46 protein-coding genes are annotated in these 44,658 nt (G+C 70.1%); 18 read left to right on the top strand and 28 right to left on the bottom strand.

All coding sequences use genetic code 11. The annotated features are described in order from the left end of the window. Positions 1-79 precede the first annotated feature (79 nt). The 5 genes from hisN to FCN22_RS17180 all read right to left on the bottom strand — a co-directional run bounded on the left by hisN (position 80) and on the right by FCN22_RS17180 (position 4,706). Positions 80-874, bottom strand: coding sequence for a histidinol-phosphatase (hisN, locus tag FCN22_RS17200; protein ID WP_137122791.1), 795 nt, complete (start codon positions 872-874; stop codon positions 80-82). A gap of 142 nt (positions 875-1,016) precedes the next feature. Next, complete coding sequence (locus FCN22_RS17195; RefSeq protein ID WP_137122790.1) at positions 1,017-1,811, bottom strand: phosphatase PAP2 family protein; 795 nt, start codon at positions 1,809-1,811, stop codon at positions 1,017-1,019. A 9-nt stretch (positions 1,812-1,820) separates the two neighbouring features. Beyond that, complete coding sequence (rsgA, locus tag FCN22_RS17190) at positions 1,821-2,840, bottom strand: ribosome small subunit-dependent GTPase A (protein WP_137122789.1); 1,020 nt, start codon at positions 2,838-2,840, stop codon at positions 1,821-1,823. Further along, complete coding sequence (gene aroA, locus FCN22_RS17185) at positions 2,837-4,168, bottom strand: 3-phosphoshikimate 1-carboxyvinyltransferase (protein WP_137122788.1); 1,332 nt, start codon at positions 4,166-4,168, stop codon at positions 2,837-2,839. The genes rsgA and aroA overlap by 4 nt, the downstream gene beginning before the upstream one ends. A 16-nt stretch (positions 4,169-4,184) precedes the next feature. Then, complete coding sequence (locus FCN22_RS17180) at positions 4,185-4,706, bottom strand: DoxX family protein (RefSeq protein ID WP_137122787.1); 522 nt, start codon at positions 4,704-4,706, stop codon at positions 4,185-4,187. Between the two features lie 183 nt (positions 4,707-4,889). Between FCN22_RS17180 and FCN22_RS17175 the strand changes: the two genes are divergently transcribed. The 4 genes from FCN22_RS17175 (at position 4,890) to rsrA (ending at position 7,513) form a co-directional block, all read left to right on the top strand. Next, positions 4,890-5,738, top strand: coding sequence for an SOS response-associated peptidase (locus FCN22_RS17175; RefSeq protein WP_137122786.1), 849 nt, complete (start codon positions 4,890-4,892; stop codon positions 5,736-5,738). Next, positions 5,735-6,370, top strand: a complete 636-nt coding sequence (locus tag FCN22_RS17170) for an alpha/beta hydrolase family protein (RefSeq protein ID WP_137122785.1) — start codon at positions 5,735-5,737, stop codon at positions 6,368-6,370. Before FCN22_RS17175 ends, FCN22_RS17170 begins: the two co-directional genes overlap by 4 nt. Before the next feature lie 208 nt (positions 6,371-6,578). Next, a complete protein-coding gene (locus FCN22_RS17165; RefSeq protein WP_137122784.1) occupies positions 6,579-7,232 on the top strand; it encodes a sigma-70 family RNA polymerase sigma factor in 654 nt (217 codons plus the stop codon). Next, on the top strand, positions 7,229-7,513 hold the full coding sequence (rsrA, locus tag FCN22_RS17160; RefSeq protein ID WP_137122783.1) for a mycothiol system anti-sigma-R factor: 285 nt from the start codon (positions 7,229-7,231) through the stop codon (positions 7,511-7,513). The genes FCN22_RS17165 and rsrA overlap by 4 nt, the downstream gene beginning before the upstream one ends. Before the next feature lie 169 nt (positions 7,514-7,682). Here the strand turns inward: rsrA and FCN22_RS22860 are convergent, their stop codons facing one another. Beyond that, positions 7,683-7,757 (bottom strand): 50S ribosomal protein bL37, encoded by a 75-nt coding sequence (locus FCN22_RS22860; RefSeq protein WP_370670760.1) that lies wholly within the window; start codon positions 7,755-7,757, stop codon positions 7,683-7,685. Positions 7,758-8,434: 677 nt separating this feature from the next. Here FCN22_RS22860 and FCN22_RS17150 point away from each other — a divergent pair. Next, the gene (locus FCN22_RS17150; RefSeq protein WP_162308248.1) at positions 8,435-9,634 is read left to right on the top strand and encodes an HD-GYP domain-containing protein; all 1,200 of its coding nucleotides are present in this window, start codon (positions 8,435-8,437) and stop codon (positions 9,632-9,634) included. Continuing rightward, on the top strand, positions 9,631-10,929 hold the full coding sequence (locus tag FCN22_RS17145; protein ID WP_137122780.1) for an HD-GYP domain-containing protein: 1,299 nt from the start codon (positions 9,631-9,633) through the stop codon (positions 10,927-10,929). The genes FCN22_RS17150 and FCN22_RS17145 overlap by 4 nt, the downstream gene beginning before the upstream one ends. A 108-nt stretch (positions 10,930-11,037) precedes the next feature. Here the strand turns inward: FCN22_RS17145 and FCN22_RS21680 are convergent, their stop codons facing one another. The 6 genes from FCN22_RS21680 to FCN22_RS17120 all read right to left on the bottom strand — a co-directional run bounded on the left by FCN22_RS21680 (position 11,038) and on the right by FCN22_RS17120 (position 15,860). Then, entirely contained in the window at positions 11,038-11,178 is a 141-nt protein-coding gene (locus tag FCN22_RS21680; RefSeq protein ID WP_162308247.1) for a hypothetical protein, read from the bottom strand. A 397-nt stretch (positions 11,179-11,575) separates the two neighbouring features. Next, entirely contained in the window at positions 11,576-12,601 is a 1,026-nt protein-coding gene (locus tag FCN22_RS17140) for a CapA family protein (RefSeq protein WP_202911651.1), read from the bottom strand. Positions 12,602-12,859: 258 nt separating this feature from the next. Continuing rightward, positions 12,860-14,536: a monocarboxylate uptake permease MctP gene (gene mctP / locus FCN22_RS17135; protein WP_137122778.1), complete on the bottom strand. Its 1,677-nt coding sequence runs from the start codon at positions 14,534-14,536 to the stop codon at positions 12,860-12,862. After that, a complete protein-coding gene (locus FCN22_RS17130; protein ID WP_202911650.1) occupies positions 14,533-14,856 on the bottom strand; it encodes a DUF3311 domain-containing protein in 324 nt (107 codons plus the stop codon). The genes mctP and FCN22_RS17130 overlap by 4 nt, the downstream gene beginning before the upstream one ends. A gap of 162 nt (positions 14,857-15,018) precedes the next feature. Next, entirely contained in the window at positions 15,019-15,423 is a 405-nt protein-coding gene (gene sodN, locus FCN22_RS17125; protein WP_137122777.1) for a superoxide dismutase, Ni, read from the bottom strand. A 98-nt stretch (positions 15,424-15,521) separates the two neighbouring features. Further along, positions 15,522-15,860 carry a S26 family signal peptidase gene (locus FCN22_RS17120; RefSeq protein WP_202911649.1) on the bottom strand — a complete coding sequence of 113 codons (339 nt, stop codon included), beginning with the start codon at positions 15,858-15,860 and terminating at the stop codon, positions 15,522-15,524. Between the two features lie 244 nt (positions 15,861-16,104). Between FCN22_RS17120 and FCN22_RS17115 the strand changes: the two genes are divergently transcribed. Both FCN22_RS17115 and FCN22_RS17110 read left to right on the top strand, forming a co-directional pair. After that, entirely contained in the window at positions 16,105-17,262 is a 1,158-nt protein-coding gene (locus FCN22_RS17115) for an NAD(P)-dependent malic enzyme (protein WP_137122776.1), read from the top strand. A gap of 85 nt (positions 17,263-17,347) precedes the next feature. Beyond that, positions 17,348-18,319: a zinc-binding dehydrogenase gene (locus FCN22_RS17110; RefSeq protein ID WP_137122775.1), complete on the top strand. Its 972-nt coding sequence runs from the start codon at positions 17,348-17,350 to the stop codon at positions 18,317-18,319. A 20-nt stretch (positions 18,320-18,339) separates the two neighbouring features. On the opposite strand, the gene FCN22_RS17105 is transcribed toward FCN22_RS17110, so the two are convergent. The 14 genes from FCN22_RS17105 to FCN22_RS17040 form a co-directional block, all read right to left on the bottom strand. Further along, positions 18,340-18,801 carry a DUF4878 domain-containing protein gene (locus tag FCN22_RS17105; protein ID WP_137122774.1) on the bottom strand — a complete coding sequence of 154 codons (462 nt, stop codon included), beginning with the start codon at positions 18,799-18,801 and terminating at the stop codon, positions 18,340-18,342. An 86-nt stretch (positions 18,802-18,887) separates the two neighbouring features. Next, complete coding sequence (locus tag FCN22_RS17100; protein ID WP_137122773.1) at positions 18,888-19,514, bottom strand: PadR family transcriptional regulator; 627 nt, start codon at positions 19,512-19,514, stop codon at positions 18,888-18,890. Between the two features lie 3 nt (positions 19,515-19,517). Continuing rightward, positions 19,518-20,576: a DUF4097 family beta strand repeat-containing protein gene (locus tag FCN22_RS17095; RefSeq protein ID WP_137122772.1), complete on the bottom strand. Its 1,059-nt coding sequence runs from the start codon at positions 20,574-20,576 to the stop codon at positions 19,518-19,520. Positions 20,577-20,684: 108 nt separating this feature from the next. Beyond that, entirely contained in the window at positions 20,685-21,344 is a 660-nt protein-coding gene (locus FCN22_RS17090; protein ID WP_137122771.1) for a GDSL-type esterase/lipase family protein, read from the bottom strand. A gap of 3 nt (positions 21,345-21,347) precedes the next feature. Next, positions 21,348-21,530: a DUF6104 family protein gene (locus FCN22_RS17085; RefSeq protein WP_137122770.1), complete on the bottom strand. Its 183-nt coding sequence runs from the start codon at positions 21,528-21,530 to the stop codon at positions 21,348-21,350. 42 nt (positions 21,531-21,572) lie between these two features. Continuing rightward, on the bottom strand, positions 21,573-22,694 hold the full coding sequence (locus FCN22_RS17080) for a GNAT family N-acetyltransferase (RefSeq protein ID WP_238384804.1): 1,122 nt from the start codon (positions 22,692-22,694) through the stop codon (positions 21,573-21,575). A 154-nt stretch (positions 22,695-22,848) separates the two neighbouring features. Continuing rightward, the gene (locus FCN22_RS17075) at positions 22,849-26,733 is read right to left on the bottom strand and encodes a multifunctional oxoglutarate decarboxylase/oxoglutarate dehydrogenase thiamine pyrophosphate-binding subunit/dihydrolipoyllysine-residue succinyltransferase subunit (protein ID WP_137122794.1); all 3,885 of its coding nucleotides are present in this window, start codon (positions 26,731-26,733) and stop codon (positions 22,849-22,851) included. Positions 26,734-26,920: 187 nt separating this feature from the next. Beyond that, complete coding sequence (locus tag FCN22_RS17070) at positions 26,921-27,721, bottom strand: ABC transporter permease (protein WP_137122769.1); 801 nt, start codon at positions 27,719-27,721, stop codon at positions 26,921-26,923. Further along, positions 27,721-28,725, bottom strand: a complete 1,005-nt coding sequence (locus FCN22_RS17065) for an ABC transporter ATP-binding protein (protein WP_137122768.1) — start codon at positions 28,723-28,725, stop codon at positions 27,721-27,723. Before FCN22_RS17065 ends, FCN22_RS17070 begins: the two co-directional genes overlap by 1 nt. 88 nt (positions 28,726-28,813) lie before the next feature. Then, the gene (locus FCN22_RS17060) at positions 28,814-29,680 is read right to left on the bottom strand and encodes an FAS1-like dehydratase domain-containing protein (RefSeq protein ID WP_137122767.1); all 867 of its coding nucleotides are present in this window, start codon (positions 29,678-29,680) and stop codon (positions 28,814-28,816) included. A 1-nt stretch (position 29,681) separates the two neighbouring features. Further along, positions 29,682-30,839: an acyl-CoA dehydrogenase family protein gene (locus tag FCN22_RS17055; RefSeq protein WP_202911648.1), complete on the bottom strand. Its 1,158-nt coding sequence runs from the start codon at positions 30,837-30,839 to the stop codon at positions 29,682-29,684. Positions 30,840-30,894: 55 nt separating this feature from the next. Continuing rightward, positions 30,895-32,142 (bottom strand): MmgE/PrpD family protein, encoded by a 1,248-nt coding sequence (locus tag FCN22_RS17050; RefSeq protein ID WP_137122766.1) that lies wholly within the window; start codon positions 32,140-32,142, stop codon positions 30,895-30,897. After that, positions 32,139-33,341 carry a CaiB/BaiF CoA transferase family protein gene (locus tag FCN22_RS17045; RefSeq protein ID WP_137122765.1) on the bottom strand — a complete coding sequence of 401 codons (1,203 nt, stop codon included), beginning with the start codon at positions 33,339-33,341 and terminating at the stop codon, positions 32,139-32,141. Before FCN22_RS17045 ends, FCN22_RS17050 begins: the two co-directional genes overlap by 4 nt. Next, positions 33,334-34,092, bottom strand: a complete 759-nt coding sequence (locus tag FCN22_RS17040) for a GntR family transcriptional regulator (protein WP_202911647.1) — start codon at positions 34,090-34,092, stop codon at positions 33,334-33,336. Before FCN22_RS17040 ends, FCN22_RS17045 begins: the two co-directional genes overlap by 8 nt. Before the next feature lie 91 nt (positions 34,093-34,183). Between FCN22_RS17040 and FCN22_RS17035 the strand changes: the two genes are divergently transcribed. From FCN22_RS17035 to FCN22_RS17020, 5 genes are all read left to right on the top strand, one after another. Continuing rightward, positions 34,184-35,578: a hemolysin family protein gene (locus tag FCN22_RS17035; protein ID WP_137122764.1), complete on the top strand. Its 1,395-nt coding sequence runs from the start codon at positions 34,184-34,186 to the stop codon at positions 35,576-35,578. After that, positions 35,575-36,612, top strand: a complete 1,038-nt coding sequence (locus tag FCN22_RS17030; RefSeq protein WP_137122763.1) for a hemolysin family protein — start codon at positions 35,575-35,577, stop codon at positions 36,610-36,612. Before FCN22_RS17035 ends, FCN22_RS17030 begins: the two co-directional genes overlap by 4 nt. Before the next feature lie 386 nt (positions 36,613-36,998). Beyond that, positions 36,999-37,151, top strand: coding sequence for a hypothetical protein (locus FCN22_RS21675; RefSeq protein ID WP_162308246.1), 153 nt, complete (start codon positions 36,999-37,001; stop codon positions 37,149-37,151). Between the two features lie 462 nt (positions 37,152-37,613). Beyond that, positions 37,614-38,162 (top strand): sigma-70 family RNA polymerase sigma factor, encoded by a 549-nt coding sequence (locus tag FCN22_RS17025; RefSeq protein ID WP_137122762.1) that lies wholly within the window; start codon positions 37,614-37,616, stop codon positions 38,160-38,162. Next, a complete protein-coding gene (locus FCN22_RS17020) occupies positions 38,159-38,971 on the top strand; it encodes a DUF6281 family protein (protein WP_137122761.1) in 813 nt (270 codons plus the stop codon). The genes FCN22_RS17025 and FCN22_RS17020 overlap by 4 nt, the downstream gene beginning before the upstream one ends. A 792-nt stretch (positions 38,972-39,763) precedes the next feature. Here FCN22_RS17020 and FCN22_RS17015 read toward each other — a convergent pair. Both FCN22_RS17015 and FCN22_RS17010 read right to left on the bottom strand, forming a co-directional pair. Then, the gene (locus FCN22_RS17015) at positions 39,764-40,093 is read right to left on the bottom strand and encodes a type II toxin-antitoxin system PemK/MazF family toxin (protein WP_137122760.1); all 330 of its coding nucleotides are present in this window, start codon (positions 40,091-40,093) and stop codon (positions 39,764-39,766) included. Then, entirely contained in the window at positions 40,090-40,314 is a 225-nt protein-coding gene (locus FCN22_RS17010) for an antitoxin MazE-like protein (protein ID WP_137122759.1), read from the bottom strand. Before FCN22_RS17010 ends, FCN22_RS17015 begins: the two co-directional genes overlap by 4 nt. Positions 40,315-40,667: 353 nt before the next feature. Here FCN22_RS17010 and FCN22_RS17005 point away from each other — a divergent pair, with 353 nt between their 5' ends. From FCN22_RS17005 to mobF, 5 genes are all read left to right on the top strand, one after another. Then, the gene (locus FCN22_RS17005; protein WP_137122758.1) at positions 40,668-40,880 is read left to right on the top strand and encodes a hypothetical protein; all 213 of its coding nucleotides are present in this window, start codon (positions 40,668-40,670) and stop codon (positions 40,878-40,880) included. A 316-nt stretch (positions 40,881-41,196) separates the two neighbouring features. After that, positions 41,197-41,748, top strand: a complete 552-nt coding sequence (locus FCN22_RS17000) for an AAA family ATPase (RefSeq protein ID WP_137122757.1) — start codon at positions 41,197-41,199, stop codon at positions 41,746-41,748. Positions 41,749-41,825: 77 nt separating this feature from the next. Then, positions 41,826-42,116 carry a type II toxin-antitoxin system TacA family antitoxin gene (locus FCN22_RS16995; RefSeq protein WP_137122756.1) on the top strand — a complete coding sequence of 97 codons (291 nt, stop codon included), beginning with the start codon at positions 41,826-41,828 and terminating at the stop codon, positions 42,114-42,116. A gap of 110 nt (positions 42,117-42,226) precedes the next feature. Next, entirely contained in the window at positions 42,227-42,619 is a 393-nt protein-coding gene (locus FCN22_RS16990) for a GNAT family N-acetyltransferase (protein WP_137122755.1), read from the top strand. A 554-nt stretch (positions 42,620-43,173) separates the two neighbouring features. Continuing rightward, positions 43,174-44,658 (top strand): MobF family relaxase (gene mobF, locus FCN22_RS16985; RefSeq protein WP_162308245.1); only part of this gene is annotated, 1,485 nt, incomplete at its 3' end.

The raw sequence follows: 44,658 nt of genomic DNA, 5'->3' as shown, positions 1-44,658 counted from the left end.
CACCACCACGATCACGACACACCTACACCCAGCGGCTCCTTGACCCCACGACACACCCGCTAACTGCGCGGCATTGGCGCTAGCCGCCGGCTTCCGCAGCCAGCCGGCTGAGCACCTCGTCGTGCAGCACGCCGTTGCTGGCCACTCCGTTGCCGCCCCACGGGCCGGGTTCGCCGGTCAGCGAGGTGAACCGCCCGCCGGCCTCGGTGACGATCGGCACCAGGGCGGCCATGTCGTGCACGGCAAGCTCCGGCTCGGCGGCGATGTCGACCGCACCCTCGGCGACGAGCATGTAGGACCAGAAGTCGCCGTAGGCCCTGGTGCGCCAGCAGTCGTCGCCGAGCTGCAGGAACTGCTCGCGCAGTCCCAGCTTGGCCCAGCCGGTCAGGCTGGAGTAGGACAGCGACGCGTCGGAGAGCTCGGAGACGTGGGAGACGTGCAGCCGCTTGGCCGAGGAGAGGCTGCGGCCGCTCCAGGCGCCGGAGCCGTTCGCGGCCCACCACCGACGGGTGAGCGCGGGCGCTGCGACGAGGCCGAGCACCGGCTGCCCGTCGTCGACGAGAGCGATCAGGGTGGCCCACACGGGGACCCCGCGGACGAAGTTCTTGGTGCCGTCGATGGGGTCGACGATCCACCGGCGAGGACCGTGACCTGTGGTCTCCATCTCCTCGCCCTGGACGGCGTCCCGGGGACGGGTGCGCTTCAGCTGGTGGCGGATGATCTCCTCCGCCGACCGGTCGGCGTCGCTGACCGGGGTGAGGTCCGGTTTGGTCTCCACGACCAGGTCCTCGGCACGGAACCGCGCGGTGGTCACCCGTTCCACGGCGTCCGCGAGCACGTGCGCGAGGCGCAGGTCATCATCGTAGGCAGGCACCCTCGGCACGCTAGCCGACGAACGCCGAGCGCGTATGACGCCACGCAGCTTCCCCTTGCCGCAGCTCCTCCGCGGCAGGTCGCTGCGCTCCATCTTCGCCGCTGTCGTCGCCGCGGGCATGTTCTCTCTCCGCTGTCGTCGGTCACGGTGGGGTGCCGCTGGTCGCCCGCGCGCGGTGGACGGTGAGGTAGAGCCGGTGCGCGGTGACCACGACTGCCACCCAGGCGAGACCGAGGGCCCACGCCGCCATGACGTCGGTCAGCCAGTGGTGGCCGAGGTAGACCCGGGACAGCCCCATCGCCACCGCCCACGCCAGCGCACCCAGCACCACGCACGCGCGGGACCACACGTGCCGGACGCGCCGCAGGATGATGTAGGCCAAGACCGCCGCGATCACGGTGCTGTTGAGCGTGTGGCCACTCGGGAAGGACGCCGACGACTCGAAGGGCGGGACGGCGTCGATCCGCGGTGGCCGCGCCCGTCCGACCAGCTGCTTGCCGGCGACGGTCATCAGCAGCGACCCGGCGGCGGCCACCAGCACCAGCGCCGCGGGCGACCAGCTGCGCCACCACAGGCACAGGGCGAGGACGGTCAGGCCGGTGAGGATCGGCATACCGACGTCTCCGCCGAGGTGGGTGAACCAGGTGACAGCCGTGTCGAGCCCTGGACTGCGCAGCCCGAGCATCGCGTTGAGCACCGGTCGGTCCAGCGTCGCGACCTCGTCCTGCTCCATGACGGCGTCGTAGACCTCGGCGCCCGCGGCCGTCAGCAGGACCGTCGTCATCGCGCCGACGATCAGCGTGAGCAGGATGACCCAGTTGGCCGCGACCCAGGGACTGCGCTGTCCGACAGCGGATTGGGCCAGCCACCTGCCGAACCGGCTGTGCCACGTGGCAAGGTCCCGGTCGCCGATGTGGTCTTCGGGAGAAGCGGCCACAGCCGACTCTCAGTCCCCGTGCCCGGGTGTCCGGGCACGGAGCAGCCGGCGGAGCGACTCGAGTCTGGAGGGTCCGGCCGGTCCGGCGTGACCGCCCTCCACCCACGCGTCCAGGGCGCACTCCGGCTCGTCGTGGGTGCAGCCGCGGGGACACTCCGCCGTGCCGGGCTCGAGGTCGGGGAAGTGGTTGATGATGCGGGCCGGGTCGACGTGCGCCAGCCCGAAGGACCGCACGCCGGGGGTGTCGATCACCCAGCCGTCGTCGTCCGGGAGGCGCAGCGCCACTGCGGAGGTGCTGGTATGGCGGCCACGGCCGGTCACGTCGTTGACGTCGCCGGTCGCGCGCAGCGCCCCGGGCACCAGGGCGTTGACGAGGGTGGACTTGCCGACGCCGGAGTGGCCCACGAGAACGCTGACCCGATCGGCCAGCGCGGCGTGCAGCTCCTCGAGGCCGCGGGGGAGTCCACCGTCTCCGGTGAGGGACGTCACGACATACCTCACCTTGAGCGGCGCGTAGGTGGCGAGGAACGCGTCGGCGTCGGCGAGGTCGGCCTTGGTGAGCAGCAGGAGGGGCTCCATGCCGGCGTCGTAGGCGGCGACCAGGCAGCGGTCGATCATCCGCGGCCTCGGCTCGGGATCGGCGAGGGCGGTGACGATGACGAGCTGGTCGGCGTTGGCGACGATGATGCGCTCGACGGGGTCGGTGTCATCGGCGGTGCGGCGCAGGACGGCGGTGCGTGGGTCCTGTCGGACGATGCGGGCGAGCGCGTCGCAGTCGCCGGACGTGTCACCGACGAGACGGACGTGCTCGCCGACCACGATCGACTTGCGACCGAGGGCTCGGGCCTTCATCGCCGTGACGAGGCGGTCCTCCACGAGCACCGTGTAGCGACCACGGTCCACTCCGACGACAAAACCCGGCACGGCGTCCTCGTGCGCCGGGCGCTCTTTCGTGCGGGGCCGGGATCCTTTGCGGTTGGGTCGGATCCGCACATCGCTCTCGTCGTACTCGCGCCGCCGGGGGCTCATGGCTGCGGGACGTGGTGCGCCGCGTGCGCGAGCTCGTCCCACCGCTGGGTGAACCGCGGCAGGGTCTTGCCGGTGGTGCCGACGTTCTCCACCACGACCCCCGGCACGGCCAGCCCCAGGACCGCCGCGGCCATCGCCATCCGGTGGTCGTCATAGGTCCGGAAGAGACGGCCGTGAAGCTGCCGTGGAGCGACCCGCAGGCCGTCGTCGGTCTCGGTGACCTCGCCTCCCATGGCGTTCAGCTCGGTGGCGAGCGCGGCCAGCCGGTCGGTCTCGTGACCGCGCAGGTGCGCGATCCCGCGCAGGTGCGAGGGGGAGTCGGCCAGAGCGGCGAGTGCGGTCACGACGGGCGTGAGCTCGCCGACGTCGTGCAGGTCGACGTCGAGGCCGTTGATGCCGCCGCCTCCGCTGACGGTGAGGCCGTCACGGTCGAGGCGCACCTCCGCGCCCATCGCGTCGAGGATGTCCCGCAGGGCGTCGCCGGCCTGGGCGGTGTGGTGCGGCCAGTCGGCGACGTGGACGCTGCCTCCGGTGACCACCGCGGCGGCCAGGAAGGGCGCGGCGTTGGACAGGTCGGGTTCGACCAGCACGTCGAGGGGATGGATCTCGGAGGGCTCGACGTGCCACAGGTCGGGCTCGGAGTCGTCGACGATCGCCCCGGCGTCGCGCAGCACCTCGACCGTCATCCGGATGTGCGGTTCGCTCGGCACCGGCTTGCCGTCGTGGCGCACCGTCACGCCCTCCTCGAATCGCGGCCCCGCCAGGAGCAGGGCCGAGATGAACTGGGAGCTCTCCGAGGCGTCCAGCGTGACCGAACCACCGCGCAGCCCGCCCGAGCCGTGCACGCTGAAGGGCAGGGTGCCGCGGCCACCGTCCTCGACCACGGCGCCCAGGGCGCGCAGGGCGCCCAGGACCGCTCCCATCGGGCGGTTGCGGGCGTGCGGGTCGCCGTCGAAGGCGACCGTTCCGTCCGCCAGGGCGGCGACCGGGGGCACGAAGCGCATCACCGTCCCGGCGAGACCGCAGTCGATCCGGGCCGAGCGGTCCAGCGTCGCGGGGGTGATGATCAGGTCCGGCACCTCGTCGGACGAGGCCGGTGAGAGCTCGTCGCCGGAGAAGTCCTCGATGCGGGCGCCGAGGGCGCGCAGCGCGTCGGCCATCAGCACCGTGTCACGGGAGCGCAGCGGCGCTCGCAGCCGGGACTGGTCGGCCGCCAGGGCGGCGAGGACGAGGTAGCGGTTGGTGAGCGACTTGCTCCCGGGGAGCGTCACCGAGGTGTGGATGGGGCGCTCAGCTGTGGGAGCGGGCCAATCGAGGGGATCAGACAAGGTGGTGCGCCGCTCCTCAGCTCAGGGTGTTCTCGGCCTGGGCCGCGGCCAGCTTGGCCTCTCTGCGGGCGGTCTTGGCCGCACGGCGGGCGCCGCGGCGGGTGTCACCGACCGCGCGCTTTGCTCGCCAGGACAGGCCGGGCTTGCCTTCAGTGTCGACGGCGGCGAGCAGGACGCCACCGAGCAGACCGAGGTTCTTGAGGAAGTGGGTCCGCTGCTGCTTGCGCTTGACCGGGTCCTTCTCCTCCCAGAACGGGTGCCCGGCATACGTGGTGGGGACCAGGGCCGCGGACAGCGCGGTGGCGGCGAGTCGGGGAAAGCGCCCGATCGACAGCAGCAGCCCGCCGGTCAGCATCGTCGCGCCGTTGGCGCGCACGAGCAGTTCCGGGTCGTCCGGCAGGCCGAGGGGATCGCCCACCTTCTCCAGGAATGGAGCGACCTGGTCGACCTTGGTGGCCGGGTGGCGGAGGGCGTCGAGCCCACCCACGACGAACATGGCCCCCAGCATGGGGCGTGCGATCCGGCGCACCAGCGTCATGGTCTGTCTCCATTCGATGTCGTTGCGGTCAACGCGTGCTGTCCGCCCTACCGTAGTTGCTGCGCACGCCGCGTGCCTCCTGCGTACGTCCGCGCACCACAGGCCCATCACTCGCCCATCACCGGCCCATCACAAGCGCGGCGTCCGGCCGCGCGCCCTCCGGTGGTTTCGTAGGCTGCAGGCATGTGCGGGCGATATGCGGCCAGCTCGAGGCCCGATGACCTGGTCGAGGAGTTCGAGATCGAGGCGGACCGGACCGGCGAGCCGGCCAGGTCCGTGCTCGCCTCGCCCCAGTCGCCGCCGCCCGGTACGCCGGACTACAACGTGGCGCCGACCAAGCAGGCGCCGGTCGTGCTCACTCGGGCCCCGCGCAGCGGTGAGGACGAGGACGGCGGTGGGCCGGTGCGACAGCTGCGACTGCTGACCTGGGGCTTGGTACCCAGCTGGGCCAAGGACATCAAGGTCGGCCTGCGGATGATCAACGCGAGGGCCGAGACCCTGCTCGACAAGCCGGCCTTCGCCAAGGCGGCCGCGGCCCGCCGCTGCCTGGTGCCTGCCGACGGGTGGTACGAGTGGCAGGCGAGCCCCACCGTCACCGACCGCAAGGGCAAGCCGCGCAAGCAGCCGTTCTTCGTGCGTCGCGCCGACGGCAAGCCGATGGCACTGGCCGGGGTCTACGAGTTCTGGCGCGACCCCGCGCTGCCCCCGGATGACCCGGATGCGTGGCTGACGACCTACGCCATCGTCACACAGGCGGCCGAGCCCGGCCTGGACCGCATCCACGACCGCCAGCCGCTCGTCCTCGACCCGGAGCAGTGGGCCGGCTGGCTCGACCCTGCCCAGACCGACCTCGACATGGTCCGCGAGCAGCTCCAGCCGGGTGCGCCGGGGCGGTTCGAGGCGTGGCCCATCGGTGCGGCGGTGGGTTCGATCCGCAACAACGGGCCACAGCTGCTCGAACCGGTGGGGCGCGACCAGCTCGAGGGTGTCGTCGACCCCACCACCGGAGAGATCATCGGAGGGTCACCATGACGGTGCGTGCGTCGGTCCGCGAGCTCGAGACCCCAGCCGGTATGGCGCGTGCCCACCTGCTGCGGCCGACTCGCCTGCGTGGTTCGGTCGTCCTGGGCCACGGGGCGGGCGGCGGGATCGAGGCCCCGGACCTGGTCGAGCTGACCGGCCTGACGGAGGACGGCTGGCTGGTGGTCCGTGTCGAGCAGCCCTGGCGGGTGGCCGGCAAGAAGGTGGCCACCCCACCCAAGACGCTCGACACGGGGTGGCTGGCGGTCCTCCCGGCGCTGACGCAGGGCCGGTGGGCGCTGCCGCGGCCGCTGGTGTGCGGAGGCCGCAGCGCCGGCGCGCGGGTGGCCTGCCGCACCGCCGCGGCAGTGGTCGCCGACGCGGTGCTGGCGCTCTCCTTCCCGCTGCACCCGCCCGGCAAGCCGGAGAAGTCCCGGGCCGACGAGGCGCGGCTGGTGACCGACGCGGGGCGCCCGCTGGCCGTCATACAGGGGGAGAAGGACCCGTTCGGCAGTCCTGACGAGGTGGAGAAGGCGCTCGACCCGGCCGCCCACGTGTTCGCCGCCAGGGGCACGCACAGCTTCACCAAGGACCCCTTCGAGGTCCTCGACGAGGCGCGGGCCTGGCTCGACCAGCTCCCCTGACCCCGGGGTCAGGGGAGCTGCCGGCAGGAGGTGGCCTCGCGCTGGTCGCCCCGGGAATGTCTGGAGTCGTTCCCGACGTTCGCAAGGGTGAGACCCACCGAAGGAGACGCTTGTGCTCGTTGCCCCCCATGCGCCGTCACCCGGAGCCCTGACCACCGCACACGGCTCGGGAAGTGAGCGTCAGCATCCGGCACTAGGCTGGACGGTGATGACTGAAGACCAGAGCACCGTCCAGGCGATCGAGGCGCAGCGCGAGCTCGATGCCACCGTCGATGTGAGCACCGAGAGCCCCGCCGAGCGGGCCGCGCGCTTTGAGCGTGAGGCCATGCCCTACCTCGACCAGCTCTACAGCGCCGCACTGCGCACCACGCGCAACCCCGCGGACGCCGAGGACCTCGTGCAGGAGACGTTCGCCAAGGCGTTCGCGGCCTTCCACCAGTACAAGCCGGGCACCAACCTCAAGGCCTGGCTCTACCGCATCCTGACCAACACCTACATCAACTCCTACCGCAAGAAGCAGCGGCAGCCGTTGCAGTCGGACGCGTCCGACGTCGAGGACTACCAGCTCGCCCGGGCGGAGTCGCACGACTCCCGAGGGCTGCGCTCCGCCGAGTCCGAGGCGCTGGACCACCTGCCCGACTCCGACGTGAAGGCGGCGCTCCAGCAGATCCCCGAGGACTTCCGGCTGGCTGTCTACCTCGCCGATGTGGAGGGCTTCGCCTACAAGGAGATCGCCGAGATCATGGACACGCCCATCGGCACCGTGATGTCCCGTCTGCACCGCGGCCGGCGACAGCTGCGCGAGTTGCTCACCGACTACGCCATCGAGCGTGGTTTCGTGCCCGAGGAGGCCAAGTCATGAGCTGCGGCGGCCACGACAACTCTGAGACCGACTGCGACGACGTCCTGCTCAAGATCTACGAGTACCTCGACGGCGAGATGGGCGAGGTCGACTGCGAGAAGATCCGGCAGCACCTCGAGGAGTGCCAGCCGTGCCTCAAGGAGTACGACGTCGACCAGGCGCTCAAGGCCTTGGTGCGCCGCTCGTGCCGGTGCGAGACGGCACCGGAGGCGCTCCGCACGCAGATCATGGCGCGAATCACCACGGTGACCGTCACAACTCGGGTCGAGCGGACCGAATAGTCAGCCCCAGCAAGCGGGTCCGCAGCAAAGGATCGGCACGACTCAGGCCCCCACTCGTCCACTCGGGACGATGGGGGCCTGCTCCGTGTTCGCGGCCGGTATGACGGGTACTCACGTCGCTCGGCCGCGTGCCGTGTGCTTCTGGGGGTTGGTGATGGGGGTCGCGTGCTCAGGCGTTGGGCTTGCGACCGTGGTTGGCCGCCTTGCCCTTGCGCGAGCGACGCTTGCGGGCGCGCTTGCTCATGGGAACTCCAATGGTCGGAAGGGTGACGCCCGGCGGGGCGTGGACCGCTAGTGTCTCACAGGACGCACGAGCTGCCCGACGCCGCGGGCGGGACGCATGAAGGGCGCGCAACACCGGGCCCGAGCGGCGGGCTCGAGCCAGCGCAAGGCTAGTCATATCGGCACGTTCGGAGTGGCCCCGAAGGGCTGGTTAGTATGGGCTACATCACACTAGGCCGAAAGGCTCGGCGTACGATATGGTTCGGCCACCACGGGACCACAGGGTTCCCGCACGAAAGGAACTCAAATGTCGACGCTTTCAGCTCTGTTCCAGAGCCTCATGTCGGGGGACTTCGCTGCGCTTGCCGCATCCGCATCAAGCATCTGGGGCTGGGGCGGCTGAGCCGCTAGCCACCCTTCAGGCCGTCTGGGGAAATGCCTGACGTCGCACGGCCGGTTGCCGAGGGGGACCAGAAGCCGAATGCGCGCGGTCGGATGACCGCGCGCTTTCGTGTGTGGACCTATATCGCGGTTCTCACGCTGGTTGCGGCCGGTCTTGCAATAGTCGCATTCTTCTCGCTGGACGCGACTCGCCACCCGAACGTCGTTGGGCCCTTGGTAGTTCTGTCCTGCTTGGGGATCCTTGGTTACTCGATCCGACAGGAACACGCGGGCTCTCGCGTCACGATCTCGTTCACCATGATCATCTTGGCCGCGGGCATCGTGCTGGTGGGACCATTTGGCGCCACGGTGGTCGGCACGGCCAGCGCGTTGTTCGCCTTCGCTCCGGAGCGCCTTCAGGTCCGACTCTTCAACAGTGTGCTGGGTGGCGTGGTGGGAGCGGTGGGGGGATGGACCTACCTCGCGGCCGGGGGAATGTTTCCGCTCGAACGCGCCGAGCACGCGTTCGACCTCGTCGTGCATGTCGGTCTGCCGCTCATGGGCGCGAACGTACTCATGAGCATTGCCAACGCGCTGCTGCTCGGCGGCGTCATCCGGCTCAACGGGGGCCAGGATGCTGTCCTGCGATTCGCCCTTCGGATGCTTGCCACCTCGGGGCCGTCCTATGTCGGCTACGGGCTGATCGCATTCCTCTTCGTCGTGCTCTGGAAACCTGGTGGCGTCGGGGCGTTCAGTGCGGTCCTGGTCCTGGCACCCCTGTTCGTCGCGCGATGGGCGCTGGGCCAGTACGGGGACGAACAGCGGGTGCACGAGCGCACCATCGCGGCGCTCGTGGCAGCGGTCGAGGCCAACGACCCCTACACGGTCGGGCACAGTGAGCGCATGGCCACGCTGTGCGGACTTGTGGCCGAGCGGCTGTCACTCGGGTTCCAGAGAGCGGACGAGCTGCGGTTTGCCGCTTTGCTGCATGACGTGGGTACCATCGCGCTGCCGTGGCAGACCCTGCGACACAGCGGTCCTCTGACCCAACACGACCTCGACGAGATCCAGCAGCACCCCGCCGTCGGGGTCGCCATGGTCCAGGAGATCGAGTTCCTGCAAGAATCGTGCCCCGGGATCCTGCACCACCACGAGCGTTTCGACGGACGCGGCTATCCGGCCGGTCTGGCCGGCGAGGACATCCCCGAGTACGCCCGCATCATCGCGGTGGCCGATGCCTTCGACTCGATGACCACCAGCCGTTCCTACCGCCCCGCCATGTCGGTGGAGCAAGCACTCGCCGAGCTGCGGGCGCGGGCGGGATCACAGTTCGACCCCAGGATCGTGTCGGCGCTCGAGGAAGCACTACGGGGACGTGAGTGGGAGCCCACCGTGCTCTCGCCCGCGGTCCTGGCCACGGCTGGTGACGCGCACGACCACGATGACCCGGTCGTCTCGGACCTCGTCGCTTCTTCGCCGATGACCGGTCATCCGCTCGAGCACCAAGATCCCGCATGATGGGCGGCGCGACGCGGGCCGACCGGGCCCTCGGGGCAGTGGCCGCAGCGGTCCTGGTCACCGCGGCGATCTTCAGCGTCCCCGCCTGGGGCCGGCTGACGGGGACATCCGTCTTCGTCATCGTGGCCTTCCTTGTAGCGATCGCCGTAGGCGAGTCGCTCCGCGTCAGCCTGCTCGACGTGCGGGAGACGCCACCGATCGCCATGGCGGCCTCGCTTGCCTTCGCCATGACCACCGAGGCGCCGAAGGATCATAGAGCCGTATTCGGGGCAGCCGTGGTGACTCTGGTCACGGCCGCCGGCATGGCGGTCGGCGCCGCCGCCCTCGCGGTGGCCCGGCGGCGCCCGGTCTCCCTCACGTCGCTGGCGATCGGACTTATCGGAACCAGCCTCGTGGCCGTGCTGTTCAGGGAGGTGCCGATCTTCGAGGGAATGACCGCGCTCGACAAGCAGTTCGAGTGGGCTCGTACGCGCTGGATCACCGCACTGTGCATGCTGGCCGCGTCGGCACTCGGCCTTGTCCTGCAACTGGCTTTGCTCGCGGCCGTCAGGGCGAGCCATGAGCATGCTCCGCTCGGTCGCGCGCTGGTCGACGAGGCATCGGCGCTGGCGCCGCTCTACTCCGCGTTGAGTGCCACCGCGGCGCTGGTCGCCCTGGCGGAGTTGCCGCTCGGCATCGTCGCGATCCCGTTGTTCTTGTTGCCCTTGCTGCTGCTGCAGTTCGCGCTGCGTCGCCACTCGGTCATCCGGGCGACATTCCGGCAGACGGTGCGGTCCCTGGCGCGGTTGACGGAGCTGGGCGGGTACACCGCTGCTGGGCACTCCCGCAGGGTGGCTGCCCTGTGCGTGGCCATCGGCCGGGACGTGGGCCTGTCCGAGCGCGAGGTGCTCGAGCTCGAGTACGCCGCTCTGCTGCACGACATCGGGCAGGTGTCCCTGACCGAGCCGATTCCTCGGGGCGCCACCGTCCTGGTGGCTCCCGGCGACCAGCGGCGGATCGCCCTCGACGGTGCTCGGATCGTGCGGCAGACCGGCGAGCTCGACAACGTCGCGAGGATCATGGAGACCCAGGCCATCCGTTACCGCCAGGTGCGCGAGCTCGGCCAGGACCTCCCGATGGCCAGCAGGATCATCAAGGTCGCCAACGCCTTCGACGACCTGGCCGAGGGCGCGTCCGAGGGGCCTCGTGCCGCCGCCGCGATCGAGCGGATCCAGCTGGGGCTCGGCTACGAATACGACCCGGCCGTGGTGGACGCCTTGGCTCGAGCCCTGGAGCGCGGCGTGGCCAACGCCTGATGGGCTTGGACGCAGCGGAACCCACTCGCCTCGGTAGCTCGTCGGGCGAGGCATCGAAGATCCCAGCGCCAAGGTTCGGAGCACAGCCCTGCCGACGTGCTGGGCGCGTCAGGCGCTGGCTTGGAGGTGGTTGGTCGGGTGGGTGGTGTAGTTCTGGCCGGCTGGTGAGGTCCAGGTGCAGGTGCCGTCGGGGGTCACGGTCAGGTGCCAGCCGGCTTGGTGTTTGGCGCGGTGGTGGTGTTTGCACAAGCAGTGCAGGTTGGCAACGGTGGAGCCGTCGGCGGGGATGACCCCGATGCCGGGGATGAGGCAGCCGGCGGGGTCGGCCCGCAGCCAGGCGGGGTGTCCGCGGTGAGGGGTGCGGCTGGGGTGGTGGTCTCGTCGGCGGGGTGCAGCATCCCTCCGCCCGCGGGGCCCAGCCGGGTGTACCCGGACCCGTCCGGCCCGCCGGCACAGCCACGGTCCACCCCCGCCACCACACCGCCCGCACCGTTATCGGTATCGGTATCGGTGTCGGGAGGGGTCTCGGTGGGCCGGTCGGCCCAGGTGTCGTCGACGGCGAACAGCGGCCCCTCCAGTGCCTTCGCCGCCCCGCAGGAACGAGGCTAATCGTGACTACCGACAGAGCTGGCCAGGGTGCGCGTCCTCAGGGTGAGTGGGGCACCGTGATCGGTCGCAGCCCGTCCTTCTTGGCGCCGAGCGCGTTGACGTAACCGACGGTCCGTTTCCAGGACGCCCGGTAGTCCCTGCGGAGCCAGGCCGGCGTGGACGGATCGTTCAGCGCCTCGGCGACGTCGATGATGTGCAGCGGGGACTGGCCGACGTAGCTCGGTGCATACTCCGCCCGGCTCACGTGCCATCCACCGCCCTTCTTCGGCGAGAACGTGAACCGCGCCAGCACGCCGTCGCGCACGTCGAGCCGGGAGAGGAAGGCCTGTGCCGAGATGTAGTTGCCGAGTCCGTAGGCGATCCACTCGTCGCCGACCTTCTGCCACGGCTGGACCACGTGGACGTGGTGGCCGTAGATGAGGTCGATGTCGGGCGACTTGATCAGCGCCGGGCCGAGCTCGGCCTGCTGCTCGTTGAGCTCGTGCTGGTCCTCCGTGCCCCAGTGCATCGCGAGGATCACCACGTCGGCGCCCTGGGTCTTCGCCTGGTGAGCCTGGGCGAGGATCTTCCTCTTGTCGATGATGTTCTCGGCCCACGGCTTGCCCTCCGGCATCGGGATGCCGTTGGTGCCGTAGGCGTATTCCAGCAGCGCCACCTTGACGCCCTTGACGTCCATGATCAGCGGGGTGGCGGCCTCCTTGGCGCTCCGGGCCGTGCCGGTGTGCTTGATGCCGGCCGCATCCATGTCATCCAGGGTGCGGGTGATGCCCTCGAGACCTTGGTCCAGTGAGTGGTTGGACCCCGTGGTGCACGCGTCGTAGCCGGCGTCCTTGACGCCCCGCAGCACTTGCGGAGGCGAGTTGAAGACCGGATATCCCGAGAACGGGCCGTTCTTGCGACCGAACACCGTCTCCTGGTGGCAGATCGCGAGATCCGCCCCGCTGATGAGTTTTCGCTGCCCGGCGAAGATCGGGTCGTAGTCATAACCCGTCCTGCCCTCCGCTCGGGCGTCCGCCTCGGCCTGGCCCCAGATCTGGTGGTGCTGCAGGATGTCGCCGGTCATCACCACGGTGAAGCTCGGCCGAGCGGCCGTGGTGGGGCTGCCGGTGGACGTGGGCGCTCCCTCGCCGCCAAGGCTCTCCGTGCCGGTCGCACCAGGCGGCTGGCTGCGGGGCGCCGACTGGCCAGCAGCCGGAGAAGCGGAACCGCCCGCGGACGGCGCGCTGGGCGCTCCGTCCGCGGGCGGTTTGTCGGCCGCTGCACTGCACCCCGCAAGGAGCAGTGCAGCGGCCAGGACGCTTGGTGCAAGAAGGCGCATGCCTCAGTGTGCCGGTGTCTCCAACCCGAGCTCCCTCTCGACGCGCGGGTCGTCCGCATCGACGAAGTAGTCGCTCATGACCGTCTGGTCCTGACCGGCCGGCACCTTGGCCAGCCGCAGCACGACCGTGACCACGGCCGCGACGACCACGTTGATCACGAAGGCGGTCAGCGCGATGTAGCCCATCTGACCGATCCCGTTGATTGTTGCCAGCGAGCTGGAGAAGTGGTTGCCGGTGAGAGGGTTGATGTTGTGGTATGCCGTGACGGTGCCGTAGACCATCGCCACCGCCCATCCCGCCAACAGGCCCCAACGGTGGAACCACCGCGTGTAGAGGCCGAAGACGACCGCCGGGAACGTCTGGAGGATCCAGATGCCGCCCAGGAGCTGGAAGTTGATCGCGTTCTGCTTGTCCAGCGTGAGCACGAAGACCAGCGCGAACGCCTTGACCACCAGCGACGCCGCCTTCGACACCTTGGCCTCCTCGGCGTGCGTGGCGTTCGGGCGGAACCACTCGCGATACACGTTGCGGGTGAAGGTGTTCGCCGCGGCGATCGACATGATCGCCGCCGGCACCAGCGCACCGATGGCGATGGCCGCGAAGGCGACGCCGGCGAACCACGATGGGAACATGTCCTCGAACAGCTGCGGCACGACGAGCTGCGCATTGCCCTTGCCGTCGAGCCCGATCGGCTTGGTGCCGGCCGCGATCGCGACCCAACCCAGCAGTGCGAGCAGACCGAGCACGAAGCTGTAGGCCGGCAGGATCGAGGCGTTGCGCCGGATCGTGTTGCGCGACTTGGCCGACAACGTTGCCGTGATCGAGTGCGGATACATGAACAACGCCATCGCCGAACCGAGTGCGAGCGTCCCGTAGGCCCAGTACTGGCTGCTGTTGGGGATGAAGGCGCCGGTGGGCTTCTTGGTGTCGGGGTTGACCGTGTTCATCTTGTCCTGGGCCGCCTGGAAGATGTGGTCCCAGCCGCCCACCTTCGACGGCAGGTAGACCACGGCGACGATGATCACCAGGTAGATCAGCGCGTCCTTGACGAAGGCGATGATCGCCGGTGCCCGCAGGCCGCTCGAGTAGGTGTAGGCCGCGAGCAGCGCGAACGCGATGAACAGGGGCAGGTCCTTGGCGATCAGGCTGCCGGAACCACCGAGGCCCGCGACCTCCAGGACCGCCTGGATTCCCACCAGCTGCAGCGCGATGTAGGGCATCGTCGCGAGCAGCCCGGTGATCGCGATGGCGAGCGAGAGTCCCCGCGAGCCGTGGCGCCCTCGGACGAAGTCGGCCGGTGTCACGTAACCGTGCCGGTGGCTCACCGACCACAGGCGTGACATGAAGATGAAGATGATCGGGTAGAGCACGATCGTGTAGGGGACCGCGAAGAACCCGCTCACCGAGCCCAGCGCGAACATCGCCGCCGGCACCGCCACGAACGTGTATGCCGTGTAGAGGTCGCCACCGAGCAGGAACCAGGTGATCCAGGTGCCGAAGCTGCGGCCGCCGAGCCCCCACTCGTCGAGGGACTCGAGGCTGTCGGCCTTGCGCCAGCGCGCCGCCATGAAGCCCATGACGGTGACGAGCAGGAACAGGATGATCAGGACGGCGAGCGCGACGCCGTTGACGCCGACGTGGTCGTCGGCGGCCGCGAGGGCCGGCGCGACGGCGCTCATCGGACGTTCTCCGGGGTGGGCGCGCCGCCGTCGTCAGGCCGCTCGCCGCGGATCATCGGCCGGTGCGGCCGCGCCTTCTTGACCAGGCGGTAGGCCGTGTAGGTCATGGTCGAGCAGAGCACGACCCAGAGGAACTGGTACCAGATGAAGAACGGGAAGGACCCGAGCTTCGGATCGACTTTGGAATAGCTCCCGACCCACATCAGCGCGGCGATGGGGATCATCAGCAGGAGGCCCGCTAGCGCGAGCAGCCCCTTGTTGGCTGGGGGAGCGGAGTCGGGCGACTGGTGGTAGGACACGGCGAACCTCCGCACAGACACGTGCCGTCCTGGGGTGCCAGGACGGCGCCCTACGAAAGGGCGTCCACGAAAATAGTCCCCAGCGGGCCGCAGCGGTGGGACATTCGACTTCCGAGATCGGTCACGAATGCGCAACGCCCGCCGCCCCAGAGGGGACGGCGGGCGCAGGTGGTGTGTGGTCGGTCAGCTGGCCTTCTTGGTCTCCGCGAAGATCTCGGCGATCTTGTCGATCTTCGCGAGCAGCTCATCCGCCTTCGCGACATCGCTGGTGCCCTTGGTGCCAGCGGCGCCGGCGAGCTTGGTGGCCTCGTTGAAGAGGGTGTGCAGCTCCGGGTACTTCTCGAAGTGGGGAGCCTTGAAGTAGTCGGTCCAAAGCACCCACAGGTGGTGCTTGACCAGTTCGGAGCGCTGCTCCTTGATGATGATCGAGCGGATCTTGAATTCCTGGTCATCGGAGGCGGCGGCCTTCTCGATGATGGCCTTGACCGACTCGGCCTCGATCCGTGCCTGCGCGGGGTCGTAGACACCGCAGGGCAGGTCGCAGTGGGCGCTGACCTCGACCGTGGGGGCGAACAAGCGAGACAACATCTGTGATCCCTTCTGAGGCGACTGCGGTACGCGGTCCAACCTACTCCGGGGGGAATGTGCCCGCGACAGGGGAGGGCCGTCATGCGCGGGCCCGGTGGTCAGGATGCTCGGCGGGTGAGCCACCGGGGCCGAGCGGGGACCCGGCACAGCACCCGGGCCAGCACCTGGTGGGTCGCGATGGTGCCGAAGACGCGGGAGTCCACCCCTTCCCGTGCGTTGTCGCTCACGACCCACCACGCGTCTGCACCGTTGAGGTCGGGCCAGCCGATCCGCTTCACCGCGAGCGGTCTCGGGCCGGCGGGCCCGTCGGGAAGGCGGACGAGGGCCATCCGACCGCGGCGGGGGCGGCCGCCATACAGCACGAGCATCCGATCTCCTTCGTGCAGTGTGGGTTCCATCGAACGGCCGCGCACGACCGCTATTCCGATTCGCCTCACCCGAGCCTCCTTGCAACGAAGCGTGCTCTGGCGAGGGGGGTCGGGGAGTCGCGGCGGGTCATGGCCGGATCCTTGCAGAGAGGCGATCGGCGCCACACTTGCGCGCCGGTCATGTTCATCCGAGCCGTGCTGTGGCACGATCAACGGGCAGCGGCAAACCCCGCGACGTATCGATGTGGCCACACCCCCGGCGCTCCGGTGCAGCAGCTCGTGTGTCCGCCCCCGCGAAGAGGTGTCCTGACCGATGTCCGCACTCCCGCACCCGCCGACGGTCGATCCGACCGACCCGGTTTTCGTCGCCCACCAGGGCGGCAAGATCACCGTCACCCCCACCCAGCAGCTCCGGGACCGGGACGACCTGTCCCTGCTCTACACGCCCGGTGTGGCCAAGGTGTCGAGTGCCATCGCCAAGGACCCTTCGCTCGCGACGCGCTACACCAGCAAGGCCAACACGGTCGCGGTGGTCACCGACGGCACCGCCGTCCTCGGCCTGGGCAACATCGGCCCGCTCGCCGCGCTCCCCGTGATGGAGGGCAAGGCGGTCCTGTTCAAGCACTTCGCCGGCGTCGATGCGGTGCCGATCTGCCTGGAGACCGGCAGCGTCGACGAGCTGGTCGACGCCATCGCGCGGATGGCGGCGCCCTACGGAGGCATCAACCTCGAGGACATCTCGGCACCCCGCTGCTTCGAGATCGAGCGGCGCCTCCAGGACCGGCTGGACATCCCGGTCTTCCACGACGACCAGCACGGCACCGCGATCGTCGCGCTCGCTGCCCTCATCAACGCCGCGCGCGTCGTCGACCGACCCCTGACCGACCTGCGGGTCGTCGTGTCGGGGGCGGGGGCCGCCGGGGTCGCGGTGACCCAGATCCTGCAGGACGCAGGCGTCTCACAGATCGTCGTGTGCGACTCACGCGGCATCATCGAGCCCGGTCGCAGCGACCTGGTGGAGCACAAGCACCGGATCGCCGCCAGCACGAACCCGGGCGGCTTGCGCGGGTCGCTGCGCGACGCGCTCGAGGGCGCCGATGTCTTCGTCGGTGTCTCCGGCGGTCACGTGCCCGAGGAGGACGTCGAGCGGATGGCCCCCGGCGCGATCATCTTCGCGCTCGCCAACCCCACGCCGGAAGTCGATCACGAGGTGGCGCTGCGCCACGCCGCCGTCGTCGCAACGGGTCGCTCCGACCATCCCAACCAGATCAACAACGTGCTGGCCTTCCCGGGCATCTTCCGCGGTGCCCTCGACTCCGGCGCCGAACAGATCACCGAGACGATGAAGGTCGCCGCGGCCCAAGCGATCGCCGGGCTGGTGCACGAGCCGACGCCCACCGAGGTCATCCCGAGCGTCTTCGATGAGCGGGTCGCCCCCGCCGTCGCGCAGGCCATCCGCGACCTCGCCTGAGGTCGCGTCCGTCCCGAACCGTTGCGGCGACTTCGCGCAGACCGCCACGGTGTCCTGAGTCGACGCCGTGGCTAGAGTCGTGACCATGCTTGCCGCCACCGCCGTCAGCCAGTCCGCCACCGATCCGCTGTCCGGCCTGCGGGTCGGGGACCACCCCGACCCCGAGCCGAAGCCGGGCTGGTCGGTGGTGCGGCTGCGAGCCGCCGGGCTCAACCACCACGACGTCTTCTCCTTGCAAGGCGTGGGACTTTCCGCCGACAGGCTGCCCATGGTCCTGGGCTGCGACGGCGCCGGCATCGACGAGGACGGCAACGAGGTGATCGTCCACGCGGTCATCCCCACCCAGGGATGGACCGGCGACGAGACCCTCGACCCGCGGCGCACCCTGCTGTCGGAGCTGCATGACGGGACGATCGCCGAGCAGGTCGCCGTCCCCACGCGCAACCTGGTGCCCAAGCCCGAGGGCCTGGGCTGGGAGCAGGCGGCCTGCCTCTCGACGGCCTGGCTCACGGCATACAAGATGCTCTTCGTGAACTCGGGTGTCACACCCGGCGGCACGGTCCTCGTCCAGGGCGCGGGTGGCGGCGTCGCGACCGCCCTGATCCAGCTCGGCGCGGCGACGGGCTACCGGGTGTGGGCCACGAGCCGCGACGAGGACAAACGGCAGCGTGCGCTCGAGATCGGCGCCGACCGGGTCTTCGCACCGGGCGAGCGGCTCCCTGAGCGCGTCGACGCGGTGCTCGAGTCCGTCGGTGCGGCAACCTGGTCGCACTCGGTCAACTCGCTGGTGCCGGGAGGCACGATCGTGATCTGCGGCGCGACCTCCGGCGACGCCCCGGCCAAGGCCGAGCTGACCAAGATCTTCTTCAAGCAGCTGCGCGTCGTCGGATCGACGATGGGCACCCGCTCGGAGCTGGAGCGGCTGGCCAACCTCGTCGTGGCTCGCGGGATCTCACCGGTGATCGACTCGGCCCTGCCCCTGACCTCGGCACGCGACGGGTTCGCCAAGATGGTGGAGGGTGAGGTCTTCGGCAAGGTCGTCTTCACCGTGGGCTGACGGGGCCGCCCGGGCCGGGCTCAGCCGCCGACGGACGACTTGCTGCTGTCGATGTACCAGGCGTCGTCGATCTTCACCAGGGAGACCGGCTTGTCGTCGCCGCCCTTGGCGTCCTCCGGCAACCCCTCGACCTGATCGGGGCTCACGGTGGCCTTGTCGCCGTCGACCGTGGCCTCCTTGACCGCGATGCCCTTGAAGGTGTCCAGGTCCTCCTTCTTGGCCTGGTCCATCAGCATCGTCATGCCCTTGACGCACTCCTGGAACTTCGTGTCGTCCGACTTCAGCGGCTTGGAGCCGTCCTCGGTGGTCTGCAGCTTGCAGGCGGCCTCGGAGTCCTTGTCGCCCACCGCGTGGAAGTAGCTCTCGATGACGCCGGCCGCCTCGCTGCCGTCATCGCCGCCGCCGCACGCCGACAGCGTGGGGACCGCGACCAACAGGGCGGCCAGGGCGGTGACGGCTCGGGTGCGCGTGCGTGTGCTCATGCTGATGGGTTCCTCCCCCGTGGGTTGCTCCCAGCGGCGGTCGTTCGCAGCGGGCGCCCCAACCCTACCCGTGGTGCCGGGGGTGCTCAGGGTTGCTGCCTGGCCAGCACCTCGCGGATGCGGCGCCCGGCGTCGGTGAGGATGTCGAGCACCTCCTGCCGGGTCCGGTCGTCGACGGTGACGCGGCGCATGGCGTCGCGCACGTCGTACCGGAAGGCGTTGATGGCCGACTCGAGGTCACGTGCCGCGGGGCCGCGCATGCCGGCGTCCGCCGACGGAGGCCGCGGCCTCGTGGGAGGTGCCCCACCTGCCGGAGTCGCGGTGCGCCGGGCCTGCTTGGCCGCCTCCTTGAGCTCGGCGCGCAGGTCGGACGAGCTGACGTGCACCCGTTGGCGCACCTGCTGGGCGAGCTCGCGCACGGTGTGGTCAAGGTCCTGTTGCAGGTCGGCGAGGTCGAACTGGCGCGCCTCGACCTCGGCCCGGCCCGCGTCGGTGATGCGGTAGGTCAGCTTGCGACCCTCACCCTCGGCGCGCTCGACGAGACCTTCCTCCTCCAGCTTGGCCAGCCGAGGGTAGACGGTTCCCGCGCTGGGGGAGTAGAGGCCGTTGAACCGCTCCTCCAGGGCCCGGATCACCTCATAGCCGTGGCGCGGTCCCTCGGACAGCAGCGCCAGCAGGTAGAGGCGCAGCTGTCCGTGGGCGAAGACGGCCATTGCTCAGCCCCCCGACCGGTCGGACGTGGCCGGCGCCGAGCCGTGGGCGGCGGGGTCCGCATCGGCGCGCAGCACGATGACGTCGCCGGAGACGGAGACCGCCCTGATCTGCAGGGCACCGTCACCGTCGCGCAGCCGGCCTCCGCTCCTGGGCGGTGTCGGCGGGTGCGGCGGCCTCGGCGGCTCGGGCGGAGGCGGGGCGGCCCAGCCACCCTTCGCCGCCTGCTTGGCTGCCTTCTTGTGGCCCTTCAGGGCGGTCTTGAGCTCGTCCTTCATGGCGGCCATCTCCTGCTTGAACGCCGCCATCTCCCGCTTGAAGTCCTCCTTCGGGGAGTATGACGTGCCATCGACGATGACCTGCCCGCTCACCGACTGGGCGCGCACGTCGTAGCCCCGGCCCTGCGGCACCCGGACGGTCACGTCGCCCGAGACCGAGTTGGAGCTGATCTTGGCCTCGCCGTCGGCCAGGTCGAGGGCGATGTCACCGCTCACCGTGTTGAGATTGATGTCCTGCAGGTCGCTGGCCAGGACGGTGAGGCAGCCGGAGACCGAGTTGCCGGTGAAGTCGCCCTTCAGCGCGTGGCACTCGATCTCGCCGCTCACCGTGTTGGCGTCGACGTCGCCGATGATGTCGTCGAGCGTCACCACGCCCGAGACGGTGTTGACCTTGGCCTCGTTGCGCACGCCCGTGATGAGGGCGTCGGCACTGACCGTGCTCGCCCTGACCAGCGCGGTGCTGGGGATGGACAGGCTGATGCGGGCCCGCAGGTTGCTGGCGTCCTTGCCGATCTGCAGCAACCCCTCCCACAGGCTGCCGTCGGCCTCCTTGACGTGCGCCACCTTGAGGGTCGAGCCGTCCCAGGTGACCTGCAGCGGCCGTCCGACCACCTCATGCACCTCGAGCCGTGCCGCAGGGGAGTCGTCATGGGTCACCACGTCGAGCCGGCCGCCCACGATGCCGACTCGCAACTGGCGGACGACCTCGTCCTCGCTGCCCACGTCGAGCACCTTGGGCCCGTCGATCTGCCATTCCTGCGCCATGGGGTCCTCCTGCTCGGTCACCGTGGTGAGCGGTCGCCATACCTGCCTGTATGGCGAGGGTCAGGTCACGATATAACGCGATACATCGTGAGTGCAAGCCTGCTGGCGTGGTCCGTCGGTACCGTCCGGTCAGGCATCCAGGCGCAGCCACTGCGGCCATCCGGCGTGCAGCACCAGCCAGGCGATCAGGCCGTAGCCCGCCTGGCCGGGGTGCCGGCCGTCGCCGCTCGCGAGGTCGGACTGCCACTGCTCGTGTCCGACGAGGGGGCGGAAACAGTCGACGAAGATCACTCCGCGCCGGGCGCACACATCTGCCTGCGCCTCGGCCAGCGCCTCGATGCGGGTGTTGAGCTCGTGGTCCTGGGACGGTGGTGGGCCCACCACGAAGGTGGCGATCCCCGTCGCGGCAGCGTCGTCGAGGACGTTGGCGAGGTTGAGCCGCGAGCGCGCGGTCGTCATGCCCGTCTCGAGATCCTCGACACCCATCCCCAACACCAGGCGGCGCTCACTGCGCTTGCTCCAGCGGGGGTTGCACTCGGCCCGCCAGCGCGCGAGGACGTCGGCCGAGGAGTCGCCCCGGACGCCGAGGTTGTAGGCGGTCAGGTCGTTCTCACCGACCGGCGTGCGGGCGACGACGCGCGAGACCCAGCCGAGGGCCTTGGGGTCGCCGTAGCCGGCCACGAACGAGTCGCCCACGAAGACCAGCCCGATGTCGCGCGGGCCGTCCTCGATGTGGAACTCCGCGCTCGGGTTGAACTCGGGGTCCGCGTCGGTGCTGCCGAAGCTCACGTCTTAGTCCTCGTCATCGTCGTCGTCGAGCCGGGCGAGCCATGTGGCCAGGCGCTCGACCGCGGTCTCGAACTCGGGGTTGAGGTCCACGAACAGGCGCAGCTGGTCGGCCACCCACTCCAGGCTGACCGACTCCTCACCCCGGCGCTGGGTCAGCTCCTCGATCCCTCGGTCCGTGAAGTACACACCCGGAGGTTATCGCGCAGCACGTGCTGGGGCGTGCTGCGGTCACGTCAGGATGTCGCGGTGCCAGGACTCCGTCCGGTATGCCGTGTGCCAGCCGAGCGAGCCATAGAGGGCGTCGGCGCGGGTGGGGGAGTCGGCGTCGACCTCGAGGCCGACTCGGTCGCGGCCGCGCTGGGCGGCGTCGGCGATCACCGCGCGCAGCAGCGCCTTGGCCACCCCGCGGCCGCGGGCGCTCGCGAGGACGCCGATGTACTCGATGTAGCTGCCCGCCGGCTGGGGGTCGCCCTCGGGCGACAACCCGCCCGGCACCGTGGTCGCGATGACGGCTCCGGCAGGTCGCCGGCCCGCACCCGGCGAACCGTCCGGCCCGGCGCTGTCGCCGTCGTCGAGCTCGGCGAGCCACCAGTGGTCCCACCGGTGACCGGGGTTCTCGCGCTGGCGGACCACGAACTCCTCGAAGGTCTCCTGGTAGGAGTTGAAGTGGTCGGCGAACGAGCTCTCGAGCACGTCGTGCACCGCCCGCACGTCGTCCAGGTCCGGGAGGCCGTCGGCGCCGAGGCGGGTCCGTCGCACCACCACTCCCGGTCTGGGCGGGGGCATCGCTCCGGGGGCCCCTTCATCCGGCGTGACCTCGCGGGTCATCTGCCACCAGGTGCGCGCCCTGCTGAAGCCGGCGGCCTCGAGCCAGCGTTGCTGCCGGCGGTCCTCGGCGAACGCACCGCTGTCCAGCTGCGTGCCGGCAAGACCGCGGGAACGTGCGATCGTGCGGCCCTGCTCGGCCGCCCAGTCGAAGAGGGCGGCGGCCAGACGGTCCGCCAGGCCTTCGTCCAGCTCGGGATCGACGGTCACGGCCACGAGGCAGCGACCGGCGGCACGGTCGTGCACGCTGGCCCAAGCCCGTGCCGGGTGCTCGCCGAGCTGCAGGGGGCCCTGGTCCGGCGTGGGCTCGGGCTCCCAGACCACGACATGTTCGCGGGGGCGGGCGCCCCAGCCGACCAGCTCGGTCTGCACGGTCGTGCCGGTGGCACTGGGCCGGCCGACGGCCGCCTGCTCCTTGGCGCGCAACAAACGGACCAGGTGGTCGATGTGGTCCAGGGTGGCCGGAGTCGCGGTCCAGCCGTCGGGCAGGTTGAGGACGGGCAGGGGACTTTCTGGCGGGTTCACCCGCGAAAGTCTAGGTGTCCCCGGATGACAGGGCGGGGCCGGACACCTCGGGCCCACGGCATACGGCCGGTGCTCCGTCCGGACCGCTTGCGCCGCCTGCAGAAGCGGTCCGGACGAAGCAAAGCGGTCCGGGATGAGCACCGGCCGGCCGACCTCAGCGGTCGAAGGCCGCCGCCACGAGCGTGTGCTCCTCCAGGGCGTGCTTCTTGCTCGAGCCGCTCGCCGGCGACGCGGAGGCCGGTCGGGCGACGACCCGCAGCGGCCGCTGTTCGCCGTGGTGGGCCAGCAGCTGCGGCAGGTTGAGCGCCATGAAGGGCCACGCCCCCTGGTTGATCGGCTCGTCCTGCGCCCAGACCAGCTCGGCGTTCGGGTAGGCCTTGACCGCCTCGGCGATCTCGGCAGCCGGCACCGGCGCGAGCCGCTCGACCCGGATGATCGCGGTCCTGTCGTCCTTGCGCTTGGTGCGCTCCGCCTCCAACTCGTAGACGGCCTTGCCCGAGGCGAGCAGCACCCGGTCGACCTGCTGGGCGTCGAGCTCGACCCGGTCGGGCAGCACCGGCCGGAACGTGCCCGTCGTGAAGTCGTCCACCGAGCTCGCCGCAGCCTTGAGCCGCAGCATCGACTTCGGGGTGAAGACCACCAGCGGGCGGCGTGGCCGCGCGTAGGCCTGCCTGCGCAGCAGGTGGAAGTAGGACGCCGGCGTCGACGGGTAGGCGATCGTCATGTTGTCCTCGGCGAACAGCTGCGTGAACCGCTCGATGCGGGCCGACGAGTGGTCCGGTCCCTGGCCCTCGTAGCCGTGCGGCAGCAGCAGCACGACGGAGGAGTGCTGGGCCCACTTCTGCTCCGAGGAGGAGATGAACTCGTCGATGATCGTCTGCGCGCCGTTGACGAAGTCGCCGAACTGCGCCTCCCACAGCACGAGCGCGTCCGGGCGCTCGACCGAGTAGCCGTACTCGAAGCCCATCGCGGCGTACTCGGACAGCAGGGAGTCGTAGATCCAGAAGTAGCCCTGGTCGTCGGACAGGTAGCGCAGCGGGGTCCACTCCTCGGCCGTGGACTTGTCGATCAGCACCGCGTGGCGCTGGACGAAGGTGCCGCGGCGCGAGTCCTGCCCGGCGAGACGCACCGGGGTGCCCTCCTTGAGCAGGGTGCCGAAGGCGAGCAGCTCGCCCATCGCCCAGTCGATCCCGCCCTGCTGGGTCATCTGCTCGCGCTTCTCCATCAGCTGCTGCAGCTTGTGGTGCACGGTGAAGCCGTCGGGCGGGTTGACGAAGGCCTTGCCGATCTCGCGCAGCACGGTGGCCGGCACGGCGGTCTCCCGGTGCTGGACGGGAGCCTGGTCGTCGTCGGTCTGGGCCGTGGGCCGCTCCAGGCCGCCGTGCCCCTCCCGGTCCGTGCCCGTGTCGCCCTCGTCGTCGGTCTTGGTGTCGCTCGGCGGAGCGCTCTGCTTCTTGCTCGCCTCCTTGGTCTCCACGAAGACCCGCTCGAGCTGCTGCTGGTAGTCCTTCAGCGCGGCCTCGGCGTCCTCCACGGTGATGTCGCCCCGGCCGATCAGCGACTCGGTGTAGAGCTTGCGGACCGAGCGCTTGGCGTCGATGAGGCTGTACATCAGCGGCTGGGTCATCGAGGGGTCGTCGCCCTCGTTGTGCCCGCGCCGGCGGTAGCAGACCAGGTCGATGACGACGTCCTTGTTGAACTTCTGCCGGAAGTCGTAGGCGAGCTCCGCGACGCGCACGCACGCCTCCGGGTCGTCGCCGTTGACGTGGAAGATGGGCGCCTGCACCATCCGCGCGACGTCGGTGGAGTAGAACGACGAGCGGGATGACGACGGCGAGGTCGTGAACCCGACCTGGTTGTTGACCACCACGTGCACGGTGCCCCCGGTGCGGTAGCCGCGCAGCTGGGACAGGTTGAGCGTCTCGGCGACGACACCCTGACCCGCGAACGCCGCGTCACCGTGCATCAGCACCGGCAGCACCGTGAAGGCCTCGCCCGCGAGGTTGAGACGGTCCTGCTTGGCCCGCACCACGCCCTCGAGGACGGGGTTGACCGCCTCGAGGTGCGACGGGTTGGCCGCAAGGTAGACCTTGGTCGCCTTGCCGGCCTCGGAGGTGAACTCACCCTCGGTGCCGAGGTGGTACTTCACGTCGCCGGAGCCCTGCACGGACTTGGGGTCCTGCGTGCCCTCGAACTCGCGGAAGATCTGGCCGTAGGACTTGCCCGCGATGTTGGCGAGGACGTTGAGGCGGCCGCGGTGCGGCATCCCGATGCAGACCTCCTCCATGTCGTCCTCGGCGGCCCGGCACAGGATCCGGTCGAGGACCGCGATCGCCGACTCGCCGCCCTCGAGGCTGAACCGCTTCTGCCCCACGAACTTGGTCTGCAGGAACGTCTCGAACGCCTCGGCCGCGTTCAGCCGGCGCAGGATCCGCAGCTGTTCGTCGGACGAGGTGCGCGCATAGGGGACCTCCACCTTGGACTGGATCCAGCGGCGCTGGTCGGGGTCCTGGATGTGCATGTACTCGATGCCCACGGTGCGGCAGTAGGAGTCACGCAGGATGCCCAGGATCTTGCGCAGCTTGAGCATCGGCTGGCCGCCGAAACCACCGGTCGCGAACTCGCGGTCGAGGTCCCACAGGGTCAGGCCGTGGGTGGTGACGTCGAGGTCGGGGTGGCGACGCTGGCGGTACTCCAGCGGGTCGGTGTCGGCCATCAGGTGTCCGCGGGCACGGTAGGAGTGGATGAGCTCCTGCACCCGCGCGGTCTTGTTGACGTCGTCGTCGTGGCTGACCGAGATGTCCTGGATCCAGCGGATCGGCTCGTAGGGCAGCCGCAGCGACTCGAAGATCTCGTCGTAGAAGCCGTCGGCGCCCAGCAGCAGCTGGTGGATCACGCGCAGGAAGTCGCCGGAGACGGCGCCCTGGATCACCCGGTGGTCATAGGTCGAGGTCAGCGTGAGGATCTTGCTGACCGCGTTGCGGTTGAGCGTCTCGGTGCTCGCGCCCTGCCACTCGGCGGGATACTCCAGCGCACCGACCCCGATGATCGTGCCCTGGCCCTTCATCAGCCGCGGGACGGAGTGCACCGTGCCGATACCGCCCGGGTTGGTCAGGCTGATCGTGGTGCCGGCGAAGTCGTCGACCCCGAGCTTGTTGTCGCGCGCCTTGCGGACCAGCTCCTCGTAGGCGCTCCAGAAGTGGGTGAAGTCCATCGTCTCCGCGGACTTGATGTTGGGCACCACGAGGGTGCGGCTGCCGTCGGGCTTCTGCAGGTCGATGGCCAGGCCGAAGTTGACGTGGGCAGGCTTGACCAGGGCCGGCTTGCCCTTCGCCTCGCCGAGCGCGTAGTTCATCTCCGGCATGGTCGCCAGGGCCTTGACCATGGCGTAGCCGATGAGGTGGGTGAAACTCACCTTGCCCCCGCGGCCGCGGGAGAGGTGGTTGTTGATGACCACGCGGTTGTCGATGAGCAGCTTGGCGGGCACGGCCCGCACGCTGGTGGCCGTCGGCACCGTGAGGCTGGCGTCCATGTTGGCCACGATGCGGGCCGCGGGACCTCGTAACGGGACGATCTCGGACTCGCTCTGCGGGCCGGCGGCCTTGGGGGCGGGTGCCTCGCGGGGCTTCGGTGGTGCGGCCTCGGCCGGCGTGCTGGGCTTCTTCTCGGCGGGAGCCGCCGGGGCCTTCTGGGCGGACGCCGGCTGCTCCTTCTTGGCGGGTGCCTGCGCCGGCTTCGTGTCGGGCGCCTTCCCGACGGTGCCGGTGGACGACCCCCCGGCCGACTCGGCGGCCCCCCGCTGGCCACCGTCAGCCCTGGCATCGCCGGGCTTCGGGGTGCTGGGCTTCTGGGTGCCGGACTTCGCGGCGGCGGGCTTCTGGCTGTCGGCTCTCGCGGAGGTGCCTCCGTTGGAGGTGCCCGTCTCCGGGTCGTAGGCCGCGAAGAACTCCCACCACGCCTCGTCGACGGAGTTCTTGTCCTTGAGGTACTGCTGGTGGAGCTCGTCCACCAGCCACTCGTTCGGACCGAAAGCCGCCATCGGGTCGTTGCTGGGTGGCTGGGCTGACACGGCGGATGCGCCTCTTTCATTGCGTCTGGGGTCACGGGACCAGTAACACGCCCAGCCTAGCCCCGTGACGTGTCTCTCATGTGCTCGGCTCCGCGTGGTCTTGCCCGTCTTGCGCCCCCACCGCGCGGCAGCGTCTGGAGGACCCTGGTCCGGGCGCTCAGGAGATGTCGCGACGCACGGTCAGGGCGGACCCGATCCCAGCCATCAGGGCGGCGTAGGCCGCCAGCACGAGGGCTCCGGCCCACCACGACAGCTGCTCGGCCTCGCCCCCGCCGTTGTAGCTCTGCAGCACGGCGGTGGTGGCCCGGCTCGGGAGGAACTGGGCCACACCCGCGCCCCAGCTCTGGGTCGACAGCAGCGCGCCGGCGATGGGTTCGACGATCCAGGCCACTCCGATCGCGATGAGCAACGCGGCGACCTGGTTGGGGATCAGGATGCCGGCCCCCAGCCCGATCAGCGCCCACAGGCCGAGCACGAGCAGGATGAGCACCAGCGTGCGGACGATCGAACCGGCGCCCGCGAAGGCCGGCATGCCCCGGACGGACAGCACCGTCGCCCCGACGGCCACCGACCCGATGATGAACACGACGCCGTAGAGGCCGCCGATGCCGAGCAGCGAGATGACCTTGGCCCACATCACCGTGACCCGCCGGGGTGTGGCCAGGAAGGTGCTGGTCATCGTCTTGTGCCGATACTCGGAGCCGATCGTGAGCACCCCGATGGCCAGGGTCAGCAGGTAGCCGACCGAGACGCCCGAGGAGTAGACGTTGACCGCGATCTGGTGGTCGCTCATGGGCGGTATGCCGCCCTGGGCCGGGTCACCGAGACCGGTCCGGCTGGCGAGTGCCCCGAACAGCCCGGCGAAGGCCGCCGCGGCCACGAAGGTGCCGATGGCCATGCCCCACCACAGGCGGGTGGTGAAGAACTTGCGGAACTCCGAGGAGATGGTGGCGACCATCAGCGCATCACCCCTTCCTCGGGCGTCTCGGCGGCGGGGTGGTCGGCCGCACCACCTTCCAGGTTGCGGTTGCGGTTCTCCGGCGAGTCGGTCAGGGCGAAGAACAGCGCCTCGAGGTCGGTCTCGTCCGCACGCAGCTCATGGATCGGCAGCCGCGCCTCGAGAGCGAGGTCGCCGATCCGGGTCAGGTCGTCACCCACCACCTCGAGGCGCTGGCCGTCGAGCGCCCGTGCACTGAGGCCGCCGGCGGCCAGCGCGCGGGCCAGGGCATCGGCGTCGGTGGTGCGCACCATGGCCTTCGGGTCGCCGTGCAGCTCGGCGATCGATCCCTGCCGGACCAACCGGCCGTTGGCAATGATGACGACGTCGTCGACGGTCTGCTCGACCTCCTGGAGCATGTGGCTGGAGACGAGGATCGTCTTGCCCTCGGCGCTGAGGTGACGCAGGAAACCGCGCAGCCACCGGATGCCCTCCGGGTCCAGGCCGTTGGCCGGCTCGTCGAGGATCAGCACGTCGGGGTTGCCGAGAAGCGCCGCGGCCAGGCCCAGCCTCTGGCGCATCCCCATCGAGTAGCCCCCGGCCCGCTTGCGGGCTACCGCCGGGATGCCGACCAGCTCGAGCAGCTCGTCGACGCGCGCGTCGCCGATGCCGGCGCTCGCCGCGAGCACGCGCAGGTGGTCGCGCCCGGTGCGTCCGGGGTGGAAGTTGGTGGCCTCGAGGGCGGCGCCGACGGTCTGCAGCGGACGGGGCAGGTCGGCATACCGCTCACCCCCGATGGTCGCGGTGCCCTTGGTCGACTGGACCAGGCCGAGCAGCATCCGCAGCGTCGTGGTCTTGCCGGCGCCGTTGGGCCCGAGGAACCCGGTGATCCGGCCCGGCGCCACGCTGAAGCTGAGGTCGTCGACGGCCACGAAGCTGCCGAAGCGCTTGGTCAGGCCGGTGATCTCGATGCGGCGGCCCTCGCGACTCGCGGCGACGGGTCGGTCGGTCTCGGCGATGGTCATGACGGTGCCCCGAATGCGGTCATGGACCCATCTCACCATCCTGACGCCGCGTGCGGGCAAGTCCCTTCCCCGCGGGAGGGCGCGGCGCTCAGCGCAGGGAGCTGACGGCGGTGAGGTGCCCGGCGGCGGACCGGGTCTCCGCTCCGGCGTGGAGGCCCTCGTCGCCGGCCTGCACGCGCAGCCGCTGGGGTCCGACCATGGGGGAGACGAGGCGGTAGGCGAACTCGCGCCCGAGGAGCGAGACCCCGTGGCGTCGCGCCAGGTCGCCCATGAGCAACGCCTGCAGGGGCCCGTGGACGACCAGGTCGTCGTAGCCCTCCCGGCGGACCCACTCGCGGTCGTAGTGGATGCGGTGCGCGTTGTAGGTGAGCGCCGAGAAGCGGAAGAGCAGGACGGGGGTGACGTCGAGCTCGAGCGAGGGCTGGCGCTGCGGCTCCTGCCGCAGCTTCTCGGCGACAGGGTCGCTCCGCTCCATCGTCGCCGCTGGTCGTCGCTGCCGCCTCGGCGCCGTTTCCGGGGTGGCGCGGGAGGGTGCCCGGTAGACGATGTCCTGCTCCTCGGTGACGGCAAGCCGGCCCCGCTGCTCGATCTCGATGCGGACGGTGACGAACGTGAGTGGACCGCTGCGGCCCTGCTTCTGGTGGGTCTCGGCGACCCACGAGGTGCGGGTCGCCTCCTCGCCCAGCCGCAGGAGGGCGTGGGTGGTCACTCGACCGCCCGCGAACATGCGCGGCCGGCCGGGGCCGGGAGGAGCCGGTATGCCGGAGCTCGGGTGCCCGTCCGGCCCCAGGTCGCGCTGCGGTCGCCGGTCGAGCAGGTAGAGCCAGTGCCACAACGGCGGCACCGTCGCGGTGGCCGCTGGTTCGAGGTCGAGGTCGAGGACCCCGGCGAGGGACTCGACAGGCTCGGGAGCGAGGGTCTCGGTGCGGCGCAGCAGCGGGGTCGAGTCGGTCATCTCAGGGCCGGACCGTGCCACGCTTGACCAGCTGCCCGGCGATGACGTTGCGCTGGATCTCGTTGGTGCCCTCCCCGACGATCATCAGCGGCGCGTCGCGGAAGTAGCGCTCGACGTCGAACTCGGTGGAGTAGCCGTAACCGCCGTGGATCCGCACCGCGGACAGGGCGATCTCCATCGCGGCCTCGGAGGCGAACAGCTTGGCCATGCCGACCTCCAGGTCGGCGCGTTCGCCCGAGTCGTACCGCCGGGCGGCGAACAGCGTGAGCTGCCGTGCGGCGGTCAGGTTGGTGGCCATGTCGGCCAGGTAGTTGCCGACCGACTGGTGCTTCCAGATCGGCTGGCCGAAGCTCTCCCGCTCCTGCGCGTAGCGCAGCGAGTCCTCCAGCGCCGCGCGAGCGACGCCCAGGGCGCGTCCGGCCACCTGCAGCCGGCCGACCTCGAGACCTCGCATCATCTGCGAAAAGCCTTGTCCCTCAGCATCCCCCAGGAGCGCTTCGGCGGGGACGTGCATGTCGTCGAAGGAGAGCTCGCAGCTCTCGACGCCCTTGTAGCCGAGCTTGGGCAGGTCGCGGGACAGGCTGAACCCCGGTCCCTTCTCGACCAGCAGGATGCTGATGCCCCGGTGTGCCGGCTCGGCGGTGGGGTCGGTCTTGCACAGCAGCGCGATGAGACCGGCCTTGCGGGCATTGGTGATCCAGGTCTTCGAGCCGTCCACGACGTACGCGTCGCCCTCCCGTCGGGCGTGGGTGCGCATCGCCTGCAGGTCGGACCCGCCACCGGGCTCGGTGAGGGCCATGGTCGCGCGCAGCTCTCCGGTCGCCATACGGGGCAGGTAGCGGTCCTGCTGCTCCCGGGTGCCGTAGTCGATGAGCAGCTTGGCGACGACGGTGTGCCCGCCCATTGCACCGGCAAGGCTCATCCAGCCGCGAGCCAGCTCCTCGGTCACCAGCACGTAACAAGGCGTGGAAACCCTTGCCTCGCCCCAGGGTTCGGGGACGGCCAGACCGAAGATGCCCAGTTGCTTCATCGTCCCGATGAGGCGTTCGGGGTAGGTGTTGGTGTGGTCGAGCTCCTGGGCCACCGGCTTCACGTCGCGGTCCACGAAATCACGCACGGTGTCGACGACGGCGACCTCTTCCTCGGTCAGGCCTTCCATCAGCTGCTCTCCATCGGGTCGGGGGTTGGGTATGACGTGTGCCTGGGATCGGCGGTCAGGTCGGCGAGGTGGGCGATGACGTTGCCGGCGCAGTGGGTGGGAGGTGGTGGTGCAGCAGGGCGGCGGCCGAGTCCCACGTGATGGCAGCCGGATCGAGGCCGGTGCCGGAGAGGCAGTCCTCGAGCTTGCGGGCCAGCTCCGGCCCGGTCGGCGGCCGCTGCGGTGCCCCGGGTGGAAGCCGTAGGTCGCACACGGTGCTCGTCCCGGCCGAATGCAGCTCGATCTCGACCCGGCCGGACAGCAGCCCGTCGCCGCCATCGGACAGCTCGACCTCGACCAGCTGCACCAGGCGCTGGGCTGCCGGCCGTCGCACCGCCTCGTCGGTGAAGGACGCGAAACCGGTCTGGCCGTCGAGCAGGGTTGCCGCGACGGCATACTCGAGGCTGAACTTGCCCTCGAGACCGGTCTGCGGTCGGTGGTGCACCAGCGGCGCGACCGTGCCGGCGGGAGTGCGGACCACGATCCGTCGCAAGGCGGCCGGGTCGAGCGAGGTGGCACCGGCCTCGAGCAGGGCGCTGATCGGCCGCTGCAGAGCGTAGCAGCAGGGATAGATCTTGATGGCGAGGCCGTCCGGGACGGCCGGCCTGGCGGAGTCGGTGGCCTCGACCCGGTCCGGGCGCCCGCCCAGCAACCGCAGCCACTCGTCGACCGCACGCGGGTCCGCCGTCGCACCGGCCAGCGCCAGGCCGGCGGCCCGCCTGCCGGCGTCCACGGCGAGGCCGACCTGGATCGACTTGGCGTCGGTGCCGAACGCGCGTTGCACGCCGCCCGCGGCCGGGACGGCCAGCGACATCGCGGCCGCGATCACGTCGGCCGGTGCGTCCGCGGCGACCGCCGCGGTCACGGCCGCACCGAGCGCACCGGCGGTGGTCGTGGCGTGCCAGCCGCGGGAGTAGTGCTCCCATCCCAGGGCAGTGCCGAGCCGGGCCATCACACCGGCTCCGGCCAGGTAGGCACGCGGGCCTCCACCGCTCGCCAGGGCTGCGGGCACGCAGACCGTGCTGATGTGGGTCGTCGACGGCAGGTGCAGGTCGTCGAAGTCGAGGATGTGGCAGGCGACCGCCCAGCGGGCGACCTCCGGCAGACTGGTGACGATCGACAGGATCGGCTGGTCCCGGGCGGCGAGGCCCACCGACACCGTGTCGAGCAGTGCCCGGTCGGCCAGGGCGAGGTCCTCGTCGTCGGCCTCGAAGCGCTCGGCCCAACCAGCCAGGGACTCGGCGACGCCGGTGGTGCGGCTCATCGGTCCTCCTCCGCACCGGGGTCAGTCGGCAGGCCGAGCTCGGCCAGGATGCGCTCCGTGTGCTGTCCCAGGGAGGGCACCGCGCCCATCGCTGGTTCCTGTCCCCGCACGGTGACCGGCGGGAGCAGCGCCCGCACCGGACCGACGGGCGTGTCCACCTCGCGCCAGCGGTCGCGGGCTCGCAGCTGGGGGTGGCCGACCAGGCCCGCGAGGTCGCGCAACCGTGCGTTGGCGATCCCGGCCGCCTCCAGGCGGCGCTCCACCTCGCCCACCGGGAGCGTGGCGAATCGTGCCTCGATCCGCTCGGTGAGGTGGTCACGGTGGGCGACCCGGTGGGTGTTCGTGGCGAACTCTGCATCGGCCGCGAGGGCGGGGTCACCCAGGACGTCGGAGCAGAAGACGGCCCACTCGCGCTCGTTCTGGATGCCGAGGAAGACCTGGTCGCCGTCGGCACAGTGGAACGGGCCGTAGGGCGCGATCGCCGCGTGGGACGCGCCGCTGCGGGTCGGGGACGCGCCGCCGTACTCGGCGTAGTACATCGGGAACCCCATCCACTCGGCGAGCGCCTCGAGCATCGACACCTCGAGGGTCGCGCCGTCACCGGTGCGCCCACGGCGAAGCAGCGCCGTGAGGATGCCGCTGTAGGCATACATCCCGGCGGCGATGTCGGCGACCGAGATGCCGACCTTGGCCGGTTGATCGGGGGTTCCGGTCACCGACAGCAGGCCGGCCTCGCACTGGACCAGCAGGTCGTAGGCCTTCCTGGTGGTGTAGGGCCCACCGGCGCCGTAGCCGGAGATCGAGCAGTGCACCAGCTCCGGGCGGGCCGCGCGCAGGACCTCCGCGCCCAGACCGAGGCGCTCCGCGGCACCGGGGGCCAGATTCTGCACGAAGACGTCGGCGGTGTCCACGAGGCGGTGGACGGCCGCTCGACCCGCCTCGCTCTTGAGGTCGAGCGCGATGGACTCCTTGCCGCGGTTGAGCCAGACGAAGTGGCTCGACATCCCGCGCACTGTCTCGTCGTAGCCCCGGGCGAAGTCACCGGCGCCGGGACGCTCGACCTTGATCACCCGGGCGCCGAGGTCGGCCAGCTGTCGGGTCGCGAACGGCGCGGCCACCGCCTGTTCCAGTGAGACCACCGTGGTCCCCGCGAGCGGAAGGGGAAGGCGGCTCGGGCGACTCGCCGCATGCTCAGTCATGGACACCGGACCCCCGCCCCAGGCGCATCCGGTGGCTGTAGTGCTCCGGAAGGTAGTCGCTGACGGCCACCTCCAGCGGCTCGCCGCGAGGGTCGAAGTAGACCCGCTCGATGTGCAGCAGCGGTGACCCCAAGGCGCAGCCGAGCGCGAGGTGCTGTGCCCGCTTCGCTGCCACCGCGCTGATCACCTGCTCCGCGGAGGCGATGTCGTTGCCGCGCGCCTCGAGCAGGCCGATGACGGTCACCTTGCTGCGTCGTCCGACCTCGGAGACCTCGGGCAGGTGCTCGAGCTGCTGACCGGTCCGGGACGGCAGGTAGACGTGGGTCAGGCAGAACGCCTCGCCCCGGTGGAGCCGGCGGAACGACGTCAGGTAGAGGTGTTTGGTCTCCAGACCCAAGCGGACCGCCGCGGACGCGTCATACCCCCCGACCAGTGGGCTGACCACCTCCAGCTCGGTGTCGAGGGTGAGATTCATCAAGTCCTCGACCGAGGCGAAGGACCGGCCGTAGCGGTGGTCGCGTGCCGTCACGAACGTGCCACGACCCGGCACCCGGTAGACCAGACCCTCCGCGACCAGGTCCTGATAGGCCCGTCGCACCGTCTGCCGGGAGAGGCCGTGCTCCTCGGCCAGGGACAGCTCGGTCGGCAAAGGCTGGTCGTCACCGAAGCGCTGCTGCCGGATGGCGTCGCGCAGGGCCTGGGCGAGCACCCGGTAGGCGCTCTCGCCGGGACGACGGGGTGGCACGTGCACGGGGCTCCGATCACCGAGATTTGTACGGCCATATTAGGAAGCACCGTACAATGCGTCAAGGCCGTCGCGGCCCCCCTACGATTGCCGCACTATGACGGAGTGGTTACTGGTCCTGGCCGGGGTCGTGCTGACCGCCGGGACCGCGCTCTTCGTCGCCGCCGAGTTCTCCCTGGTGGCACTGGACCGGCCGACCGTGGAGCGCGCTCGTGCCCGGGGCGACCAGGCGGCCGGGCCGGTGCTCACCTCGCTGCGGCAGCTGTCCACCCAGCTGTCCGCCGCCCAGGTCGGTATCACCCTGACCACCCTGGTCGTCGGCTACCTGGTGGAGCCCTCCGTCGGCAAGCTGCTCGAGGCGCCGGCGCGGGCCGTCGGGCTGCCCGAGGGAGCAGTGGCGCCCACCTCGACCACGGTGGCGCTGGTGCTCGCGACCGCGTTCTCGATGGTGTGCGGCGAGCTGCTGCCCCAGTTCCTCGGCATCTCGGCGCCGCTGCAGACGGCAAAGGTGGTCGCCGTGCCCGTGCGGATCTTCTCGGTCCTCACCCGGCCGCTGATCGTTCTCCTCAACGGCTCGGCCAACCTGATCCTCAAGGCCTTGCACATCACCCCGCAGGAAGAGCTGTCGGCGGCCCGCACCCCGCAGGAGCTGTCGTCGCTGGTGCGCCGCTCGGCGGAAGCGGGCACCCTCGAGCCAGGGACGGCCAGGCTGGTCACGCGCTCGCTGATCTTCGGCGAGCAGACCGCCGCCGATGTGATGAGCCCCCGGGTGCGCTGCACCGCCGCACCTCGCACCGCGTCTGCCGCCGACGTGCTGCTGCTGGCGCGCGAGACAGGGCACTCGCGGTTTCCCGTGATCGGGGACGACTGGGACGACATCGACGGGCTGGTGCACGTCAAGCGGGCCATCGCGGTGCCGCACGAGCGCCGGGCCGAGGTGCCGGTCTCGGCCCTGATGACCGACCCGCTGCTGGTGCCCGAGACGATCCGGCTCGACCCGTTGCTCCTGCTCCTGCGTGCCGCCGGATTCCAGCTGGCGGTGGTCGTCGACGAGTACGGCGGCACGTCCGGCGTCGTGACGCTCGAGGACGTGATCGAGGAGATCGTCGGCGAGGTGAGCGACGAGCACGACCGTGGCGCGACGACCGGCCGTGCCATGGCTGACGGCTCGTGGACCGTCCCCGGCATGTGGCGCCCGGACGAGGTCCGCGACCAGGTCGGAGCGCCGGTGCCTGATGGCGCCGCCTACGAGACGGTGGGCGGTTTCATCATGGCCGCGCTCGGCCGGGTGCCCACCGTCGGCGACCAGGTCCCGGTGCCCGGGTGGATCGTGCGGGTGACCGCGATGGACGGGCGGCGGATCGACCGGCTGCGGTTCGTCCCCACGGATCCCACCGCGTCCCTGTCCCGCACCAGGGCGAGGGACGACGGGCAGGCGCGGACCGACATACCCGCAGACCCGTCGGCCGACGAGGCGGGAACCGACCCATGAGCCGCGGGACTGCCCTGTGGGTGTCGCTGTTGCTGTTGCTCGGCAACGCGTTCTTCGTCGGGTCGGAGTTCGCGGTGATGACGGCACGACGGGCCCAGCTCGAGCCCAAGGCCGCCGCCGGCAGCAGGCGGGCGAAGCTGGCCCTGCAAGCCCTCGAGCAGGTCGCGTCACTCCTGGCCTGCGCGCAGCTGGGCATCACGGTCTGCTCGCTGGGGCTCGGGGCCGTCGCCGAAGCGGCCCTGCACACCGCGATCGCACCACAGCTGCACCACCTCGGCCTCGGCGAAGGACTCGCGCACCCCGTCGCCCTGGTCCTCGCGCTGCTGATCGTGGCCTACTTCCACGTCGTCATCGGTGAGATGGTGCCCAAGAACCTCGCCATCGCGGGCCCCTTCGCGGCAGCCATGATGCTCGCCCCGCCCCTGCTCTACCTGACGCGGGCGCTGCGACCGCTCATCCGGCTGATGGAGCTGGCGGCCAAGGGGCTCGTGCGTCTGATGCGCGTGGAGCCCAAGGACGAGATCTCGTCGGCGTTCACCGTCGAAGAGGTGCAGTCCATCGTCGCGGAGAGTCGCGAGAAGGGGTTCATCCAGGAGCAGCAGCACGGGCTCGTGAGCGGTGCGTTGGAGTTCAGCGACCGCGTCGCGGCGGACGTCGCGGTGCCCCTGGACCAGCTGGTGGTCCTGCCGGTGGGCGCCACCCCCGACGACATGGAGCGGCTCATCGCCAAGAAGGGGTTCTCGCGTTATCCCTGCGTCAACCGCAGCGGTGACCTGCGCGGCTACCTGCACCTCAAAGACATCCTGTATGCCGATGACGCGCAGCACGACGAGCCGATCCCGGCCAAGCGCGTCCGGCGCCTGGCCACGGTCTCGGCCGGCGACGAGGTGCGGGACGTCCTCACCACGATGCAGCGCACCGGCGCACATCTGGGGCGCGTCGTCGACCCGGACGGCACGGTCACCGGTGTCGTCTTCCTCGAGGACGTGCTCGAGGAACTGGTGGGCGAGGTGAGCGACGCCAGCCAGCGCTGACCGGAGCGCGCAAAGGTCCAGCCCTTCGCTGCGGCGAGGGCTGGACCTCTTGCGCCCCGGGCAGAATTCGAACCTGCGCTCCCGTCGCCGGAGAGCCATCCGACGATGATTGACCGGGGATGAAGATCGACGAAAGTGCAGGTCAGGCCGGGTTTTATGCTGGAGCGACGTTGGCCGAAATCGGCTGTTTCTGGCACTCGTGCTGCCCCAGGCCGCTGCCCTCGGCTAGGTAGTAGGCATCGGCCCGGGACCGGATCGCGGACACCCGCGAGCAGGTCGCGACACTCAACGCCGCGATCCGGGACCGGCGGGTCTCCGCCGGCCGCGTCGACGACGACAACGCGGTCACCACCGCAGCGGGCGAGCGGGTCGGGGTCGGCGACCAGGTGGCGACCCGCCGCAACGACCGCGGCCTGGATGTCGCCAACCGGGAGACCTGGACCGTCACCGGCATCGGCGCCGACGCCACCCTCACGGTGACCGGTCGAGGCGGGCAGCGCACCCTCCCCGCGCCCTATCCCGCGAGAACGTCGAGCTGACCTACGTCTACGGCGCCCAGGGCGAAACCGTGCACCGTGCGCACCTGGCGCTGGGGGAGCACGGCGAGTTCGGCGGCGTGGGCGCGACATAGGCGGCTGCGGCGACCCATTGGTCGCGGGCCTGCTCGACGGACTCGGCGATCAGGTGGGCGGTGTTCGGGCCAGGTTCGGCCACCTCGCCCGGATCCAGGATCCCCCCGACCTCTCCCGGTAGGCCGATCCTCGTGCGGGATGCTCACCTCAGGCAGTGCGAGGCGCCTCAGAAGCGGTCGTTCTGGGCCGAGACACGTGACGATGCACCGAGGCCGAAAGGATTTGTTTGCATGTCGTAGTGTTCGTGTTCGGGTCTGCGCATCAGTACTGCTCTACCCGGCCGACGCGCCGCGGAGGAGGGGGATCCGGGTTGAGGTCGATCTCATGCAGAGTTCGCAACAGTATTGGCTTCTGGCGCGTCTATAGGGTGTGAGGGAGATCGAAGGAGGCGACTCGACACGGGTCGACGACCTGGGACAGTTCGCGGCCCAGCACGGGCCGGCCCTGGTCAGGTTCTCCTATCTGCTGACGGGCGGCCAGGTCGCCGAGGCCGACGACCTGGTCCAATCGGTCTTCGCGCGGCTTGCCGCCCGAGGCATGCACGGGATCGTTGACCCGGCGCACTACGTCCGCCGTGCCATCGTCAACGAACATCGCAGCCGTGGGCGGCACGCCGCCGTCGTCAGCAGAGCAATGCCCCGCCTGGTGGATCCGCCGCACAGCCATGAGCTCGAGGAGTCCGAGGACCGGATCCTGCTCCTCGAGGCGCTCAAGGCTCTGAGCGACCGAGAGCGCACCGCCGTGGTGCTGCGGTACTACGCGGACCTGCCCGACGACGAGATCGCCACCGTGCTCACCTGCTCCCGGGCAACCGTCCGGTCTGTGATCCATCGAGCCCTGCCGAAACTGCGGACCCGGCTGGGCCAAGCCGATCCCACCGCAGATCCAGCGCCGTATCCCCCGAGGGGGCGTCAATGATGACCAAGTTCGAGGACGATCTTCGCCGGCAGCTGAAGGAGGCCGCGGACGGGGCGCTCAAATACCGGTGGCAATCCCTGGAGCGGCCCGGTGAACCGGCAGAAGCCGTTCGGCGTTCGCCGGCCCCCCGGTGGTCACGGCGCTGGGCGGCGGCGGCCGCGGCCGCGGTTGTGGCCGCGGGGGGCGTGGGCGTGTGGTCCTGGGTCGCGACCCAGCGCGGTGGCGTCTCCGAGGCGGCCTGCGCAGCCGAACTGAAGTTTGACGGCAACACGTACTCGACGGTCGGCGAGTTGCTTCGCACGCCACGAGCCGGGCAGAAGGTGGGCGTGGCGCATGAGCCCAGCTGTGACGACGGGGACGGCCCATCGGGCAGCGCGAGCATGTCGGCCTTCAAGATCCCCGGCGTGCCGCTCAAGACCGCGTTCTTTACCAACGGTGATGTCTGGGTGAATGGGAAGCTCACGGTGCTGCCGGACTACCTACGCGTCCTGTACCAGCCGGTCGCCTGCACCGCATCCGGCCATTTCGCTGCCTCGGGGCAGTTCACGGCGGTCAACAAGGTATCCGGCAGGAGAGGACAGATCGCGCCGCCTCCCTACGTCATCACGTTCGTGGCCGATCGGGGCACCTTCCCGCCCCTGCAGAAGTACGCCAGCCTCAGCCTCAAGATCCGGGTGACCAACCAGACGATCGGGGGCCGCAGCGCCAAGCTCATGATCCCCGCGCTACGCCAAGGCCGCCCGCTGACGGTGGAGATGTTCTGCGACGGCGGGCGTTTCGTGGCGACCGCACTGAGGCCGGCTGGATGAGGCCCTACCGTAACCCGGTCCTTCTCCCGGCCGAGACCCTCAGCCGGGAGAAGGATCAGCGCCCCACCAAGTAGATGCTTTCCAGGCGACGTAGATGCTTTCCAGGCGACCACCAGCAAGTTTTGGCGAGAACGCTGGTACTGAGATCGCTAGCATCCCACATGCTTATATGGTTCGAGACAGGCAGTCTCCGCTGCTATTCATGTTCGACTCTAGTGAGGTGTAACCGGAGTAGTTCGACGACGCATCAACTTGGTCGTCGTCACCGCAGTCCGTGTTGACACCCGTGATGTTGTTGATGGCATCTGCGAATGCGGCTCGCGCGTCTTCGCGTGATAGACCGCCTGGAATGTTGCCATCGCCCATCCGCCCATCCGCCCATCCGCCCGGGCAAGCAGACGCCTTCCTCAGCTGGAGACAGCGTTTTTCAGGTCGAAGTAGTTAGCCCGTGCCCGAACGTCGAACACGTGGTCGGCCAGGCCTACCATCCGGGAGTTGCGCGCCTGTTCGGGCAACGGCAGGTCACCGTGCCAGGACATGAATCGTTGAAGTTCACCGGGGGCCGCGGTGTCGGGCGGGTAGCCGTTCCCGCCGGGGTGGCCGATCGTGCTGCGCTTCGGGATGCTGGTCGCGTGTCGACACGCGACCGTAACCGATCCTCATGGCGCAGGGGGCATCGATAACCACCGACAGCGTAACATGGGCGCGGACACGGAAGCGTTACAGACGCCTGAGCACCGCCGCCGCGAGCTCTAGTGGTGGCTCAGAAGCGGTCAATACGAAGTCGCTCCATCAATCGGCAAGGCCGAGAAAAACCACGAGTGCGCGGTCGAGGCGGACGCGATCGGTATCGGCGAGCTGGCCAACCCGCTCGCGTACGTTCGCTCTGGGCATCGTCGTGATCTTGTCAACCATGAGTTGACTCGGCTGCTCGATCCCGGTGCTGGGGTTGGACGGGATGGGGATCCGGATCAGTGGCGCGTCGACCTGGTTGGTGGTCATCGGGCAGACCGTCACCGAGGCCGTTGCGTCGAATCGATCGTCCTGGATGATGACCACCGGCCTTGGCTTGCCCGTGTAGGCACCGCGCGCCGCTGCCACGTGGATGTCCCCTCGCCTCACTCGCCGGGCTGCGGTTCAGCGGTCCAATCGACCGAGATGGCGTCGACGAAGGCCTGGTCACTGGCCTCGTGCTCGCTGGCAGCGACGGCGGCCGCCTGACGGTGAGCCTGCGCGGCGAACTCGGGTGCGCGCACGTCGGGGACCCAGATCTGGACGGGTCGGAGTCCCTGCGCGCGCAACCGCCGACGGTGCTCGCGGACCCGCTCACGTGTACTGGTCATATCGTTATGTTACATGTAACGAAGCCGGTGACAAAAGGTGAGTCGAAGACGCTCGGCGAGACCTTTCGGAAAGTGCACTCCCGGTAGCCGGTGAACAGCAGTGGGGTATCCGAGCCGCCCGCTCACGGCAGCCACAGACAAGTGGCGTCCAGCTGAGCACGGAGGACCCAGCCCCGCCCTTACGGGAGTCAGAACCCCGCCACGAGCGTCCGTGGCCAATCGAGGAGAAGTCGATGAGCGATCCGAGAGCTCACTGCGTGACCAGCACCAACGGTTGTGGAGCGGGACGAACAAGAAGGTTCGGACCGGCCATGAGGCTCGGCACCTGTGGGCGGTCGAGGGGACAATGACCCATGGCCAGCATCGAGAAGCGCCTCCGCGACGGACAGGTCACCTGGCGGGCGCACTACCGCACGCCGGCCGGCGCGCAGCGCAACAAGACCTTCGACGCCGACGAAGCGGCAAAACCGCAGGTCAGCGTGGCAATTCAGGTGGCGCCCCCGGCAGGATTCGAACCTGCGCTCCCGCCTCCGGAGAGCCATCCGACGATGATTGACCGGCGCTGAAATTCGACGAAAGTGCAGGTCAGGCCGGGTTTTGATGCTGGAGCGACGTTGGCCGAAATGGGCAGTTTCTGGCTCTCGTGTTGCCCCAGTGTTGCCCAGCGAGCATGAAGCGATTCGCTTGCGGTGACCCGTTGAAGCTCTGCCATCGCCGCTCGGTGGGTGTCGCGACAGGTCCGTCGGCGGGATGGTCCATGAGGTTCGTCATGGTCCGTCCAGGCATCCCGTCCACGTCCTCGCCGCCGGCATGAGAGGCGGCGGGGCGGCTGGACACGGTGGGCCGCCGTAGTGGCCGGAAGCCGGGTCGTACGGTGCAGGGGTGTCCCGACTGATTCTGCTGAACGGGGCGCCGGGTAGCGGCAAGACGACCCTGGCGCGCCGGTTCGCTGAGGACCATCCGCTGGCTCTGGTGCTGGATGTCGATCAAGTGCGCGGGATGCTTGGGCGCTGGCTCGACCAGCCCATGGAGTCTGGCTTGCTGGCTCGCCAGCTTGCCGTGGCCATGGCCAGCAGCCAGTTGCGCGCCGGTCACGACGTGGTGGTACCGCAGTACCTCGGCCGGTTGGACTTCGTTGAGACCCTGGACGGGCTCGCCGTTGACCTCGGTGCCGAGTTCGTCGAGATCGCGCTTGTCAGCGACCGGGATGATGTCGTGCGCCGGTTCGAACGTCGCTCGGAGGACTCGGTGGACCCGGCTCACCAGGAGGCCGCTGAACTGCAACGCCGCTGCGGTGGAAGGGAGCAACTCGCCGCGACGCACGACGAGGTGCTGGCCGTCATTGCGGCGCGGCCGGGCACTCGGGTGATCACCACGGTCGACGGGGACCTCGCCGGCACTTACGCACAGCTCCTTGCCATCCTCCGCGGCTGACATCGCTGGCCACGTCCCGATCACCGACGCCTGGAGCAATCTGTCCGGACGCCGTCCGGACAAGGTATGATGTCTGCATGAGTGACGCAGCTGTTCACGTTCCCAAGCGGCATCGGCTGGAGGTGCGGGTGACTCCGGAGCAGGATGCTCTCATCCGCGAGGCCGCGGACCTGGAGCATGCCACGGTGACCTCCTTCCTGCTCGACACCGTGACCGCGCGGGCTGCGTCGGTCATCGAGCAGCGCCGCGACGTGACGCTGTCGAATGAGGCGTTTGATCGGTTCATGGCGGAGTTGGACAAGCCGGCCACGGCGGTGGCGGAGCTGCGCGACCTCTTTCAGCGGCACCCGAAGCTGCCCGAGGCGTGAGCGATCTGTGTCTGGAGCGACTCGGCGCAGATCACGACGTCTCCACGTTCCGATCGGGCCAGGAGGCGCTTGATGGGTGGCTTCGCAGCCACGCATTGTCGTCACAGCGGATGGACTCGGCCCGAACGTTCGTCCTGATCCAGGAGGAAGCTGTCGTCGGCTACTTCAGCCTGACGATGGGGTCGGTGCTGCGCTCCGACGCGCCGCGGCAACTTGTCCGTGGACTGCCGGGCTACCCCGTTGGCGTGGCCGTGCTCGCCCGACTGGCGGTGGACGCCGGTCGTCAGGGGGAGGGCCTGGGTGGCCTCCTGCTTGCCGAGGCGCTACGCAAGGCCGTGGCGGCCGGTGAGGCCGCGGCTGCTCGGCTAGTCGTGGTGGACGCCATCGATGATGCGGCAGCTCGGTTCTATGCCCACCATGGGTTCCTGGCGGTCCCCGAACATCCGATGCGGCTGTACCGGCGGATCAAGGATATCCGAGCCAGCCTGACGCAGGACGCCTAGTCCGGCGGGTAGGCGTGCGCTTGTCGACCGGCCCCCGACTGGAGCGTCGCTCTCGAGCGAGGTCGGTACGACCAGCATCTCGCCGGACGCCCCGGCGGAGCGGCCATCTGGGCCGTTGCCCGGACCCTCATGCCCACCACCATGACTGTCCTTAAGCGACGGTGGCGGTGCGCCACGAGCTAGGCGAACCGGGCCTTGCCCCGCGGCGCAAGATGGCCCGCCGCGCCGGCTCCGGACCGGGCGTGAATTGTCAGAGGCATAAGGGACGCGTGAGCCAAAATTGTAATGTCCAGCATCACGGCGTATTGGCCCAGTTCATCAACGTCGTTGACGTAATCGACCTCGCAGATGCGCCCTGGAATCCCAAGTTCGTTGAATATCGTTGACCATCGACGACCACTTCGACACTCCTGAAAACTCCCTACGCACAAGGCATTTCAAGGCCCAAATGTTGCGGCACGTATGCTACAAAGGTCAGTGGGACGGATCGCCTTTGGGCGGTCCGTGTTCGCATTTCTAGGGCATTTGTTGGTTGTCGTTGAATGGTGGCGAGAATGCACGGTGGGATGAAGGTCTACCGCGGTGCTGCTGCTGCTGCGCGTCACTACCTGGAGGCTGACCGGTCCCGGGCCGATGACTACTACCTGGCCGAGGGCACCGGTCTGGCCGAGCGCTACCTGGCCACACCCGACGGCGTGCGCCGTGCCGGTTCACTGTCCGGCGAGACCTATGAGGCGTGGGTCGCCGGCCGCGACCCGGTCACCGGGGGTGCGAAGGGTCGGCTGCGCACCGACGATCACGGCGTGCGGTTCGTGGAGGTGGTGGTCAACGGTCCGAAGACCTGGTCGCTGGCGGCCGCGGTCGACCCGGAGATCTCCCGGGCTTACGACGGCGCGCAGGACCGGGCCGCGGCCCAGATCATCGGCTGGCTGGCCCAGCATGCGACCACCCGGGTGGGGCCGCGGGGCCGGCAGGCCCAGGTCCCGGTGCAGGGGATCGAGGCGGCGGTGGTGCGGCACTACACGTCGCGGGCGGGGGATCCGCATCGGCATCTGCACCTGCAGGTCAACGCCCGGGTGTTCGCGGCGGGCCGGTGGCGGGGCCTGCACACCGTCGGGGTGCGTGACAGCTTGGAGGCGATCAACGGCATCGGCCACGCCGCCATGATCACCGATCCCGGCTTCCGCGCTGCGCTGGCCGCCCGTGGCTACACCCTCGAACCCGAGTCCGGCGAGATCGTGGAGCTGGCCGGCTACGCGGGCCCGTTCAGCGCCCGCGCGGCGCAGATCGGGCGGAACGTGGACCGTTACGAGGCGCAGTGGCGCGCGGGGCATCCGGGCGTCGAGCCGGGTCCGGGCCTGCGGCGGTCCTGGGATGCCCGGGCGTGGGCCGAGGCCCGCCCGGACAAGGTCGTCCCGCGCGACGGCACCGAACTGGCGCGACGGTGGGTCCAGGAGCTGACCGGTCTCGGCTTCGTCCCACCGCAACCAGCACCGGCCGACAACGTTCCCGCAGGACGTTCCCCCCACGCCGCCAAGCGTCCCGACAAGAACCGTCCGCTGCCGGACACGATGCCGGGCGGGTACTCCATCGGCGCGCTGGATCGTGACGCCGTGGTCGCGGCGGTGCTGAGCCGGTTGGGGGCACGGCGGTCGGGGTGGAACGCCGCGGACGTGCGCGGTGAGGTCGAGCAGCTGCTCGCTCGCACCGGCCTGGTCGCCCAGGCCGGGGTCCGGTTGGAGCTGGCGGAAGACCTGACCGCCCGCACCGTGGGCCGGTGTGTCCCCCTGCTCGAGGTCCCGGGCGTTCCCGAGCACATCCGCGCGCTGACCTCCCGCGAGGTCGTGGAGGTCGAGGCCGACCTGACCGCGCGCCTGGTCGCCCGCGCCGACGCCACCGCCGACACCGCCCCCGCCTGCTCGGACGCCGGCGACACGAGCCAGGTCGAAGGTCCGGCAGCCGAGGCGGTCGGCGGCGGGGTGCGGTTGGACACCGCGCAGCAGGCGGTGGTGACCGCGCTGGCCGGGGACCGGGCCCTG

It is taken from the genome of Segeticoccus rhizosphaerae (assembly GCF_005222685.1).
GTDB classification, from domain to species: Bacteria; Actinomycetota; Actinomycetes; order Actinomycetales; family Dermatophilaceae; genus Segeticoccus; species Segeticoccus rhizosphaerae.
The sequence above is the reverse complement of the archived record's forward strand: the minus strand, read 5'-3'. Positions and strand labels throughout refer to the sequence as shown.

Excerpts from the sequence above, each read along its gene's own strand:
- FCN22_RS17110 (WP_137122775.1), top strand. The coding sequence starts at position 17,348 with ATGCTTGCCGCCACCGCCGTCAGCCAGTCCGCCACCGATCCGCTGTCC.
- FCN22_RS17145 (WP_137122780.1), top strand. The coding sequence starts at position 9,631 with ATGATGGGCGGCGCGACGCGGGCCGACCGGGCCCTCGGGGCAGTGGCC.
- FCN22_RS17070 (WP_137122769.1), bottom strand. The coding sequence starts at position 27,721 with ATGGTCGCCACCATCTCCTCGGAGTTCCGCAAGTTCTTCACCACCCGC.
- mctP (WP_137122778.1), bottom strand. The coding sequence starts at position 14,536 with ATGAGCGCCGTCGCGCCGGCCCTCGCGGCCGCCGACGACCACGTCGGC.
- FCN22_RS17035 (WP_137122764.1), top strand. The coding sequence starts at position 34,184 with ATGACGGAGTGGTTACTGGTCCTGGCCGGGGTCGTGCTGACCGCCGGG.
- FCN22_RS16990 (WP_137122755.1), top strand. The coding sequence starts at position 42,227 with ATGGACTCGGCCCGAACGTTCGTCCTGATCCAGGAGGAAGCTGTCGTC.
- rsgA (WP_137122789.1), bottom strand. The coding sequence starts at position 2,840 with ATGAGCCCCCGGCGGCGCGAGTACGACGAGAGCGATGTGCGGATCCGA.
- FCN22_RS17005 (WP_137122758.1), top strand. The coding sequence starts at position 40,668 with ATGGCCAGCATCGAGAAGCGCCTCCGCGACGGACAGGTCACCTGGCGG.
- FCN22_RS17010 (WP_137122759.1), bottom strand. The coding sequence starts at position 40,314 with ATGACCAGTACACGTGAGCGGGTCCGCGAGCACCGTCGGCGGTTGCGC.
- FCN22_RS17150 (WP_162308248.1), top strand. The coding sequence starts at position 8,435 with ATGATCATCTTGGCCGCGGGCATCGTGCTGGTGGGACCATTTGGCGCC.
- FCN22_RS17100 (WP_137122773.1), bottom strand. The coding sequence starts at position 19,514 with ATGGCCGTCTTCGCCCACGGACAGCTGCGCCTCTACCTGCTGGCGCTG.
- FCN22_RS17055 (WP_202911648.1), bottom strand. The coding sequence starts at position 30,839 with ATGGAAGGCCTGACCGAGGAAGAGGTCGCCGTCGTCGACACCGTGCGT.
- rsrA (WP_137122783.1), top strand. The coding sequence starts at position 7,229 with ATGAGCTGCGGCGGCCACGACAACTCTGAGACCGACTGCGACGACGTC.
- FCN22_RS17140 (WP_202911651.1), bottom strand. The coding sequence starts at position 12,601 with ATGACCGGCGACATCCTGCAGCACCACCAGATCTGGGGCCAGGCCGAG.
- sodN (WP_137122777.1), bottom strand. The coding sequence starts at position 15,423 with ATGTTGTCTCGCTTGTTCGCCCCCACGGTCGAGGTCAGCGCCCACTGC.
- FCN22_RS17165 (WP_137122784.1), top strand. The coding sequence starts at position 6,579 with ATGACTGAAGACCAGAGCACCGTCCAGGCGATCGAGGCGCAGCGCGAG.
- FCN22_RS16995 (WP_137122756.1), top strand. The coding sequence starts at position 41,826 with ATGAGTGACGCAGCTGTTCACGTTCCCAAGCGGCATCGGCTGGAGGTG.
- FCN22_RS17050 (WP_137122766.1), bottom strand. The coding sequence starts at position 32,142 with ATGAGCCGCACCACCGGCGTCGCCGAGTCCCTGGCTGGTTGGGCCGAG.
- FCN22_RS17175 (WP_137122786.1), top strand. The coding sequence starts at position 4,890 with ATGTGCGGGCGATATGCGGCCAGCTCGAGGCCCGATGACCTGGTCGAG.
- FCN22_RS17030 (WP_137122763.1), top strand. The coding sequence starts at position 35,575 with ATGAGCCGCGGGACTGCCCTGTGGGTGTCGCTGTTGCTGTTGCTCGGC.
- FCN22_RS17060 (WP_137122767.1), bottom strand. The coding sequence starts at position 29,680 with ATGACCGACTCGACCCCGCTGCTGCGCCGCACCGAGACCCTCGCTCCC.
- FCN22_RS17045 (WP_137122765.1), bottom strand. The coding sequence starts at position 33,341 with ATGACTGAGCATGCGGCGAGTCGCCCGAGCCGCCTTCCCCTTCCGCTC.
- FCN22_RS17020 (WP_137122761.1), top strand. The coding sequence starts at position 38,159 with ATGATGACCAAGTTCGAGGACGATCTTCGCCGGCAGCTGAAGGAGGCC.
- FCN22_RS17075 (WP_137122794.1), bottom strand. The coding sequence starts at position 26,733 with ATGGCGGCTTTCGGTCCGAACGAGTGGCTGGTGGACGAGCTCCACCAG.
- FCN22_RS17065 (WP_137122768.1), bottom strand. The coding sequence starts at position 28,725 with ATGACCATCGCCGAGACCGACCGACCCGTCGCCGCGAGTCGCGAGGGC.
- FCN22_RS17180 (WP_137122787.1), bottom strand. The coding sequence starts at position 4,706 with ATGACGCTGGTGCGCCGGATCGCACGCCCCATGCTGGGGGCCATGTTC.
- FCN22_RS17170 (WP_137122785.1), top strand. The coding sequence starts at position 5,735 with ATGACGGTGCGTGCGTCGGTCCGCGAGCTCGAGACCCCAGCCGGTATG.
- FCN22_RS17115 (WP_137122776.1), top strand. The coding sequence starts at position 16,105 with ATGTCCGCACTCCCGCACCCGCCGACGGTCGATCCGACCGACCCGGTT.
- FCN22_RS17105 (WP_137122774.1), bottom strand. The coding sequence starts at position 18,801 with ATGAGCACACGCACGCGCACCCGAGCCGTCACCGCCCTGGCCGCCCTG.